This is a genomic window from Aeribacillus sp. JST-2, from assembly GCF_056032925.1.
The window spans coordinates 1-42282 of record NZ_JBVVUU010000023.1 but is presented as its reverse complement, the minus strand read 5'-3'; the positions used below and the strand labels follow the sequence as shown (position 1 = coordinate 42282).

Below are 42282 nucleotides of genomic sequence, written 5' to 3'. Positions count from 1 at the left end.
AAACAGAAGGATCAATAAGGTCCTTCTGGGGAATTTTAAACCGGCGATTTTGGGGAAAAAATAATCGGCCTTGACACACTAAAGTAGCTTTAAAAAACGAAAGCCTTTTCTGCCAAGCAGCTGAAAAGGCTAAACTTTTATCAACTATCAACTAACTAATATAATCTTTGCAGAACTTTCCTTCCAATTATCGTACATACATTTTTAGAAGGGGAAATAGCCCCATTAACAACCGGATTATGGAAAATCAACATAGAATTATTAATAATAAGGATAACCGTAACCATAGCCGCCATAGTAAGGATATGGGTAACCGTACCCGTATCCATATGGAGGGTACAGTGCGCTTCCTAATAATCCGCCAAAAAATCCTCCGAGAAACGGTCCGCCGAATCCAAAAGGTCTTCCAAACCCAAAGGGTCTACCGAACCCAAAAGGTCCGCCAAACCCAAAAGGTCTTCCGAATCCAAATGGACGTCTTCCAAAAATTCTTTCATCCTCATGTGTTTGAACATGTTCCAATTCATTGTACATACTTTTTCCTCCTCCATTTTCTTTTTAGACCAACTCACTTAAACATTTTCAAATGACATAAAGAAATTTGCCCAAAATGTTTTCATACTAGACTATGATTCAATTGTGGATTTGAATAGGCACATATCCATTGTTTGAAAAAAATATCGTTCATTAACGAGAAATTCTTTAAATGAAAAGCTGACATGATATCAAGTTTAATCATGGAGAACATAAAGGTATTTATTAACATATAGCACCTCGAAGAACCTTTTGAAGTGGATTTAGGAGGCGGGTTGTAAGGAGCTTTAATGGCGCCAAGTTATAATGAAAATGGAATTTGGCAAAATGGTAACAATAGCGATCCATTCGATATAGTTTTATGTTTTATCTTTCCCGCAAGTTCAAGTAAATCCTTGCTGAATATTTGATTAGCCGGCATTTATGCGCACAAAGCGTGAAAAATGTTGGAATCATTACACTTCGCTTGTCATTTGGTCCTGGTTATTCCTTATCAGATAGAGGAAACTGTGCGTTTCGTACTTTTGGTGTTCAACCGTTTGACCGTTTAATTGAGGGGAGGTTTCTTTATTTGAGCACTATTTTCCTTTTTACTTGCAGGAAATATGCGATCCCAAATACCAATTGCTGCAGATCTTATTGCAGTTTCTTTAAGCAAACTAATTCCATCTGGTTTGCGGAAAATTTTTGCTTGAGATCGGCAGTTAATATATTTTGTTATTTGCCTCAGCTTGCTTGTTTATTCCTAACTTTATTCAATCGCTCCTGTTTCTTTCCGAGAAAAATCGAACCGCACATGAACGGGTATATAATTTGCAATTATGGGATGCTCAAGGAATAAGAAGAATCCTCTTCTTTTTGTTCGGTTGATATCAAAAGTTGGACACGAACTTGCAAAAGCGTTATTTTTCAAAGCCATATGTACAAAGCCCTCTTTCAAATTTTGGAGGGGGCTGTTTGATGCCAAATTTGCTTAAAGTTTTCGGCCGCTTTTTTTCATTCCCCGGTTTGAAGCCATTTCTTTTTCGTTATGAAGCAGTCTGTTGATTATTCAAACATTCCAATATTGCAAGTTCCAAAAACGTTACCCCGCGATTAAAACGAAAGCAAACCAGGCGAGCCCAGGTCCAAGAGTTACAACAAGCGCAGCAGAAAGCAATAGTTGTTTAAAAAACACATTCTCTTTTACCCCTTGCACGTTCGCAAGCAGCAATGCCCCGTTTGTAGAGAAAGGACTTAAATCGACAATGCTTGAAGCGATGGCAATTGCTGAAACGACGCCGATGGAAGAAATAGTCGGATCTTGCAGAATAGGTGCTGCCAGAGGGATGATAGCTGCTAGGAAACCAGTGGTAGAGGCAAAAGCCGATACGACTCCGCCTACGTATGACGACGCAAGAGCTGCTGTCACCGGATTCCCAACTCTTGCTATCAAATCGGTCATATAATCAATGGTTCCGATTGTTTCCAGAACTCCCACATATGTTACAATTCCAGTTATCAAAAGAATGACAGACCATGGCATACGCGCTAGGACGCCTTTTTGCTGTTTTGGAGCTATTAACGCCAATACTAAGCCGATTCCCAGCGCTGCAAAACCGATGTCTATGTCGAATGTAAGAGCCAAGACAACTAGGAGGATGATGCCAATAAGCGTAATACCTCTATACCATGTTAATCCGTTATCTGAAAATTTTTTTTCCTCATTTCCGGAGGCATCAACGGTTGAAGAATCTACGTACCCATCTGCAGGTATGCGTTTTTTTAGCAAGCGAAGTCCGCCCAAAATGATGAACACAATAACAGACGCAAACACACTAAAGATAAAAGCATTTATGAAAAGCAGCCCAGGCGAATGAGGAAGATCCCTTGCTTGCATAACACCGTTGACAATGACACCATATGGATTCAGCGGTGAATATGAACCTGCTGTGGATCCTATAACTACCAATAACCCCATTAACAGAGGACTGATGTTGTATCGGGCGGCAAAACGCAGCGAGATCGGCGCAAGGATCGCAATGGCTGCGGGCCCCAAGGTGCCGACACTGGTTAAAATGGTGCAAAGCATGAACATAATCCATGGAATGAGACCAAGATTGCCTCTGACCATGCGAAGCCCCCAACTAGTGATCAAATCGACTGTCCCGTTTTTCTCAACGATAGCAAACAGGTAAGTAACTCCTGCAAGGGTGACGAACAGTTCGGCTGGAAAACCGCTATAGATGTCGTCCATCTTCAATCCACCGAATCTGACACCGACAACAAAAGCAGCGACAAATCCTAAAATGCCGAGGTTGATTGGCAAGAATGAACCCACCACAAACATGATGAGAAGCACCAAAACTCCAATGAGCTCTAAACTCATACAGATTTCTCCCCCTAAGTTAAAGTTTCAAAATAAATGTAACCGCTTTCTAAAATCTCCAGCATTTAAAAATCGACTATCGACAGAGAAGATAAAATTATCGAAATAAAGTATCATAGCAATATTCGTAAAATTATAATTTAGACTAATGAGGGATCACCTACCAAAAATTTGAATCGTAATTTGCTTCAGTCTAAAACTGGAGTGCAGCTGATTATAAATATTTTGAATGGTGTACAAGATTATTTGTTGACACCACATGTCAATCAAAAGCTTTAGGGTGCTTATGATTTGTTCGTAAGATCGTCTGTTAGCAAAGATAGATGTTAAGAAAGGCAGCAAAAATCAGATAAAGTGCTTTTATCTCATTACCTCCTTTCAATGTTTTTCATTAGTCGCAGATTTTTGAAACTAATCAATGGTTACAAAATGTTCGAGAATATAAATTGAAAATTTGCAATTTTGTCAATTGTCGACTGTCGTTAATGTATATCATAAAGCAAACCTCAAACATTTGCAATAAAAAATCTGAAAATTTTTATTAATGTTATTATTGAGTATATTTATTTATTTTAATAATATGGATCCTTAAATTTTTTAAACTAGAAAAAAAGGGGGGTGCTCCGTCCAATCTCGAATAAATGGAAAGGTGAGGCAAACGAAAGATTGGGGATAATTCCATAAAAATACAAGAAGTTTCCTGCTTAAAAGATTTTTTCAAAAATTTGTATTTGTTTATAAGTTATTATAAGATTATGTTAAAATAGACAGTCGACATTAAAGAGAGGATGGGCGGAAATGAAAAATAATCAATTATTTTATAATCATTCGCTGTCCCATAAAATAGCGGAAAAAATAACAAATCAAATTATGTCGGGTGAACTGAAGCCCGGAGAAAAAATCATTGAATCCACTTACGCAGAAGAGTTTGGGACGAGCAGGGCGCCGATTAGGGAATCGCTTTATTTGTTAGAAAATGAAGGATTAATTGAGCGGATTCCCAGAAAGGGAGCTATTGTGAAGGGTTATACGGAAGATGAAGTTTATGATCTTCTTGAAATGAGAGTAGTGTTGGAAAGTCTTGCGATGAAAAGAATTAAAGTACGCGGTGTAAATGAAGAAACTCTTAGGAAAATGGAACAATTGGTACAGCAAATGGAAGGGGTTGACGGCGACGAGAAACTGTACGCGAGTCTAAACCAAGAGTTTCATATGCAAATAATTGAAATGAGTGGAAGTGAAATTATTAAGGAAATGTATTGGAGATTAGGACGGCCTTTACTTGTCCTTCAAAGAATATCATTTCTTGAAAAAGAACATATAAAAAAGTCTTTGAAAGAACATCGTATTATTTTAGATCTGTTAAAGGAAAACCTAATCGATGAAGCTCTTGTTCTCCTTGAAAATCATAATCATAGCGTCATAAAAAGGGTTGAAAACAAAACTATAAATAAGCAATCTTATAATTAGCAACAATGAGAAAAAGATTTGCATGTTCTGAAACGAACAAGAACTATCTTTTTATGATTATTAAGGGAGTAATTATGAAGTAAGTAATGCAGCTTTTTGGGCTGGCTAATTCATATTGACTCCCTTTCTTCATATCTTCATTTCATCCCCCTGCTTCTTCAATTCATAGACTGAATAATGATCTCGAAAAACATTCTCCACTTTCCGGCAATTCGGCAAATTTAATATAAAAATTTGAATTTTTCAGAAATTTAACATTGACTTTTATAAGGTCAGAGGCTATTATGAAGGTAATAAAGACGACTGTCGACAATTGTCTGGATAAAAAAGGCAGATTGGAATACCACATTATTAAAATATGACAGAATTATTTGGGAAGAAGTAGGAGAAACCTTAAAATTTACAGACAGAAAGGAGATTTTTTATGAGGGTAACCATTAGTCAGGTGGAGACAGATGGGAAAATTATACTTCAAGAAAGTGCCGGGCTTGCCATTGTCACGATCCAAAGACCGCATCTGAAAAACGCGATGTCATCGGCCATGTGGCGGGAGTTGGCGGAAATCGGAAAGTTGATTCCAGAAAATCGGAAAACAAGAGTAGTTATTTTGCGTGGAAGCAAGGATCAATTTTCTGCCGGTTCAGATTTGAAAGAATTTAACCGAATGTCCCTTGATCAAGCACACGAAGCTTTTCGCTTGATAGAACAAGCCATTTCGACTTTTGAAAAACTGCCGCTGCCAACCATTGCCGCAATCGACGGTCCGGCATTAGGCGCAGGCTTTGTCCTCTCTTTAGCATGTGATCTTCGGGTTGGCACCTCTAAAGCTAGAATGGGGATTCCCGTTGGACGGCTGGGAATTACGCTAAACCAAATGTTTGTGAAACGGATCGCGGACCTGATCGGAGGGAGCCGGACGATGGATTTAGTTTATACAGGTCGTTTGTTTAACGCTTCAGAATGCTACCAATTGGGGTTGCTGAATTACATGGTGCCAGATGGTGAAGATATAGATCATTTTACATTATGTTTGGCGAAAAAAGTAATGGAACAGTCGCAAGCTTCTCTTCTGGCTGTTAAAAGATCTGTCGCTTTTAACAAACCGTCTCTTTTTTTCCCTTGGGATACAGGGACAGCATCCAGCATAGACACCAATGATTTTCCGGAAGGTGTTCGCTCATTTGTAGAAAAAAGAAAACCAAATTTTAAAGGGAGAGATTGACATGCTGCCGCTTGCAGGAATTAAAATTATTGACTTGACAAGAATATTGAGCGGTCCGTTCTGCACGATGACATTAGCTGATTTAGGTGCCGAGGTGATAAAGATTGAAAGTCCGCAAGGGGACGATACAAGACAGTGGGGACCGCCGTTCATCCGAAATGAAAGCGCCTACTTCCTCAGTGTCAACCGCAATAAAAAAAGTGTTGTTCTGAATTTAAAAGATCCAAAAGGGAAAGAAATTTTCCTGAAAATGGTGCAAACAGCGGACGTTGTTGTTGAGAACTTTAGACCTGGCACATTAAAGAAGCTGGGAATTGATTTTGAAGTCTTAAAGCAGCATAATCCTAGAATTGTTTTAGCTTCGATTTCCGGATTTGGCCAAACAGGCCCATATGCCAAAAAGCCAGGGTATGATGTCTTGGCTCAAGGAATGGGCGGGTTAATGTCGGTTACAGGAGAACCAGGCGGTTCGCCGGTCAAAGCGGGGTATTCATTGGCGGATATCGGAGCAGGAATGTGGGCCACAATCGGCATCCTTTCAGCACTTTGGGAAAGGCAAAGTTCCGGCCAAGGGCAATGGGTGGATGTTTCCTTGCTTGATACAATGGTTTCTTGGCAAACATATCTTGCTGGAAACTATTTTGCGACAAACAACGATCCTCAGCCATTAGGCGGCGCTCATCCTAATATTGTTCCTTACCAAGTCTTTGAAGCGTCAGATGGCCACTTTATTCTGGCGGTAGGAAATGATAACCTTTGGAACTCGTTTGTTGAGGCAATGGATATGGAAGTTCTTAGAGACCGGAAATTTAAAACGAATCCCGACCGGGTTCAAAATCGAGATGAACTAATTTCCATCCTTGAGGAAGCGTTTAAAAGAAAAACGAGGGATGAATGGGTTGACATCTTTGAAAATGCGAAAATTCCGTGTGGACCGGTTAATAAATTGTCGGACATTCTAAATGATGCTCATATTAAGGAAAGGGAAATGGTAGTTGAAATGGAACATCCGTCCCTTGGCACCTTGAAAATGCTCGGTATACCTGTGAAATTATCGCGAACACCAGGCAGGCTAAAAACGGTTCCTCCTGCTCATGGAGAGCATAGCCAAGCTGTTTTAAAACAATTGGGCTACAGCAAAGAAGAAATAGAACAATTCATAAAAGATGGCATTACTGTCGATCGTTCAGCATATGTATAATTCAATTATAAAGGTCGACAATCGACTAAATAATGAACTTGTCTTTAAAAACTTCTAACAGGTATGCTACGTTCGCATTTACCTGGTGTCAAAACTTTCTTTTTAACCCTTCATTCTCTTCCAGGGAGAATTAGAAGGTGAATATCCCGGCAAAATGAAATCTAGCCTCCAAATAACCATTTGCTTCAGCACGAAAATTTCCCTGTCAATTACTGGTTGTTGAAGCAAATGGTTTCCGGTTTGCCGATGAAGACGCCCCAAAGTTGGTATGACGATTCCCCTCGGCAATAAAAATCTTAAGGGAAAGGGGATTTCGATCATGCGCATATTCGCTCTTGTTGGCCCTAGCGGAACAGGGAAAAGTTCCAGTGCACTTTCATTTGCCTATAGTAAAAACATACCGGCTATCATTGATGACGGATTGTTAATTTATAGAGGGCGAAAGGCTGCAGGGATTTCGGCAAAATATGAAAAAAATTATATTACAGCTATTAAACGAGCCATCTTTTTTTATGAGGACCACCGAAAAGAAGTTGTGAATAAGATAAAAACACTTAATATTCCATCGATCCTTATTATTGGAACTTCTGCTAAAATGGTTGATCAAATTGCCGAAAAATTGCAATTAGGAAAAATTGATAAATATTATCAAATTGAAGAAATTCGCTCTTCAAAAGAAATCAACATGGCATTGTATGTGAGAAAAACGCAAGGGAAACATATCATTCCACTGCCTTACGTAGAGGTCGAACAGAATATTTTTAAAAAAATGATTATGAAAGGAAAGAAAATTTTTTCCTCCCAAAAGGAAGAAATTGGCGAAACAACGATTATCAGACCGAGGTTTCAACAAGGAACCATTCATATTTCTGAACATGTTGTAAAACAAATTATTTTGCATGCGTGCACTTTGATACAAGAAGTGAAAAAATGCCATCGGATAGATGTCTCCTTACACGAGTTGCCGAATATTAAAATAAGCCTTACAATGTATTACCCAATGGATAAAGCATTACCTGTTGTCGCCGAACAGATTCAAAGAAAAGTTGCCGATGACTTTTTCAGATATTTAAATATAGAGTTAAATAGCATTGATATTCATATCCATAAATTGTCGATGGAATCCTCTTATTCTGCGCCCTAGACTATTCAAATTGCCGGCAAATCGAAAAGTGCACCGCATTTTTGACCATTAAGTAGACGACAAGAATGGCGGGAATGCTTTTGTATCCTTCTTTTACGAAGGTGGAATGAATGTTTGCAAGTTATCCCCTAAAAAAAACAAGATGACCATGTTTGTTTAAAACAGCATATACAAATTTGCGACGAGACGGGATTTTGTTAAAAAAGGAATTTTTACAAGAAAAACGTTAGGCAAAGCGTGGCATGATCTATATTAATAAAGAGAACATTTGCTTGCAGCCTAGCGACTACAGAAATTTGAGCAGTATCAAAAGTTTTTGCACATAAAATCAAAAGCATGTTCGTTCGGATTTTGAAGTGAGCCCCTCGCCTCACAATCGTTTTAAAGGGAAAATAAACCAAAATGAATAGAACAAAATTCCTTGCGGCCAATAACTTCCATTAAATTGCCAAGAAAAGAGATCATCAGTATAATAGGATAACAAATTGATAAACTGGAGGTTATGGCGTGTTAGAATTGACAATTGATGAACCAGATATTCTTATTAAAGTGGCGCATGCGTTGTCATCAAAAATTAGGATCAATATTTTGAAATTATTAAATTATAAAAAAATGAACATCTTGGAATTGTCTGAACAGCTTGGATTGCCAGTTTCCACTATCGCTTTTAATGTGAAGGTGCTTGAAAAAGCCGGTTTAATCATTACCGAATTGCAGCCTGCCTCAAGGGGGACAATGAAGGTTTGCACAAGAAATTTTGATGATATCTACATGAATTTAAACTTGAGAACCGGCATGAACAATCCGAAAAATTCCTACCAAATAGAGATGCCGGTTGGCCATTATTTGGATTTTGATGTTTACCCCACGTGCGGTTTAATCAATCAAAACGGCATCATGAAACCGGATGATGAACCGTCGCTCTTCTATCATCCGGATCGAATGACTGCCCAGTTGATTTGGTTTCGGAAAGGGTATGTGGAATATCATTTTCCTATGCTTCTTCCGGCCGACGCCAAACTTGAATCCATTCAATTCTCAGTGGAACTGTGTTCAGAAGCTCCGCGCTATGACCATCATTGGCCTTCTGATATAACGGTTTGGATCAATGGAACAGAAGTATGCACTTGGACGTGCCCCGGCGATTTTGGCGATAGAAGGGGAAAGCTAAATCCAGCATGGCTCCCAGATACCCACACGCAATATGGACTGCTGAAAACATGGAAAGTCACACAAACCGGAAGCTATCTCGATGACGTGAAGGTGTCAGATGTAACGTTGAACGACCTCAAAGTAATCGGAAACAAGTCGGTTCGTTTTAAAATAGGCATTAAGCCGGATGCCGCAAACATCGGCGGAATCAACCTTTTCGGAAAAGGATTTGGGGATTACGAGCAAGATATTTTAATGAGAGTTATTTATTCTTAAAGTTTTAGAACAAACTCATTTATTGCAGGAATGTTGTAATGAATGAGTTTGTTTTTTTTGATCCCAAAATGCGAATCGCTTTAAGTGAACCGTTTAGCAGCGGCGAAACATCGATGAAGCGGCAAAACAGCAAAAAATATTTCTGATTTTTCTAAAAAATAATTGACGAAACAACATGAAAGCGTTATCTTTTAATTAAAACAATCATATTGTTTTAATTAAAAAAATTGTAATAAAAAACAGCAAGAACAGTCAGAAGCAATTAAAGGAGGGATTCTGTGAAGAAAAAGGTATGGATCATCAAGTTATGCTGCTTCCTCTTATTTGGAATGCTGCTGGGCTGCAGCAACAATCCTGAATCCGCCAACAAAAAAATGGAACTCACCTACTGGACGATGTTTGGTGGCGGTGACGCCGCGTATATGCAAGAAATTGTTAATCAATTTAATGAAACCCATCCAAACATTCGAGTCAAAAATATTCAACTGGCTTGGGATGAATATTACACAAAACTTGTTACAGGATTCGCCGCTGGCAAAGGACCGGATATAGCAGTATCCCACGTTTCAAGACTTCCTCAACTTGTCAATCTGGAAATCGTTTCAGAACTGGATCCGTTAGCTGAAAAAATGGACATCGAATGGGAAACTTTCAATCAAAACATTTTGGACGCAACAATGTTCCGCAACAAACATTATGCCATTCCCATCGACACGCACCCTTTGATTTTTTATTACAACAAGAAGCATTTAAAAACTGCCGGATTATTGGATGAGAGCGGAAAACCGATCATGGAACAATCTCCGCAAGGGTTTATTGATTTTTTCATTCGATTAAAAGAAGCATTGCCAAAAGATGTCATTACCTATTCATTTCCTACGAGCGGCGACGATCCTTATCGGCTATGGTGGGCGTTGTATCACCAGCTGGGCGGTGATGGGATCCTTTCGGAAGACCTTCAGTCTCCGGACATTGATTTCGATAAAGCGATTGAAGCAGCCAACTACATGAAGGCGCTGTATCATGACTACAAAGTGATTCCGTTGCATATCGGCGATTTCTATCAAATGTTTCAAAGCGGTTCCACAGCTGTATTGACAACCGGAGTTTGGGCAACAGGGATTTGGGAGCAAACAAAAGATTTAGAATTCGGCGCACTTCCATTGCCCAACATTTTTGAAAAAGAAGCGACATGGGGGGACTCCCACACGTTAATTTTGCCAAAAAATCAAAATGCTAGTGTGGAAAGACAGAAAGCAGCCATAACGTTTGCCAACTTTGTGGCGGAAAAGACCCAAATATGGGCGAAAGCCGGACATATTCCTGCCAAGGACACGGTTGTTCAAAGTAAAGAATTTAAAGAGATGCCGTATCGCAGTGAATACGCAAACGCCGCAAACAATGTCGATTTTCCGGAAAAATCCGTTAATAATTGGCCAGTTAAAGATATTTTGATTCGTAATCTTGATACGATTTGGAACGGGAGCGCATCTCCAGAAGAAGCTTTTCGCAAAATCGATCAGGAAATCGGCGACTTGCTGGATAAATCGCTTTTAACAGAATCCCCATAGATGATTGTGCTAGAGGAGGCTTGCTGATGAAAACGAATACCTTTTCAGAAAATATGAAAGCCATTCCGTTTTTACTTCCCTTTACCTTTTTTTATATAGTTTTTACCATTTTTCCAATAATCAAAGGCTTGCAAATGAGCTTTTACAATTGGACGATTGTGAAAAAGATGAACTTTGTCGGATTGTCTAACTACTTGGTCATGCTGAAGGATCCTGATTTTTGGCAGTCGCTTTGGAATACAACATGGTTTGTTCTGTTATCCACCCCTTTCATGATCGTATTGGCACTATGTTTGGCATTAATGGCAAATAGGAATTCAAAATTAAAAGCATTTTACAGAGGAGCTTTTTTTCTTCCATCGATCCTGTCGGTTTCCGTTATTTCTTATATTGCCATTTTTATGTTACAGCCGTATACCGGACTCGTTAATTCTTTCTTGCATTTTGTCGGCATAGAGGCTGAACCGTTTTGGCTGGCTGATCCTAAACTTGCTTGGGTTACAATTGTCGGTGTGACGCTTTGGTGGACAGTCGGATTTAACATGGTGTTATTCCTCTCTGCATTGCAGGATATCCCGGATTTCTTATATGAATCCGCTGATATTGACGGGGCAACCGCATGGCAAAAGTTTTGGCACATTACATTGCCACAGTTGATTCCGATCGGCAAAATCATTTTGCTTTTGCAAATTTTGGCTTCTTATAAAGTATTTGCGCAAATTTTATTAATCACCAATGGAGGACCGGGAACAGCGACGAGGCCGCTTATTCAATATATATATGAAACCGGGTTTATCAAATTCAATCTCGGCTATGCGGCAACCATGTCTTACGCTTTGTTCTTCATTTTGCTTATCCTATCGGTCATTCAGTTAAAATGGCGGGGAAAGGAAGGGGAGGTATAAGTTATGATGAAATCCATCCGCGCGAATGCTATTCCGTTCATTGCAGCAATCATATTTTTGTTTCCAGTGATCTGGATGCTGTTCGTCTCCCTGAAGCCGCAAGGAATAGGGGTCGATCAAGTCTTCGAATGGTTTCTGCCTCCTATGACATTTGAAAATTATTTCTCTATTCTTTTTCATTCGGCAGTGTTAAGATGGCTTTTGAACAGCCTCATCGTCGGAATCTTGACGACTTTTATCACCCTTTTGATTGTGTCGCTAGCTGCATTTGCCCTTTCGCAAATCAACTTCGCCTATAAAAAATTTTTGTTTGTGTTCTTTTTGGCAGGGTTGATGGTGCCTGGGGAAGCAACAATCATTCCGCTGTATCAAATTGTCAAAGATTTGAACTTGCTTGATTCATATACTGGGCTGATTTTGCCGGGCATTGCATCGCCGCTTGGCGTCATTATTTTAAAGAGCTTTTTTGACAGCGTGCCCAAGGAAGTGATTGAAAGCGCCAAAATGGACGGCTGTTCATTGTTCCGGCTGTATTATTTCATGATTTTGCCGCTCGCTAGACCGGCGCTTGCATCAATCGCGATTTTTACGTTCATCGGATCGTGGAACAATTTCTTGTGGCCTTATTTGGCTATTTTTTCGGAAAATTTATACACTTTGCCAGTGGGAATCCCGACATTTAATTCGAATTACTCCCAAGATTATGTGCTGCCGATGACGGTGAATGCCGTCGCTTCACTTCCGGTCATCATTGCTTTTCTCATCTTTGAAAAACAAATTGTGAAAGGAATCAGTTTTACAGGAATAAAAGGATAATAAAGGAGATGGTTTGATGGAACAGGCAAAACAAGTGCGAAACGAATATCCAAGACCGCAGTTCGAAAGAGAAGAATGGCTCAATTTGAATGGAGAGTGGAATTTTCAATTTGATGACAAAAATATAGGAGAAAAGGAAAAATGGTATATGAAAGGAGTTTTTGACAGAAAAATTATTGTTCCATTTACTTACGAAAGCAAAGCAAGCGGAATAGGCGAAACGGTTTTTCATCCATATGTGTGGTACGAGCGAACATTCGAAATCCCTGGAAAGTATCAAGGGAAAAAAATCATTCTCCATTTTCAAGCATGTGATTATATAACAAAGGTTTGGGTTAACGGCCAATTTGTCGGACAGCATAAAGGCGGTTATACCGCCTTTTCATTCGACATCAGCGGCATTGCCGAAGCAGGTAAGGAAAACAATATCGTTATCAAAGTGGAAGATAGCCAAAGTTGTTTTCAGCCAAGGGGCAAGCAAAGATGGATCGGCAAAAATTTCGGTTGCTGGTACACCCAAACGACGGGAATTTGGCAAACGGTGTGGCTGGAATTTTTGAACGACTACAGCATTCGTTATGTTAAAATGACCCCTGATATCGATCAAAATTCGATTGAATTTGAGTATCAAATTGACGGGGAAATCAAGGATGGGAAGCAGGTTCAATTGTCGACGAAAATAAGCTTTCAAGGTCAAGTTCTCAAAGAATTCACCCTTTTGGTGGATCGGCCGACCCTTCAATGCACCATCGATATAACGAGCGAAATTAATGAATGGAAAATTATGTTGTGGCATCCGGATCATCCTCATCTGTATGATGTCCAATTTACATTGGCAAAAGACGGAGAGTTAATGGATCAAGTATCTTCCTATTTTGGAATGAGAAAAGTTTCCATAGAAAATGGCAAAGTTTTGTTAAACAATCGGCCAATCTATCAAAAACTGATTTTGGATCAAGGCTATTGGCCTGATACTCTTTTAACCCCGCCATCCGATGAAGCGATTTTGGAAGACATTCACAAAATTTTAGAGATGGGGTACAACGGCGTCCGTAAACACCAAAAAATAGAAGATCAAAGATTTTTATATTGGTGCGATCAAAAAGGGCTGCTCGTCTGGTCGGAAGCGCCAGCAACTTATGAGTATTCGGATGAAGCGGTTGACAATTTTACAACAGAGTGGATGGATATTGTCAAACAACATTACAATCATCCGTGCATTATCACATGGGTGCCTTTTAATGAATCGTGGGGCGTCCAAAACATTTATACGGATCGAAAACAGCAACAGTTTACGGAAGCGATTTATTATTTAACAAAATCAATGGACAACATGCGGCCTGTTATTGTGAATGATGGTTGGGAACATACCATTTCGGACATTATTACCCTGCATGATTATGTTTCGTATGGAGAAGAATTCCTCGAGCGGTATTATGACAAAACGAAAATTGTGACAAACGTTGTACCTCACAACAAGTTCAAGTATGCGATGGCAAAAGGCTATAAATATAAAGGACAGCCAATTTTCATTAGTGAATATGGCGGCATTGCTTTTCAGGATGAAAAAGGATGGGGCTATGGCGAACAAGTGAAAACGGAGGAAGAATTTTTGGATCGTTTTCGTTCGATTACAAAAGCGATCAAAGACACGGATTATATTTGCGGCTATTGTTATACTCAAATTACCGATGTGCAACAAGAAATCAACGGTTTGCTGACGGAAGACCGAAAACCGAAAATCGATCCGGCAAAAATTAAAGAAGTTAATGATCTATAATGAAAGTTGTTTGTTGCAAAATATGAATTTCTAAAGAAATGCGATCTCTAATCTCGAATAGAGGTATAAATGATGGAGGGCTGTTCGATGGGCAAGTTCCAACAGCCCGCATCTTTTTTTTGAAAGCGATTTCATTTCCTTTTCCCTTGAAATATCTCATTTTCAACAAGGGGATTCAAAGTTTTTGGACGACAAGCAAGGCAACACCATGGGCTTATAAAAGGAACTATGTTATCTTTTGTCGAAGAACTTCGTAAACCTAAAAAAGATTGAAAGAGATATTTGCTAAGATGTTGTTCCATCCATCAAAGAATCTTTTTTGAAGAAAAATTTTAAAAAAACAGCCTTTATCAAAAATCCATGTTTTTACCAAACTGTTTGTCCAGTCTATTTTTTTTTTCAAGCATATGATGTTGACAAAAGTATGAAAGGGGTGAATCTTATGAGCAATGTATGGTATCCAAAAAGACAAAAAAACAATAATAAAAAGGCAAAAGCCAAATCGAAAGCGGATGTTGATTTTAAAAGCGATGTTGATGTGAAAACAGACAATGATTTGGAAAATGATTTAAAAAATTTCGACCGCAATACAAATATTGCTAGAATAACTGATAGCGGGAATTCCAAAGTTGAAGTCGACATTAAAGTCGACTCTGATGCAAAAGTACGGTCAAAAGCAGAAGCTGATCAAGATCAAGAACAAGAACAAGAGCAGCATCAAGAACTAGAAAAAGACAGAAAAAACGACTACTACTAGGAAATTGATGGAATGTAGGTGGGGATTTTGCCTCCCCGCCTATTACTCAAGGAAGGAGAAGCAGTGTGGACCAATTTGAAAAAAGCCGTTCCTCCATTCGAAAGGTTAGTGAATTCCCTTCGCTGCGGAGCTCTTCTATTCATGATTCACAATTGAATAAATCTGCCATAGGTTATAGCGGAAATTCCGATGTGAAAGTAGATGTTAATGTTCAAATTGATACAATCCCTATCGCCATAGCCGTTCTTTGTTCATTATTTGCCAGCAAACAACTGACACACGAAGAGTTCGAGATTGCTTTCAACAAATTACTGGAGACAACTGACAAATACAAACAATTAAGTGCCGATGGCTCATCTAATGTAAAGTTATTTCATCCGAATGTTTGGGGAAGGTAAATAAAGAAGCGATTTTGCCTTTCTCAACTATTTATTTTTCAATATGAAGTCAAAGTGAAAGGCATGAGCGGAAGAAATAAACGGTTTAAAAAATTTCGATTTTCTTTCAGCCGGACAAGAAATGAGGAGGGAGGGTTGAAACATCCGGTACATACCCTCCCTAATGTTGAAGCGGCTCAATGCGGTTTTTTGCAAAAAAAGTACAAATGATTTGCCATAGATTTGAGAAATGCGCAATCTTACGAAAACAGGGTGCATGATTTAATTTTCTCTTCCCATTTATTAATATTAATGCCCTCCGTGTCCTTGCCCGTTTTCTTGCGAAATTTCAAGCTTGTCGTCGAGAATTCCTTGCGTTTGAAAGGAAATTTGCTTCATATCTCCGATGATAAACCCATGGTTATACGGACCTGTTGTCGGGTCATTTTTAAAGGTTGGTTTAATGTTTGCCAAGAAATCATATGTTTCTTGTTGAAGCCGTCCTTTCTTTAGCCAAATCATCGGAGCATGTTTGCCGAGATGCGAAAATGGTGCGGCAGCTAGAGCAAGTTCCGGTGAAACCGTCGAAATAAAAGAAACACCATGGCCCGGTTCCGTTACCCCCCATCCGAATTGAGTGTCTTCATCTTTAAATTTGGCAAATTCAATGGATGTTGTTACAGGGTCGTTTCCGGATATCCGATAAACAGTCCCATATTCTTTCAATTGTTTTTCAACATCTTCCGAAATAACCTTTTCGGGTCCTAAAATATAAATGTTTGCTTTATTGTTCCGCTTCTGAAGTGCATCGATCGTTTCTTTAGGCAGTTCCTTTTCAGCGGCAAAGAGAACGGGTTCAGGCATATGGGAAATCCAATTGACGGCCGGTATGGAATACAGTTTATGTTGATCCTCTGAAGAAACGATGATCACACTATCTGGGTAGCCGCCGGAAACATCTGCATAAGCTTGATCGACATTCATTGCTAATTCTGCAGGATTTTTCCCTTGAATGTGTTTCATTTTATAGCTGGATAATTGCTTTGTTACATTGCTTGAAACTTCTCCTACAACAACAACTTGATTGCCGTTTTTGTCGCCTGCAGGGTTTAACCGTTTCATTTCATTCAAAACTTGGTCGGGAACGTTGTCGTGATGAATGAATAAGATCGGACCGTTAATCGGATGATGGATGAAATCAGCTCCAGCTAACGCTGCTTGCCATTGGTCGACAGGCGCCAAAATAACGGCTCCAGGCTGATTTTCTTCATGTGTGGCAGGCCAGATCGTTTGAGACACGTAAATGGACGCACTAATTGGATCGGCAGCCGGAATTCTCGTTATGTTTTTTGTGTTCTGGACAACTAAGTTTTTTTCTGCATTAGAATTGAATTGTGCAGGTGCATTGGAAAAATTTTGATTGGCTGTATTTTGAGCGCCTTTTCCGCTATTTTTGGAATCATGGTTCATATTTCCGTGGTCCATGTTTTCATGATCCATACCATCCATATGTTCCCCTTTATTTGGATCATTAGAACCTTTATCACTTCCGTTGGAACATGCTGCCAAAAAGAGCATGAATACAGTTAGAACGGTTAGAAAAGCTAGCAGCTTGCCATTTTTTTTCATAAACACTCCTCCTCACATTTTCTTTGCATTAGTTTTAGCAAAAAAATGTGCAAAAATGATGGAGAAGCTCCCATTTCTCCGACCTATGAATTTTTTATTTCCACTTGCGCAAAAGGTTGGACAAGGTTTGGCAGCCGGTTGCAATTTTGAAGGTCGGATGAGGGATGGCGGACAAATAAATAATATTATGAAAGAGAATGGTATAATGGAAAAATGGGAACGGATCGTTTGTTTTTAGTTGGAGAAGAACTTCCCTTCTTGTAAGGGGAGGCGATTTAGCTTTAGCTGATAGGGAAGGGAGCAAAAGTGAAAAAAATTTCGTTTAAGTTAGGAATGCTATTTTTCGTCTTCGTTTTAGGAGTCGAAATCATTTTATTTGTATCATTATACATAACTTTGGTCAATTCAAGAATTGAGGAGGAGTTTGATCATTTGTTGGCAAGAGGGAATAATCACCGCGATGTGCTGGAAAAAAATTTTGACCAGTCCACGCTGGAACATGTCACCATGATGGAATCGGAAGCGGAGACGGACGTCGTGATTACGAATGAGAAAGGTCACATTTTGTATTATTCCGATCATATTTTGCCATTCGCCAAAAAAATGGTGAATAAAACAGGCAAAACGATACCTGATGATGGAATGATCGTGCAAAAAAATTGGCAAAAAGAGTCGCATATTACGACCGTAAGCCCGATTCGGATTAACGGCAAGATCAAAGGATATGTCTATATGTTTCAAAATACCGATTCCATTCAAAAAATGATTTATAAATTAAAGCATCATTTCGTTATTGTTGGAATTCTTTCAGTATTTTTAACGATTATAACCATTGCTATTTTATCCAAAGTCATTACCAATCCTCTCATCCGTATGAAAAAAGCAACGGAAAAATTGAGCAAAGGCGATTTTTCCGTTCGCTTGCAAGTGAAAGGGGAGGACGAATTGGCGGAGTTGGGGAAAGCGATTGAAACATTGGCGAGAGATCTGGAATATTTAAAAAAAGAAAGAAAAGAATTTCTTGCCAGCATTTCTCATGAACTCCGCACTCCGCTGACATATGTCAAAGGATATGCCGATATTGCAAGGCGGCCGAATATAAAAAAAGAGGAAAGAAACCGCTATTTGTCCATTATTTACGAAGAAGCGGAGAATATGGAAAAGCTTGTGAAGGATCTGTTTGAATTAGCGAAGATTGATCAACATTCCTTTCAAATTCATAAGGAACCGGTCAACTTATGCGCTTTCTTCAAAAAATTGCGTGATAAAATGCTTCCTGCGTTTCAAGCGAAAAAAATGTCACTTATTTATCAATGTGAAAAAAACATGACCGTCCATATTGACCAAAAACGTTTTGAGCAAGTGATGATGAATTTGTTGGACAATGCTTTAAAATATTCCGATCAAGGTTCTGCCGTATCAATTCAAGCTAGAACGGAGAAAAACAACATTGTCATGATGATCTCGGATGAAGGAACAGGAATTCCTGAAGAAGATTTGCATCATATTTTTGAACGGTTTTACCGAGTGGATAAATCCAGATCAAGAACGAGCGGCGGAACGGGGCTGGGATTGGCGATTGTCAAGGAGATCGTCGAAGCGCACGGAGGGGCGGTTTATGCCGCAAGCGAATACGGAAAAGGAACAAACATAGTGATAATGCTTCCGGAGGGATGAGCATGTGCACGATTTTGCTCGTTGATGATGAAAAAAGAATGTTGGATTTGCTGGAGCTTTATCTTTCCCCTCAAGGGTATCATTGCGTCAAGTGTGAGTCAGGTTTATCTGCCATTCAATATTTGGAAAACAACAAAGTTGATCTAGTCTTGCTCGATATTATGATGGCAGAAATGGATGGCTGGGAAACTTGCCGGCGAATGAGAGAAATTTCGGATATCCCAATTATTATGGTAACAGCAAGAGACCAAACATTCGACATTGTTAAAGGCCTCAAACTCGGTGCGGATGATTATATTACAAAACCGTTTGACGAAACTGAGCTGCTCGCCCGTATTGAAGCGGTGCTGCGTCGTTCCTCGGGAAAGCGTTCAATGGTAAAAGTTCAAGGATTGGTATGGGATCAAGAGGAACATAAAGTCCATTTTCAAAACGAAGCGATTTTGTTGACGCCGAAAGAGTTTGATATTTTAGGGCTGCTTTTGAAGCACCCGAACAAAGTTTTTAGCAGGGAAGAAATCATTGTTTCCTTATGGGGGTACGATGCCGATACCGAGGAGCGCACCGTCGACTCTCACGTAAAAAATATTCGCGAAAAACTGAGAAAAGCAGGATTTCCTGTCAATCAATTTCTCCATACTGTTTGGGGCGTGGGGTATAAATGGGGAGACCGCATGTAAGCAGGAAGGAGGTAGGAACATCCTTCCGTTTTTGTATGAATAATTTACGGAATTTTTAGAATATAATTTTTCTTTAAGTTTTGATTGATGGGGGAAATGACAAGACGTTCAACAGCTGCTATTCCGCTTTGCCGTGAACATGGAACAAACGGTTTATCTTTCCTTTTCCATTCATGGGCCATTTTTTGTTTTTGGAAGGCGCAAAATTTTATTGTTTTTTCTACACATTTTCGTTTGCGTTGCATATGAAAAAATAGGCTGCAATTGAAGGGGATCAGCAATTTTTTTAGATTTTTTTATTTCCAAGTTGACAAATAAGAAAAGTGTTATTTAATATATGCTTAATAAAAAAACCGGTAAGAAGTTGCAAAACATGTTTCATAAACAGGAAGGGGATCAAAATGAAAAAATTAATTGTGTTGGCGTTCATCGGTTTTTTAGCCCAGTTGATTGACGGGTCATTAGGAATGGCCTATGGAGTGACATCTTCAACGTTGTTGTTGTCGTTCGGGATTGCCCCAGCCGTTGCTTCCGCTTCCGTTCATTTGGCAGAAGTATTAACTACAGCGGCCTCTGGTGTTTCGCATATAAAATTTGGAAATGTTGATAAAAAAATGGTTTTTCAATTAATTATTCCAGGTTCAGTAGGTGCGTTCATAGGGGCTTGTTTTTTAAGCAATTTGCCCGGTGACCTTGTGAAACCTTACGTTTCCGCTTTTCTATTGTTTTTAGGCGTTTATGTCATCTATCGGTTTTTGTTTACATTTAAAGTGAAGGAAGTAAAACAATACAAACCATTATCTTTTAAGAAAACCGCCCCGCTAGGATTTATTGCCGGTTTTGCTGATGCAACTGGCGGCGGTGGCTGGGGGCCTATTGCAACACCCGTGCTGTTATCCCAAAAAGGAATGGTTCCCAGAAAAGTTATTGGGACCGTTGATACGAGCGAGTTTGCCATTGCCGTTAGCGCTTCTGTCGGATTCATCCTCTCCTTAGGTTGGGAGCAGGTAAATTGGTTTTGGGTTGGGGCTTTGATGATCGGCGGAATTGTGGCTGCACCGATTGCGGCGTGGATCGTTCGGTTTCTTCCGCCTCATATCATGGGGGTATTGGTCGGAGGATTTATTATTCTAGTGAATGTCCGTACTCTTTTGAATTCATGGGTGGCGGATCGTTCCCTTTATCCGTTTATTTATGGTTTTCTCATCATTTTGTGGCTATTAGCTATTTTATTTTCCATTCAAAAATCAACTGCAGAAAATCAAAACAAAGAAGGAACTTTTGAAGGGTAAATGGAACATAAAAAGAAGGAGCCTAAAAGGATGTCAATTCTTCTTTCACAATAGGCGTTAAATTATGAGAATAAACATAACCATTCTTTTATCATTGCATTATTTGCACTTAGTGCAGCAAATTTGCAACAGGTTGGCGCCATTCCCAACCCGCTCTTCTTTGACCAAAGTTTTATTTTAATATAGCCATAGCTGACGGGTCTGATCGTAGCAACCATGGTTTGTTTTGCGATTGCTTATATTATTTTTATGCGGCAAGAGATCCGCTCAAAATAAACAGTTTCAAAGTTTGCACTAAGACCGGAAGCAAAACATTTTAGTTGGTGATGGCAAATAGCTGTAAAATTTTTTCCGGAACAATTGCATAAACAGAACATCCCTCGTATGCAGGAAACATATGAGGGATTTTTTTCGTTTAAAAAATCATATGATGGGGGGGTAGCTTCAAAAAATTTCTTCACCTTTTCAACATTTCCGGCAAACTTTCATAAATTTAGTTCATAGGTGCGGAAAGGAGAGATCATATGCGAATTGAGACTGTGGCGACAGTAAAAGAAATCGTTCCGAAACAGGTCATCGGGAGAACGGTGATCGTCATTGATGTGCTGAGAGCATCAAGCACAATTATCACGGCATTTGAAGCCGGATTTTTATCAGTCATTCCTGCTGAAACACCTGAGAATGCATGGGCGCTTCAAACGGAAAATACAAAAATTGCCGGAGAAGTGTTTGGAAAGAAAGTAGAAGGGTTCGACTATCAAAACTCCCCGACAGAGCTTTTACGTGAAACACAAGCTGGGAAACATCTCATTTTATCAACAACCAATGGAACAAGAGCCATTTTCAAGGCGCAAAAAGCAAAACAAGTTTTCATCGGGTGTTTTTTAAACGCAGCTTCCTGTATAGAAAGAGCGCTGTTCATGAAAGATGATATTACATTGTATTGCGCCGGCACCCGAAATGAATTTGCATTAGAGGACGGCCTCGCCGCAGGATTGATGATTCATTTAGCAAAAAAAACCGACCCTTCCGTAGAGGTTTGCGATCTTTCAAAAGCGCTGGAAGCATCCTACCAGCAGCTTGAACATCTATTTCCAAATCTTTTTTTATCAACAACAACAGGCAAACGTTTAGTGGAAAATCAATATCGAAAAGATATCTTTTATTGCTGCCGGATCAATAATTCACAAATTGTCCCTATTGTTTGCAAAAATAGAATATTTCCTTTTTCCAGCTCATAATCCTTAATAGTAGAATTGGGACAGGAGTTGGGTTATAATGAATATTTCGACAGGAGAGGTAGCACTTCTTATTTTAATTGTCATCGGCATATTAGGGCGTTCTCCAATCATTGCAACGGCTGCCAGTATTTTGCTGATCTTAAAGCTTTCCTCGATGGAACGTTTTTTTCCGATGGTGGAGCGGCGGGGTCTCGAACTCGGTCTGCTTTTTTTGACCATTTCCGTTTTGGTTCCGTTTGCCAGCGGGAAAATCAGTGGAAAAGACTTGGCCGTTCTTTTAACAACTGTTTCCGGTGCAATGGCGCTTGTGGGAGGAGCGCTTGCTACATATATGAATGGGAAAGGACTGGAAATGCTCCAAGTAAATCCGCATTTGATTATCGGGCTAATTGTCGGCTCGATCATAGGGATCGTTTTTTTGGACGGGATCCCGGTTGGACCTTTAATGGCTGCGGCGATCACGGCGTTATTAATGAAGATCATTTATTTGTTTGCGAAATTTTTTTAACTTTTTATGTGGGCAATTTCCCTACTTTTTTAAACAAAGTAGGCGCTTGCTTTCCTTGTTTTGTTTCACCTTGTTTGTTTTTGCTTGGTTTAATGAAAAAAAAGGCAATTAATAAGGTAACTAGACATAATCCGGTCATGCTGAAAAAAATGACTCGGTGGGAAATTTTCATCAGCCAGCTGAAAAGGGGGGGACCGAATGCAACGCCAAGGAAGCGAATGCTCCCGTATAAAGAGGTGATCATTCCCCGTTCAGCTTTTCCGACGGCTCCCGTGATCAGCGTATTCAAGCAAGGGAGCAAAAAGCCTGTCCCAATGCTGCCTAATGTTAAACATCCAACCATCAGGTAAATCTGTTGAAAGAAGGAAACAGCCAACATTGAACCGGTTAACAGCAGCATTCCGATTATGATGATTCGGCGCATGAGCGGTTTATTCATTTTGATTTTCGCACCTGTTATATAAGCAGTGATAACCATTCCTAACAAAGGGATGGCCAGAATGCAGCCTTTTAAAACCCCGTCGATGTTATATGATGCTTCCAAAACGTCCGATAAGTAAAACAATACTCCAAATAAAATAAATAAACCGACTGTTCCGACGAAAAATGCCGGGATGAGCCATTTGCCTTCTTGTTTAAAGATTTGTTTCAAAGATTTGATATATTCTGGAAATGGTTTCCCCTTTGCTTTTGCCTTTTCTTTCACGAAAAACCAAACGAAAATAGCATTTGCAAAGCAGAGGGCCGGAAAGGCAAAAAACACGGCAAACCACGTAATCAGCGCGATCAACGAGCCGATAATGGGAGATAAAATTTTTCCCAAACCGTTTGAAGATTCGATTATGCCGAGCGCCTTGCTTTCTTGCGCCCCTGAAAATAAATCGCCGATTAAAGCCATGGCAATTGGAGAAGTGCCCGCTGCGCCGATACCTTGAATCAAGCGGCCGATTAAAATCCATATGTAAGAGTTGTCCATAAACCATGCGGCAAAACCTGAGATTAATCCGCCCGCACCGTATATCACTAAAGCTAGAACAATGACCCATTTGCGGCGAACATGGTCTGATACATATCCGATAAACGGAATCACCAAACCGGCCGAAAGGGAAAAAATCGTAATTGTAAGACTGACTTGAAATTCAGTCAAATCCAAATTTGTTTTCATCGTAGGAAGAACCGGGACAAGCATAGAGTTTCCCAATACCATTACAAATGGAATAAATGCGAGAATGATCATTGTCAATGTTCCTTGTTTTGCTTCCATCATGTTTCCTCCAACTTAAAATGGTGTCTCTATTACCCTTTCCCGCCGCTTCGCTTTTGATACTACCGCATATTTTGTATTTTTTTACATCCCCTTGATAATGGGATTTTTCCAAAAGCCTTATTTCTTTTAACCATTTGTTGGGAATATGAAATTCCCCCATGCCGGAAAAAGACATGAGGGATAATTTGATCATGTTACATCTCATTCACTTGCAATATATTTTCAGATGGTTTTAAAGGAAACGTATCAAAACGGAGCCCTCTTCTTAAACATTCCAGATTAAACGCATCTTCAAATTGAATGTTCCCCATATTGACATTTCGCCCCCAAAAATGAATTAAAGCAATTTGCTGATTTTTTTTTGGTGCTTCCCATATTAAATAATTTCTCATCTCTTCCGGTATCATCTGCTCAATTTTATGCAAAAAATTTAAATCAATGCTGCCATTCTCATCATATATGCCTACATCTTTTCCAGATTCTCTTCCCTCAACGATTACATAAGACGCACCAGATTCGAGATCCGAATAAAGCGTCCGTTTTAATTCATCCACCTCAAAACGGCTGCCGACAGCTTTTTTTCCAAATTCAGTAATGACAGCAAATCCTTCATGGATCGCTTCTTTAATCAATTTTTTCCGCATGGCTGCCGGCAGTTCAATGGTGCCGTCAGAAATTTCAAGATGATGGAATCCTATTTTTTTTAAATAATTAAAAAGATCTCTTAAAACCCCTTGATGGCAGGCAATTTCAAATAAAGTTCCACCGGGATATAGAATAATGCCGGCATTTTTCGCTATTTGAAGTTTCTTTTGAAGAATTTCAGGGGGATACAGCATTGTTGTTCCAAACCCAAGTTTAATGTAATGAACAAATTTCCTCGATTGCTCTAAAAACTCTTCAAACCATTTCACACTGATGCCTTTATCAATCAGCATTGTAATTCCAAGTTGATCGGTTTTTTTTAATCTTTCTCCGGATGGATCATGCAGTTCCGGAATAAAAGTGTTTTGTTGCTGATGGTTCACGGTTTGCTCCCTCCCAATGGGTAAATGTCTCTGTAAACCATCGTATGCGAAACTGCCCATATCGTTCTTCTCCCATCTTTATGAATGTTGTTCTTCTCCGCTTTTTTGAAGATCAATCATTTCACCGCTGACATGCAAATAAAGATTCAGTTCTGAATCATCTCCTAAAATGGATTTTTTGAGACCTTCAACAAATCTCGACGCAATATCGACAAAGTTTTGTTTTTCCCCTGTTTCATCTAATTGACCCATGACATATAAATGATTATTGTTGTTGTACATGTAGGCAATGTAACCGATCGCTTTTCCATCCGAATCCACTACATTCATGATTTCTCCTTGCTGATTTCGAAACTCGGGTTGAAAGTAGATCAACAGCAAAAACTCCTTTCATATTGAGTAGCAAAATAAACTATTTGTCTTTATAGTGGCTAAACGTCGGAAAATCATGCACAGGCTCATTAGAAAGATAAAGGTTTATGCAAATGAAGGCCGCATTCTGTTTTATTCAATCCGACCCAGCGGCCTGACCGTAAATCGCTTTCATTCTGAAGCGGTTTTGTGCAGTGGATGCAGCCAATGCTTGGATAACCGCGTTTATGCAAAGGATTATATGGCAGCTGATGTGTCAAAATGTAATCCCAAACATCCTCCCAGCTCCAATGGATCAGCGGACAGATTTTAATGGATGAAAATTTGTCGTCTTTATTAATAAATTGCGTTTTGGCTCGAGTCGGCGATTGCTCTCTCCTTAATCCGGACAACCAAGCTTTTTTCATGGCTAAAACTTCTGAAAAAGGATGAATTTTTCGAATGTTGCAGCATAGATCAGGATTCCGCTTCCATAATGCTTCCCCGTATTGCAAAGCTTGCTCTTCTAATGTAAGGGAAGTCTGTATGACTTTTATTCGGAAAGCAGGGTATTTTTGTTTTACACGTTCTATGAGTTCATATGTTTCCTGAAAATGGACATTCGTATCGATGAAAACGATGATTGCCTCAGGATACACTTTGTGGATTAAGTCCAGAAGGACCATTCCTTCCGCACCAAAACTGCAAGCATAAATTACATCATCTTGAAAGGTTTGATACGTCCATTTGATGACATCCAGCTCATCGCTTCCTGCGAACAGATCGTTTAATCGTTTATAATCAATCTCCTCGAGAAGCTCGTATGATAGTTGAATTTCTGGTTTCATTTCTTCCCATCCTTCATTTCAAATTTCCATAAAACAGTGCTTTTACAGCAGCTTGATCCCGCTGGCGAGGATGAAGACCGCAATCAACGTTCGCAGCGGTTTGGCCGGCACTTTTGTCGACAGCATGCTGCCGATTATAACCCCTGGTATCGAACCGGCAAGGAGCTGGATTAAAAGCGAAAAATCGACATTGCCGGCTCCCAAATGCAGCAAGCAATTGACAGACACTAACATGAACGCATGGAAAATGTCCGTTCCAACAAGGTCCGAAGTTTTTAGTTGATAAAAGAAAATCAAAGCCATTGCAAATAAAGAACCTGAACCGACGGATGTGAGCCCGACAATAAATCCAAAGATGCATCCGATCAAGATGGTCAACGGCTTCTTTTGTTCGAGCGAAAGAGCCTGAAAACGATTAGGTCTTAGCTGTTTATCGAATAAAACACGAATCAAAGTGGAAACAGCAACAAAAATCAAAACATAGCCAAGGGCATTTTGAATGAGCTGATCTTCATTGAAAATTCCTTTATTCCAAAAAAGAATGAGAACAGTTGCCAAAATGCTGCACGGAATGCTGCCCATCGCCAAATACTTGACTAATGAAAAGTTAACCGTTTTTTGCCTCCAGTGCTGCACTGCCCCAAACAATTTTGTAACGGCATTAAAAGCAAGGTCAGTTCCTACTGCCAAGGAAGGGCTGATGCCAATGGCAACTAAAAAGGGCGTTAGAAGGGCGGCTCCTCCTACCCCGGTTAAACCAATAAGAATTCCAATCAACAATCCCGAAATAATCATTGCAAACCCCGCAGTGTTCGGTTAAGTTTCAGTTTTTCCCCTAGGGATTGGACATGTTCACACTCCTTGCAAATTTTGATTACAGTTCCTTATATATGCCCATATCAAAAAAAAGGTGAAAATCCAATTTTGTAAGGGAAGGGATCGCCAATATGAAAGTAAAATGATGAAGGGAAAAAGGATGGGGAAATGCCGGAAGGACAGGTCTATCGGACAGGAAAAAGGGGAACCGAAGCAGAAAAAATCAATGTTTAGCAAATTTTATGAATAGGGTCCATTTCAAAACGTGCCTTTTTCTGCTGAAAACGAACGATCCGTTCATGTTCACCAATAGGTTAAACCCTTTCAATAAGCGCTGGCTCATCATATTTTGGCGAGTTTATTTTTGTAGAAACAGGGTAAATCTCCCATTCTTCTGTTTCATAGGGCATAAGAAGAGACTGAAGAAAAGATAAATGATCATCATTTTTCTTGTCCAGCCATATGTTTTCCACTTGGGGATGTAAAATCACCGGCATCCGATTGTGAACGGATGAAATGAGATCATTAGCTGCCGTCGTAATGATGGTGCAAGAAAAAAGTTCTTTTCCATCTTGGCCGCGCCATCTGTCCCAAAGTCCGGCCATGGCGAACAACTTGTTGTTTTTCAGCTGAATCCGGTAGGGCTGTTTTCGGTTGTTTTCCTTTTTCCATTCATAAAAACCATCCGCAACAATCAGGCATCTCTGCTTTTTAAAAGCATGTTTAAAAGCAGCTCTTTCGGCAAGTGTTTCGGCTCTTGCGTTAATAAAACGATTTCCTACGGAAGGATCTTTCGCCCAAAAGGGAACAAGCCCCCATTTTAAATAACCGGCCCGATTATTGCGGCCGTCGTTAATAACTACTAATACGTTTTGGGAGGGGGCAATGTTATACCTTTTGCTGTAATTTTCAATATCATTTGCAATGCAGAAACGCAAAACAATATCATCACCATTTTGAAACAGAGAAAATCTGCCGCACATTTTCTCATCTCCATTAACATGTTAAATTTAAAAATCCATTCGCTAAATTGGATGACAAATCAAAAAGAGCCACACTATATTGAATCAGTAAAAAAGTTTTATTATTTATGGCTGCTTTTATACATAGATTTGACGAAAGATCTTTTCACGCATCCGTTTTGCATAAATCTTTTTTAGTTTCCCACATAGATACGATTTAATAAAAGGAAATTTGGAAAAGGAGTTAGATAAAAAGATAAATTTGATGATTGCTTGACATTTTTTATCATCATATCTCACAAAAATGAGGTCCTTACGTTCTTTTGGTGAAAAGTCGAGATAATTGAGAATAAGAAGCTGAAAAACTCCAATTTGCACACTAATTTTCTCAATTAGCCTCTTCCTATCACCAAAATTGTGTAAGAGCCAAAAATGAATGTTGGGAAATGAAAAAGTTTGGCAAGGTGGTTGACATTTTTATTATTATTATCGATAATGATAATAAAAAGGAGAAAATGATATGATCAATCAACCGATTTCTTTCAAAAGCTTTGGAAAAGTGTTAAAAGGACAGGTTACAATGCTTCACAAAGACGGCCAAAAAAAACCGGCCATTCTGATTCTTCCGGGATCGGGGCCGTTAAATCGTGACGGCAATGATGCCAAAGGGAAATTCCAACTGAACGTGTATAAGCAATTGGCGCATTTTCTTGCTTCATTGGACTTTGTTATTTTAAGGTATGATAAAAGAGGGGTAGGGGACAGTGAAGGTGATTATTTTTCGACCGGCATGTGGGATCTTGTCAATGATGCCAAAAATGCTGTTCGGTTTTTAAAGGAACACCCGCAAGTGGATCAAGAAAAGATCATTGTTTTGGGCCATAGTGAAGGGACAACGCTTGCTATCGCTTTAAACGCCTTGGAAGAAATACACGGACTTATTCTTCTTGCCGGTGCAGGCGAGAGGATGGAAGAAGCGTTATACAGGCAGCGGCAGCTGGCATATGAAGCATTAAAGAATGTGAAAGGCTTGAAGGGAAAATTGATTCGCATGCTGAAGATCGAAGAAAAAAATGAAAAAAAAGCGAACAATTTTTTCAACAAAATCATGCAATCCGATCAAGATGTTATAAAAGTTTTCTTTCAAAAAATAAATGCCAAATGGTTCCGTGAACATTTGCAATATGATGTTCTTGAAGACCTTCAAAAGGTTCACTGCCCGGTTTTAGCGATGACGGGCGACAAAGATTTCCAAGCTGATCCGGAAAAATTGCAAATTCTCCCTAATTTTATTAAAGGGGACTTGGAATATTATGTCATTCATAATATGGATCATCTTTTAAAAAAACATGAAGGTGACTTCAATGTTTTGCGCATGAAAACCATTTACCGGAAAAAAGGGGATCAACCTCTTCATGAAGAGCTTTGCAGTTATTTGCAAAAATGGCTGGTAAACCATTTCAAAACGATTTAATGAGGTGCTTCTGATGAAAAATTCAAAAGCAGATTTATTATTGCATCCGATCAGATTGCGAATCATTCAAACATTGCTGGGAGGAAAACGTTTAACGGTCCAAGAAATGATGGAATATCTTCCGGAAGTTCCGCAAGCGTCTTTATATCGTCATCTGAAAAAGCTTGAAGAAGCCGGTCTGGTTGACATCGCCGATAAAAGAAAAGTGAGGGGGACAATTGAAAAAGTTTATTCGCTCCCAAATGAAGCGAACGAATTAACCAAAGAAGAATTGCAATCAATGAGCCGGGAAGAACATATGAAGGTTTTTATGAATTTTATTGCCAATATTGTAGCGGACTTTGAAAAGTATTTGCAACAAGAAAAAACTGATTTTGTTAAAGATGGGGCAGGCTACAGACAAGTAAGTTTTTATGCCAGCGATGAAGAGTTTTCACATTTTATCCGAACCATCAGCAAAGAGATGAAGATATTAATGAATCAACAGCCGTCGCCCGAACGAAAAAAGAGAATATTGACCACTATTGTTGTGCCTGCAGGAGAACAAAATTGAAAAAAGGGCTTTAGAGATCATATGAATCAAAATAAAACAGAACAAAAGCCCTTCATTTAAGTGAATCTTGTCGGAGCAAACGATTGCAGTGAAAAATATTGAATACAGCGCCTATCGCTTGTTGCAGAACGGTAGAAGAAGGCGATCGTTGAAAAAAGGGGTATGCCTCCCCCGCTTTTTTAAAAAAATTTTTGGATCATTCAGCTTTTCCTTCAAGAGATCTCTTCTATTCGTGCTGTCCATGTGAACGATCAATCAATCTTTTCAAAATCATTTTTGATCCTCGTTTGGCCTCTCTTGCAGCTTCTTAGTGATTGCCTTATGTTTTCATTCTTAGATTTTTGCCAAATTTTATGTTAAATCAAGAAAAGAACAAAAATTAACAAGAAAAAATTTTCCAATTACATTAACATGAACAGGAATGCAGTTTTCAGCAAATTCGTGTTGGCAATCAATAAACAAGAAAAACAAAAATCCATTTTTTATTTACTATAAAATTATTATGTAAACTACTATTTTTAGGGTCATAAAGTTGGTGAAAATCTTAGCCGAATTCGGGTGAAATGGCTATCGGAGTTATCAGGAAAATATAATATCTTAAAAAACGCTGATCTGTGTTGTCAATCGCAGATTTTTTTTATGCAAAAAAATTGGAAAATGGAAGATAAGTCTCTCTTAAAGATTAAATTTTAATTTTTATTACAATCTCCAAATTGGATTAAAACTAAAAGAAAACAGTTATTCAGGAGTAAACAATTTTAAATTTTTGTTTAACAGAAATAAATGGGATAACTTTCTAAATAAAAAAGAAAACTATAAACAAGATTTTGAAGGAACAGGGAAAGGATGAGCAGTATGCGGCGGAAACGAAAAAAATTCAAAATAAAAAAAGAAACGAATGTTTGCGAATCAATCAACCATCAAGAGGCGAAACAGGAGTCTCTTTCAAATAAATTGACCGAAAATGAAAGCAAATTCCGTTTAATTTATAACAATTGCATGGACGTCGTGTTTCGAACTTTTTCTATCGGAGGAAAAAGGGCTCTTCTCATATACATAGAAGGGCTGACCAACATTGAAGAAGTTGAAAAAAGTGTACTTTCTCCACTTGCGAAGGTTCAAGAAGAGGAAAATAGAAATATTTTCAGCATTATTCAAGAAAGAATTACTGTTCCTAATATAAAAAAAATTGGGAACTATGGGGACTGTATTGATGAAATTTCGTCTGGAAATCCTGTGTTATTGGTCGATATGATCGAAAAAGGAATAGCGTTAAGTCTTTCAAAGTGGGAAAAGCGTTCTATTGATGAGCCGACGGCCGAAGTTGTTGTCAGGGGACCGCGTGAGGGGTTTGTAGAAACATTGCAGGTAAATACATCCCTCATTCGCCGGAAAATTAGAAGCCCGCTTTTGAAATTGGAAATGATGGAAATCGGCCGATATTCAAAAACTAAGATAGCCATCATGTACATTGAAGACTTAATTGATCAGTCTTTACTGGAAGAAGTCAGAAACAGACTTAGCCGTATAAGAATTGATGGAATATTGGAATCGGGGATGATTGAGGAGTTTATTAACGATCATCCTTATTCGCCATTCCCGCAGGTTTTAACGACAGAGCGCCCAGATGTATTGACGGCGAGCCTGCTTGAAGGGCGTTTGGCATTACTAATTGATGGAACACCTGTCACCATTATTGTCCCGACCACTTTGTTTTCATTATTGCAATCAGGTGAAGACTATTATGAAACGTTTCCAATCGGATCAGCAATTCGCTGGCTCAGATACTTTTTCCTTTTAATTTCCTTGCTTTTGCCATCTCTTTATGTGGCTGTCATCACTTATCATCAAGAAATGGTTCCTAACACGCTGTTGATTAGTATGGCAGCTTCACGGGAGCAAATTCCGTTTCCCGCTCTCGTCGAGGCATTAATAATGGAAATAACGTTTGAAGCATTGCGGGAAGCTGGATTACGGCTGCCTAAACAAGTAGGATCTGCCGTCAGCATTGTCGGTGCAATCGTCATAGGAGAAGCAGCTGTTAATGCTGGTATTGTATCCGCACCGATGGTGATTGTTGTCGCTGTTACCGGAATTGCTTCTTTTACAATACCGCGTTATCCTACAGCAATCGCCTTTCGCATCCTAAGGTTTCCGATTATTCTTCTTGCAGGAACACTTGGTTTATTAGGCATTATGCTTGGGATCATCTTGATCATCGTTCATTTATCTACATTAAGATCTTTTGGCGTCCCATACTTATCTCCAATAGCACCAGCGAAATTTAGCGAGATGAAAGATGTTCTCTGGCGAGCCCCTTGGTGGAAGTTGGATACTAGACCACATTTAACAGGAGAATACAATAAATTTCGCCAATCTCCAGGGCAAATGCCTGATCCGAACAAAGGAGGAGAAACGTAAATTCGACATGAGAGGGTGGATAAAATGTTGAAAAATGGCAGGATCAGCGCTTTACAGATGGCCATCATGATGCATCCGACAATCGTCTCAACAGCTATCCTCATTGCACCGTCCATCACGGGAAGATTTGCCAAACAAGATTTATGGTTATCGCCAATATGGGGTTCGGCAACAGGGTTTCTGGCTGTTTACTTCGTTTACAAACTGAATCATTTTTTTCCAAAAAAGACGTTTATTGAATATAGCAAGGATATTCTTGGATCTTTTCCTGCAAAAGCAGTCGGTGTTTTGTTCCTTATGTTTTATCTATTTTTGACTGGTTTAGCATTGAGGCAATACGGGGAGTTTGTCATAGGAAATTTTTTAACAAGAACGCCGAGTATTGTTATTACTGTTAGTATGATCATTGTTTGTGCCCTTGCTGTGAAAGGCGGAATTGAAGTGATAGCAAGAACAGCACAAGTATTTATGCCAGTTGTCGCTGCTGTTATCATATTTATTTCCATTTTGTTAATCGGGGATCTTAATTTCAAAAATATTTTTCCAATCATGGGGCAAGGGTTAATGCCCTCCTTAATAGGAGCAATCGTCCCTTCTGCTTGGAACAGTGAATTTTTTCTTCTTTCGCTGCTATTTCCGTTTATTAACGACGCAAAAAAAGGATTAAAGCTAGGGATGATAACGGTCGTAGCAGTTATGTTCATGTTGGTGATAGCAAATTTATATTCACTTTTTTTATTCGGAAATGCAACTTCTATATTTATTTATCCTGTTATGACAGCAACACGGTATATAAACGTAGCGGATTTTCTTCAGCATGTAGAGGCATTTGTTATGGCCGTTTGGATTCCAGGCATTTTTATCAAAATTTCCGTTCTCTACTATGCAATCGTTCTCGGTACCGCACAATTGTTAAATCTCTCTGATTACCGGCCAATTGTATTTCCAGTTGGATTTTTATTGACCGTCTTTTGTTATTGGTCAATTCCAAATTTAAGTATTTTGTATGACATCTTGAAAAACATTTGGCCATTATTTTGGCTTTTTCATATAGCCATACCTTTAATTTTGTTGATCATTGCATTCGTACGAAAAAAAAGAGCGGAGTGCAAAAAATAAAAAAAACGGTGATAAAGATGAACATGTATCACAACCATTTACTAAAATTTATAAATATACCGCTTGTTTTGTTTTTGACAGCACTTTTACTTGTTGGCTGTTGGGATCGTGTCGAACTCAATGACTTAGGGCTTGTGCTGGCAGCAGGAATTGATAAAGCGGATAATGATCGAATTAAACTGTCTTTACAATTTGCTGTTCCGGGGGCCATGGGTATCCAATCATCTGTCGGCGGTGGGCAAGAAGGAAAAAACCCGACGGTTGTAGAAAGCGCAACAGGGAAAACGATTGTTGAGGCAATGTCTCTATTGCAGGCCAAATTTTCACGGCGTATATTTTGGGGACAAAGCCAAGTTGTCATTATTGGGAAGGACCTTGCTCAAACGGATGATATTAAAAAACATATCGATTTTTTTGCGCGTTACCCAAAAGCGAGAATTAGGGCGAATGTTTTTGTCGCCGACGGACAAGCAATTGATATTTTAAAAGTGGTTCCTGTTGTCGATCGAAGCTCCTCAGAAGTGGCAAGGGAGTTGGCAAACTTTAATATCGGAATGCAAGTAACCGTTAAAGATTTAATAGAATCATTATCTGATGAACAAAAAGTTGCAGATTTGCCTGTGATCGAAACCAATAAGGAAGGCGGTTTAATTTTAAATGGAACAGCTGTTCTTAAAAATGGTCAAATGATCGGGCAATTGAACGAAAGGCTGACAAGAGGATTATTATGGTTAAAAGATGAAATGGGAATTTCTACTATAACGGTTAAGCCAAAAGGATATAACAACGAAATAACCTTTAATATTCTTCGCTCTCGAACACACCTCATTCCGAAAATTAACAACGGAAAATGGAAAATATTATTGAAAATTGCGATAGAAGATGATATGTCGGAAAATGAGACACCAATAAACCCTCTGGAACCTTCCTTGATTAAGGACATTGAAAAACAGTTATCGGATACGATAGAACATAGAATATACCAGACACTCGAGGTTGTCCAAAAGGAAATGAAAACAGATATTATTGACTTTGGAAAAACATTTAACAGACATTATCCAGATGAATGGGAAAAAGTGAAAGACCGATGGGATCAAAAATTTCCAGAAATCGAGGTCGAAATTGAAAGTAACGTCAATATTAAAAGACCAGGAATGATTTCAACACAATAAAGGGGAAAAAACGAAGAGGTGAATAAAAAATGGAATTGACATGGGTAATTGGAATCAGTTTAGCAGCAGTTTCCATCATTTATTTTGAATGGAGAGGCATGAATAAAAACCAGAAGAAAGAAAAATTGGTTGCCCTAACGCTTACAATGATCGGGTGGACAATCGGCTGTCTCCTAGTTTACTTTCCGGATTTGCCGGGGCCATCCGATTTATTAAATATCATTTTTCGGCCATTCAAGAAGATTTTGCAATAAATTTATTGGCTTTTATGCAGAAAGTGGATTTCGGAGGCATTTATGAAACTAACTATCCAATTTTATATTGGTGCATTGGCAATAGAACAGCTTTTTCAACTTTCAGACTGGCGTCCAACAGTGTTCCCGTTTGTGATTTTAATGATTGTCTTCAATTTTTGGGGGTCAGAAAGATATTAAGAATTTGGAAAGTATGTAGAGGGGACTTTATTATTTTTTGATTATCCTAAAAAATAGAGAACAACCAGCGAAACTTAGAGACAAAAAATTAGCAAAGGAAAGACTATCCTTTTTTCTCATTGGTAATCGTTTTATCATTTTTATTCAATGATCAACGAGAACAGATGTTTTTCAGAATTTATGTTTCCATCCTTTGGTGAATCGCTTTTTAGTGTCTGTTGTACATGTATGATTAAATGGGAAATAAATCAAGACACAATCTGCCAAGATTCCCGCTCAAAAAAATATGTTAGAAAATCTTACATAAAACTTTGATATTATGATTGATGAGGATATACTTAAAAGCAGGAATTTTGTGGATCTTTTTCATTAAAGAAAAAGGTGGCAATTTAGCGGTATAAGATGAATCGCCGAAGCAATAAGGGAGCTTTCGGCGACCATCCGTCTTTTCGTTTTTTTATACAATTCCTTGTTCCACCATTGCATCAGCAACTTTTTTAAATCCGGCGATGTTTGCGCCGGCGACAAGATTTCCGGGGCAGCCGTATACATTGGCAGCATTGACACAATTTCGATAAATATTTTTCATGATTTCACGCAGTTTTCCGTCGACATCTTCGAAACTCCAAGACAACCTTGCGCTGTTTTGAGCCATTTCCAAGGCAGAAACAGCAACACCGCCTGCATTCGCAGCTTTTGCAGGTCCGAATAGAATATTGTTTGATAAGAAGACGTCAATCGCTTCTAATGTTGACGGCATATTAGCCCCTTCGCCGACGGCTTTAACACCATTGGACACAAGCAGTTCGGCCGCTTTTTTGTCGATTTCATTTTGAGTCGCACAAGGGAGGGCAATATCACACGGAATGGACCAAATGCCTGAACAGCCCTCATAATATTCAGCGTGAGGATGTTCATTGATATATTCTTTTATTCTCTTTCTTTCGATTTCTTTGATCCTTTTGACGGTTTCAAGCTTGATTCCCTCTTTATCAAAAATGTAGCCATTCGAGTCGCTGCAGGCGACAACTTTTGCACCTAACTGCATCGCTTTCTCAATTGCGTAGATGGCAACGTTCCCAGAACCAGAGACAACAACTGTGCTTCCTTTGAAACTAAGTCCGTTGTCTTGAAGCATTTCTTCCACAAAGTACACCGTTCCATACCCCGTTGCTTCCGTTCTTCCTAAGCTCCCACCATATCCAATTCCTTTTCCGGTCAACACTCCGCCTTCAAAACCGCCGCGAATTCTTTTATATTGGCCAAACATGTATCCGATTTCCCTTGCACCGACACCTATATCGCCAGCAGGGACGTCAATATCAGGACCAATATGTTTATAAAGCTCTGTCATAAAGCTTTGTGCAAATCTCATGATTTCCCCTTCTGATTTGCCTTTCGGATCAAAATCGGCTCCGCCTTTTCCGCCGCCGATCGGTTGGCCGGTCAGCGAATTTTTAAAGATTTGTTCAAACCCTAAAAATTTTATAATACTCATGTTCACGGTCGGATGAAAGCGCAAGCCTCCTTTATATGGTCCGATTGCACTATTATATTGCACCCTGAATCCACGGTTTACGCGCACGTTTCCTTGATCATCCACCCATGGAACACGAAAAGTGATCATTCTTTCCGGCTCAACAATTCTCTCAAGTATTCCCAGTTTCCTATATGTAGAATGTTGGGCAAGAACCGGAACTAATGAGTCTAAAATTTCTTTTACAGCTTGGTGAAACTCAGGCTCATTCGGATTTCGTTCTTTTACGGATTGGAAAACTTCCTTGACATACTGTTTTGCTTTTTCCACTTCACTTTGACTCATAAGTAATTGATTCATAGCTCCACTCCTATCCAAAAATTTAACATAATAAGCTTCATACAGTTAGGAAGAATCAAACAATTCAGTGAATGACTTACAGTGAATGGGAATCAAGTGTTCTAAGGAAGTGAGATCTACAATAAAAGATTCTACAACACATTAAAGCAAAAAACAAATATTCAAAGGTTTGAACAGACCACTTTTTCTAGTATTGTCACATTTATAAAACCGCCCTTTGGAAAGTTTTCAGATGAACCTTATCGATATTTTTGAAGCAATCCCTTTTTTGCCGGCTTCAGTCAGTTTCGGATAACGTATACCCCGGTACCCCGGGTTAAGGCTGTTTGGAACGGAAGCACTATGAACAAACCTTCCTTCATCAAGTGATGTAAAAAAATTTTAAAGAGCCTTTTCATAAGTTTTTTCTGAATAAAGTTTTGCTGTTTAAAAAATGATTGACTTGAATTAAAGATTATCATAATATTAATAATGCATTTTATTAATATTTAACAAACAGAATTATTAAGCAAATAAACGATTGAGTTTGCGTCAGCTTTTTGGCAATGCACTATTTTGAAGGAATGAAGGAGGATAAAGGAAAATGAATGTGAAAAAACTTGTCATTCTCAATATTGTTGTCCTGTTTATATTGGTTTTGGGAGGTTTCGCTGGTTTTTATTATTACAATGAGTCCGTCAATTATATTAAGACAGATTATGCGAAAGTGGACGGGAGACAGTTGGTGATTTCCGCTCCGGCTGCCGGAAAATTAACAAAATTTTCTGGAAATGTTGGCGATCATTTCAATAAAGACGGTGTGATCGGAAAACTGTTTGTTCCAGGTGAAGAAGAACAAGTAGACATTACAATGCCGCAATCCGGAACAATCGTGCAAACAAATGCGGTTGAAAATTCAATGGTGGCAGCTGGAACTCCATTAGCTTATGCATATGATTTCGATCATTTATGGATCACAGCCAATATTAAAGAAACGGTTATCGAAGAGGTTAAAGAAGGCCAAGATGTCGACATTTATATTGATGGTTACAGTGATTCGAAACTTACAGGAAAAGTAGAGCAAATCGGAAAAACGACGGCAAGTGTCTTTTCGCTGCTGCCAAGCGAAAATGCGGATGCCAATTATACAAAAGTAACGCAAGTGATACCTGTAAAAATTTCTATTGATGATGCAAAAGGATTAAAAATCATGCCGGGAATGAACGCAGAGGTGCGCATTCACAAATAAAATGGTATCCAACTATATTGAAGGAGGTGGGAAAATGCCGTTTACAATCAGCTATGCCATTTTCGCAATTATTGTGCTGATAGCCGTCAACTTTTTATTTATTCGAAAAAAAAGAAAAAGAGATTTGCAGTTGGATAGCGGGAAGGAAGCTGCTGTTCAAGAAGCGCCTATCGGCAAAGTGCTGTTTGTTTTAATGTTCGGCATGTTCATCGCAATATTGAATCAAACATTATTGAATGTGGCGCTTCCGGTCATGATGACAGACTTAAATGTGAATGCAACAACAGCCCAATGGCTGATGACAGGTTTTATGCTTGTGAACGGAATTTTAATTCCAATCAGTGCATTTTTGGTTGAAAATTACGGGTTTCGCAAATTGTTTATTGCGGCAATGGCTTCGTTTACGCTCGGATCGCTCGTTTGCGCTGTGTCCACTACATTTGCGTTAGTCATGACCGGAAGGATTATTCAGGCGATCGGTGCAGGCATCTTAATGCCTCTTGGCATGAATATTTTTATGACCGTTTTTCCTCCTGAAAAAAGGGGAGCGGCAATGGGGACAATGGGAATAGCGATGATTTTGGCTCCGGCCATTGGCCCGACTGTTTCCGGATGGGTTGTGCAAAATTATGATTGGCATTTGATGTTTTATGCGATGGTTGTCATTGGGTTGATTGATATTTTGTTCGCTTTCGCTTGGTTTCATTTAGAAAAAGAATTAACTCGCCCAACGTTTGATGTTCAAGGGATTATCTATTCAAGCATTGGATTCGGCGGGATTTTATATGGGTTTAGTGAAGCGGGAAGCAAGGGCTGGTCAAGTGCTGAAGTCGCTATTAGCTTGCTGGTCGGGGTTGTCTTTTTAATTTTCTTTGTCATCAGACAATTGAAGGTGGAAAAACCGCTTCTTGAATTGCGGGTGCTTCGGTATAACATGTTTACTTTTACATTAATCATCAATTCGATTGTAACAATGGCATTATTCGGCGGGATGCTTTTGCTGCCGATTTATTTGCAAAACATCCGCGGGTTTACGCCGATTGAATCCGGGTTATTGCTTTTGCCGGGAGCACTTATTATGGGTTTGATGGGACCTGTAGCCGGGAAAATTTTTGATCGGTATGGCGTAAGAGGGCTGGCGATTGTCGGCCTGGCAATCACAACGTATGGGACATATGAATTTACCCAACTCACAGCTGATACGCCATATAAAACCATTTTAGGAATTTATATGCTTAGGTCTTTTGGAATGTCGCTTATCATGATGCCAATCATGACAGCCGGAATGAACCAGCTTCCGCTAAACATGATTTCCCATGGAACGGCAATGTCCAACACGATCCGCCAAGTGGCTGGATCGATTGGAACGGCGTTGTTAGTGACCGTGATGACGCAACAATCGACCAATCACATGTCAGATTTTTCTAATCTCGTTTCAAAAACGGATCCAATGTTGATGAGCCGGCTTCAAGCAATGGGCGGCAGCATCGCGAAATCCGCTGGATTATCGGAGCAAGCAGGTCAATCGATCGGCGTTCAAGCGTTATTTGGCCAAGCTTTGCAGCAATCAACAATTAAAGGAATTAACGATGCTTTTTACATCGCCACCATTTTGGCGTTCATCGCGCTTGTTCTCTCTTTTTTCTTAAAAACGCCAAAAGAAATAAAAAAGGAATAGAAAAAAAGCATTGCCATGACCGCATCTGTTTGGAAATTAACGGAAAATTCATTTCATCGGCTATCGGTTGGCCGCCATCCTCGAATCAGGGGATCGGCGGCATTTTTTTACGGGAGAAAAAAAGCGTTTTTATCTATCGTCCCAATCATTCGTTTCGTGTATTATCCATACACCATTTTCCGCTTTAATTGTATCTTTCGGCCGCACAAAGGATGAGGAAGGCGCTTTTTGAAATGGTTTTCCCTAATTGATTTTCACGCTGATGCTCCATGGAATAAAAATGCTATTTAGAAGAAAACCATTTTTATCAACTAATGAAAAATTGCGGTGATAATGGCATTACAACAAACGGCGGCATTCGATCAGTTGTATATTGGATTGTTTATTATGCTCATTTCTTTCCTATTTATGCCGGTTTATTTATAATAATACGGAGACCGCAGCACTTTAAGGAGGTTGTACATTGTCAACATTTCACCGGAAGCCAAATACATTTGTTAAACGAGTAGATTTGAGAGTTGCCGATTTCAATCGTTCGCTTGCGTTTTACCAAAATGTAATCGGATTTGAAATTTTGCAGCAATCGGAACGGAAAGCAGTATTAACCGCTGATGGACAAACTGGAATTCTCACGATCGAGCAACCAGATGATGTAATTCCCAAACAAAACAGGACAACCGGTTTGTATCACTTTGCCCTGCTGTTGCCTGACCGTCATGAATTAGGAAAAGTTTTCAAACATCTTCTTGACATCGGCTATCCATTGCAAGGAGGATCCGATCATCTTGTCAGCGAAGCGCTTTATTTAGCGGATCCTGATGGAAACGGCATCGAAATTTATGCTGATCGGCCGTCGGAAAGCTGGCATTGGAGTGATGGAGAGGTGAACATGTCAACTGAACCGTTAAATGTCGAAAGTCTTTTAGCCGAAGGAAAAGGAGAATATTGGGGAAAACTTCCGAAAAATACGATCATGGGCCACATTCATTTACATGTTTCAGATTTGCGGAAATCTGAGGAGTTTTATTGCGCCGGCCTCGGATTTGACGTCGTATGCCGGTATGGAAACAGTGCGCTGTTTATTTCAACTGGCAAATACCACCATCATATCGGATTAAATACTTGGAATGGTGTCGGTGCACCCAAACCTCCGGAAAACAGCGTCGGGTTGATTCAATTTTCTCTCGCATTTCCAGACGAGAATGTAAGGGAATCAGCAGTGGGCCGATTAAAACAATTAGGTTATCAAGTGTCAGAGAAAAACGGTTATTATCTTACAATAGACCCTTCAGGAAATCAAATTCGATTCGAGGTTGAATCTTGACAAAACCACTCCGTTTTTTTGCCAATTCTTATTTGCCGCGAAGTACAAGGGGGACGCCGTACAGTATGTAAAGGTGGGATGTCGGTAGTTTAGTTTGTGAAGCGACATGAAGTTGTTCCGGAAGACAAACATTTGCTTTCAAACAGAGACTGCCGGCCTTAAAGATGAAATGGCTGAAAAAAGTGAAAGCGAACAAATTGGCGGGCGAGCCCGTCTTTACACCTAAAACATACTAACATTAGTAGTACAGACCTAGGCCAAGGTTTGTGCTACTATTTTTTTATAGTAGAAGTGAAGGAAGGTCGAACAGCCCCTGGGACCAAATAGAGTCCGTATTAAAAACAGACCAACTTCACATCCTTATTTGAATCAGTTTAGTATGTTGGGTCCGAAGAGACCGTGTATAAGAAAATGGAATCGATAAGGCAATGTGAAGAACTTCTATGTTTGGCTAAAAAGGAGAGGCAGAAAATATGAAACACGTAGTGGCATTTGATGTCAGTATGGGGAAAAGTACAATGGTCATTTACGACCGTTATCGTCAATGCGAATATGAGGGTGAAATAACCCATAACCGTTACTCTTTCGAGAAATTAAACGAAACCCTTATATCTTTAACACAAAAAGATGGACAGGCACCTGATATTGTCTTTGAAGCAACAGGCGTATATTCAAAACCACTAGAACGATTCTTAGGTGATCAAGGTTATATGTATTATCGAGTTAACCCACTCGAAGCGAATATTCAAATGGCTTCAATGAGGAGACAAAAAACAGATAAAAGCGACGCTCATGAACTTGCGAAAACTCACTTTAGAGCTGAACGTGAACAAACTTATCAAGAAGAGGAATATTATAAACAAATGCGGGCAATGACGAGATATTATGATGAATTAAGTAGTGAAATGACGCATTTATATAGTCGTTTACATGCGATTCTACAATTGAGTTTTCCTGAGTTAGAAAAGCTATTCAGTAAACGTTCTGCTTTATTTTTGAATGTCGTTCAATTATACTCTCATCCGGATCATGTGTTAGTTTGTTCAAAAACAGTGATTCGTAATCGTTTAAAAGCCAACACAAGAAAAAACTTATCATTGGCACGTGCTGAAGAAAAAGGGATCGCTTTAATCGAAGCAGCAAAAGAAGCGTATCCAGCAATTTCAAAAG

Annotated in this window: 37 protein-coding genes; 27 read left to right on the top strand and 10 right to left on the bottom strand. The window is 39.2% G+C overall.

Annotated elements, in window-relative coordinates:
* Positions 1 to 261 precede the first annotated feature (261 nt).
* Positions 262 to 534 carry a hypothetical protein gene (locus AC0KTX_RS11870; protein ID WP_474252386.1) on the bottom strand — a complete coding sequence of 91 codons (273 nt, stop codon included), beginning with the start codon at positions 532 to 534 and terminating at the stop codon, positions 262 to 264.
* A gap of 1084 nt (positions 535 to 1618) precedes the next feature.
* Positions 1619 to 2902 carry an SLC13 family permease gene (locus tag AC0KTX_RS11865; RefSeq protein WP_474252385.1) on the bottom strand — a complete coding sequence of 428 codons (1284 nt, stop codon included), beginning with the start codon at positions 2900 to 2902 and terminating at the stop codon, positions 1619 to 1621.
* Positions 2903 to 3700: 798 nt separating this feature from the next.
* Between AC0KTX_RS11865 and AC0KTX_RS11860 the strand changes: the two genes are divergently transcribed.
* The 11 genes from AC0KTX_RS11860 to AC0KTX_RS11810 all read left to right on the top strand — a co-directional run bounded on the left by AC0KTX_RS11860 (position 3701) and on the right by AC0KTX_RS11810 (position 15594).
* A complete protein-coding gene (locus tag AC0KTX_RS11860; RefSeq protein WP_474252384.1) occupies positions 3701 to 4372 on the top strand; it encodes a GntR family transcriptional regulator in 672 nt (223 codons plus the stop codon).
* A 424-nt stretch (positions 4373 to 4796) separates the two neighbouring features.
* Positions 4797 to 5594: an enoyl-CoA hydratase/isomerase family protein gene (locus tag AC0KTX_RS11855; RefSeq protein ID WP_474252383.1), complete on the top strand. Its 798-nt coding sequence runs from the start codon at positions 4797 to 4799 to the stop codon at positions 5592 to 5594.
* A gap of 1 nt (position 5595) precedes the next feature.
* Positions 5596 to 6795, top strand: a complete 1200-nt coding sequence (locus AC0KTX_RS11850; RefSeq protein WP_474252382.1) for a CaiB/BaiF CoA transferase family protein — start codon at positions 5596 to 5598, stop codon at positions 6793 to 6795.
* 319 nt (positions 6796 to 7114) lie between these two features.
* On the top strand, positions 7115 to 7939 hold the full coding sequence (locus tag AC0KTX_RS11845) for an Asp23/Gls24 family envelope stress response protein (RefSeq protein WP_474252381.1): 825 nt from the start codon (positions 7115 to 7117) through the stop codon (positions 7937 to 7939).
* 507 nt (positions 7940 to 8446) lie between these two features.
* Positions 8447 to 9367, top strand: coding sequence for an ArsR/SmtB family transcription factor (locus AC0KTX_RS11840; protein ID WP_474252380.1), 921 nt, complete (start codon positions 8447 to 8449; stop codon positions 9365 to 9367).
* Positions 9368 to 9645: 278 nt separating this feature from the next.
* On the top strand, positions 9646 to 10938 hold the full coding sequence (locus AC0KTX_RS11835) for an ABC transporter substrate-binding protein (RefSeq protein WP_474252379.1): 1293 nt from the start codon (positions 9646 to 9648) through the stop codon (positions 10936 to 10938).
* Between the two features lie 26 nt (positions 10939 to 10964).
* Positions 10965 to 11843 (top strand): carbohydrate ABC transporter permease, encoded by an 879-nt coding sequence (locus AC0KTX_RS11830; RefSeq protein WP_474252378.1) that lies wholly within the window; start codon positions 10965 to 10967, stop codon positions 11841 to 11843.
* Between the two features lie 3 nt (positions 11844 to 11846).
* Complete coding sequence (locus AC0KTX_RS11825; protein ID WP_474252377.1) at positions 11847 to 12659, top strand: carbohydrate ABC transporter permease; 813 nt, start codon at positions 11847 to 11849, stop codon at positions 12657 to 12659.
* A gap of 16 nt (positions 12660 to 12675) precedes the next feature.
* A complete protein-coding gene (locus tag AC0KTX_RS11820; protein WP_474252376.1) occupies positions 12676 to 14439 on the top strand; it encodes a glycoside hydrolase family 2 protein in 1764 nt (587 codons plus the stop codon).
* Between the two features lie 442 nt (positions 14440 to 14881).
* A complete protein-coding gene (locus tag AC0KTX_RS11815) occupies positions 14882 to 15196 on the top strand; it encodes a hypothetical protein (protein ID WP_474252375.1) in 315 nt (104 codons plus the stop codon).
* A gap of 65 nt (positions 15197 to 15261) precedes the next feature.
* Entirely contained in the window at positions 15262 to 15594 is a 333-nt protein-coding gene (locus AC0KTX_RS11810) for a hypothetical protein (RefSeq protein WP_474252374.1), read from the top strand.
* A 288-nt stretch (positions 15595 to 15882) separates the two neighbouring features.
* Here AC0KTX_RS11810 and AC0KTX_RS11805 read toward each other — a convergent pair whose 3' ends face one another.
* Positions 15883 to 17202: a cell wall-binding repeat-containing protein gene (locus tag AC0KTX_RS11805; RefSeq protein WP_474252373.1), complete on the bottom strand. Its 1320-nt coding sequence runs from the start codon at positions 17200 to 17202 to the stop codon at positions 15883 to 15885.
* Positions 17203 to 17508: 306 nt separating this feature from the next.
* On the opposite strand from AC0KTX_RS11805, the gene AC0KTX_RS11800 reads away from it, so the two are divergent.
* The 5 genes from AC0KTX_RS11800 to AC0KTX_RS11780 all read left to right on the top strand — a co-directional run bounded on the left by AC0KTX_RS11800 (position 17509) and on the right by AC0KTX_RS11780 (position 22600).
* A complete protein-coding gene (locus tag AC0KTX_RS11800; RefSeq protein WP_474252372.1) occupies positions 17509 to 18879 on the top strand; it encodes a sensor histidine kinase in 1371 nt (456 codons plus the stop codon).
* A gap of 2 nt (positions 18880 to 18881) precedes the next feature.
* Entirely contained in the window at positions 18882 to 19559 is a 678-nt protein-coding gene (locus tag AC0KTX_RS11795) for a response regulator transcription factor (RefSeq protein WP_474252371.1), read from the top strand.
* Positions 19560 to 19960: 401 nt separating this feature from the next.
* Positions 19961 to 20851 carry a sulfite exporter TauE/SafE family protein gene (locus AC0KTX_RS11790; RefSeq protein ID WP_474252370.1) on the top strand — a complete coding sequence of 297 codons (891 nt, stop codon included), beginning with the start codon at positions 19961 to 19963 and terminating at the stop codon, positions 20849 to 20851.
* A gap of 524 nt (positions 20852 to 21375) precedes the next feature.
* Entirely contained in the window at positions 21376 to 22092 is a 717-nt protein-coding gene (locus tag AC0KTX_RS11785) for a 2-phosphosulfolactate phosphatase (RefSeq protein ID WP_474252369.1), read from the top strand.
* Between the two features lie 37 nt (positions 22093 to 22129).
* Positions 22130 to 22600 (top strand): DUF441 domain-containing protein, encoded by a 471-nt coding sequence (locus AC0KTX_RS11780; RefSeq protein WP_474252368.1) that lies wholly within the window; start codon positions 22130 to 22132, stop codon positions 22598 to 22600.
* 4 nt (positions 22601 to 22604) lie between these two features.
* Here the strand turns inward: AC0KTX_RS11780 and AC0KTX_RS11775 are convergent, their stop codons facing one another.
* The 6 genes from AC0KTX_RS11775 to AC0KTX_RS11750 form a co-directional block, all read right to left on the bottom strand.
* Positions 22605 to 23867: an MFS transporter gene (locus AC0KTX_RS11775; RefSeq protein ID WP_474252367.1), complete on the bottom strand. Its 1263-nt coding sequence runs from the start codon at positions 23865 to 23867 to the stop codon at positions 22605 to 22607.
* A gap of 194 nt (positions 23868 to 24061) precedes the next feature.
* Positions 24062 to 24895: a phosphosulfolactate synthase gene (gene comA / locus AC0KTX_RS11770; RefSeq protein ID WP_474252366.1), complete on the bottom strand. Its 834-nt coding sequence runs from the start codon at positions 24893 to 24895 to the stop codon at positions 24062 to 24064.
* Between the two features lie 78 nt (positions 24896 to 24973).
* Positions 24974 to 25270 carry a hypothetical protein gene (locus AC0KTX_RS11765; RefSeq protein ID WP_474252365.1) on the bottom strand — a complete coding sequence of 99 codons (297 nt, stop codon included), beginning with the start codon at positions 25268 to 25270 and terminating at the stop codon, positions 24974 to 24976.
* A gap of 86 nt (positions 25271 to 25356) precedes the next feature.
* A complete protein-coding gene (locus AC0KTX_RS11760; RefSeq protein WP_474252364.1) occupies positions 25357 to 26094 on the bottom strand; it encodes a phosphoadenylyl-sulfate reductase in 738 nt (245 codons plus the stop codon).
* Positions 26095 to 26136: 42 nt separating this feature from the next.
* A complete protein-coding gene (locus AC0KTX_RS11755; protein ID WP_474252363.1) occupies positions 26137 to 26889 on the bottom strand; it encodes a sulfite exporter TauE/SafE family protein in 753 nt (250 codons plus the stop codon).
* Positions 26890 to 27224: 335 nt separating this feature from the next.
* Positions 27225 to 27893, bottom strand: a complete 669-nt coding sequence (locus AC0KTX_RS11750) for an SOS response-associated peptidase (protein WP_474252362.1) — start codon at positions 27891 to 27893, stop codon at positions 27225 to 27227.
* A gap of 499 nt (positions 27894 to 28392) precedes the next feature.
* Between AC0KTX_RS11750 and AC0KTX_RS11745 the strand changes: the two genes are divergently transcribed.
* From AC0KTX_RS11745 to AC0KTX_RS11715, 7 genes are all read left to right on the top strand, one after another.
* Positions 28393 to 29346, top strand: coding sequence for an alpha/beta hydrolase family protein (locus AC0KTX_RS11745; protein ID WP_474252361.1), 954 nt, complete (start codon positions 28393 to 28395; stop codon positions 29344 to 29346).
* Positions 29347 to 29359: 13 nt separating this feature from the next.
* The gene (locus tag AC0KTX_RS11740; protein WP_474252360.1) at positions 29360 to 29899 is read left to right on the top strand and encodes a helix-turn-helix domain-containing protein; all 540 of its coding nucleotides are present in this window, start codon (positions 29360 to 29362) and stop codon (positions 29897 to 29899) included.
* 855 nt (positions 29900 to 30754) lie between these two features.
* Positions 30755 to 32320 carry a spore germination protein gene (locus AC0KTX_RS11735; RefSeq protein ID WP_474252359.1) on the top strand — a complete coding sequence of 522 codons (1566 nt, stop codon included), beginning with the start codon at positions 30755 to 30757 and terminating at the stop codon, positions 32318 to 32320.
* Between the two features lie 24 nt (positions 32321 to 32344).
* Positions 32345 to 33439, top strand: coding sequence for a GerAB/ArcD/ProY family transporter (locus AC0KTX_RS11730; RefSeq protein WP_474252358.1), 1095 nt, complete (start codon positions 32345 to 32347; stop codon positions 33437 to 33439).
* Positions 33440 to 33456: 17 nt separating this feature from the next.
* Positions 33457 to 34611 (top strand): Ger(x)C family spore germination protein, encoded by a 1155-nt coding sequence (locus AC0KTX_RS11725; RefSeq protein WP_474252357.1) that lies wholly within the window; start codon positions 33457 to 33459, stop codon positions 34609 to 34611.
* 29 nt (positions 34612 to 34640) lie between these two features.
* A complete protein-coding gene (locus AC0KTX_RS11720) occupies positions 34641 to 34865 on the top strand; it encodes a hypothetical protein (protein WP_474252356.1) in 225 nt (74 codons plus the stop codon).
* A 42-nt stretch (positions 34866 to 34907) separates the two neighbouring features.
* Positions 34908 to 35045 (top strand): hypothetical protein, encoded by a 138-nt coding sequence (locus AC0KTX_RS11715; protein ID WP_474252355.1) that lies wholly within the window; start codon positions 34908 to 34910, stop codon positions 35043 to 35045.
* 457 nt (positions 35046 to 35502) lie between these two features.
* Here the strand turns inward: AC0KTX_RS11715 and gdhA are convergent, their stop codons facing one another.
* Positions 35503 to 36882: an NADP-specific glutamate dehydrogenase gene (gdhA, locus tag AC0KTX_RS11710; protein ID WP_474252354.1), complete on the bottom strand. Its 1380-nt coding sequence runs from the start codon at positions 36880 to 36882 to the stop codon at positions 35503 to 35505.
* Positions 36883 to 37465: 583 nt separating this feature from the next.
* Here gdhA and AC0KTX_RS11705 point away from each other — a divergent pair.
* The 4 genes from AC0KTX_RS11705 to AC0KTX_RS11690 all read left to right on the top strand — a co-directional run.
* Positions 37466 to 38110 carry an HlyD family secretion protein gene (locus tag AC0KTX_RS11705; protein WP_474252353.1) on the top strand — a complete coding sequence of 215 codons (645 nt, stop codon included), beginning with the start codon at positions 37466 to 37468 and terminating at the stop codon, positions 38108 to 38110.
* 34 nt (positions 38111 to 38144) lie between these two features.
* Positions 38145 to 39788 (top strand): DHA2 family efflux MFS transporter permease subunit, encoded by a 1644-nt coding sequence (locus AC0KTX_RS11700; RefSeq protein WP_474252352.1) that lies wholly within the window; start codon positions 38145 to 38147, stop codon positions 39786 to 39788.
* Positions 39789 to 40251: 463 nt separating this feature from the next.
* Positions 40252 to 41112, top strand: coding sequence for a VOC family protein (locus tag AC0KTX_RS11695; RefSeq protein WP_474252351.1), 861 nt, complete (start codon positions 40252 to 40254; stop codon positions 41110 to 41112).
* A 473-nt stretch (positions 41113 to 41585) separates the two neighbouring features.
* Positions 41586 to 42282, top strand: a 697-nt coding sequence (locus AC0KTX_RS11690; RefSeq protein WP_474252350.1) for an IS110 family transposase, incomplete at its 3' end; no start/stop codon positions are given.

Coding starts and splice junctions, on each gene's coding strand:
- AC0KTX_RS11870 (WP_474252386.1), bottom strand. CDS start 534: ATGTACAATGAATTGGAACATGTTCAAACACATGAGGATGAAAGAATT.
- AC0KTX_RS11865 (WP_474252385.1), bottom strand. CDS start 2,902: ATGAGTTTAGAGCTCATTGGAGTTTTGGTGCTTCTCATCATGTTTGTG.
- AC0KTX_RS11860 (WP_474252384.1), top strand. CDS start 3,701: ATGAAAAATAATCAATTATTTTATAATCATTCGCTGTCCCATAAAATA.
- AC0KTX_RS11855 (WP_474252383.1), top strand. CDS start 4,797: ATGAGGGTAACCATTAGTCAGGTGGAGACAGATGGGAAAATTATACTT.
- AC0KTX_RS11850 (WP_474252382.1), top strand. CDS start 5,596: ATGCTGCCGCTTGCAGGAATTAAAATTATTGACTTGACAAGAATATTG.
- AC0KTX_RS11845 (WP_474252381.1), top strand. CDS start 7,115: ATGCGCATATTCGCTCTTGTTGGCCCTAGCGGAACAGGGAAAAGTTCC.
- AC0KTX_RS11830 (WP_474252378.1), top strand. CDS start 10,965: ATGAAAACGAATACCTTTTCAGAAAATATGAAAGCCATTCCGTTTTTA.
- AC0KTX_RS11825 (WP_474252377.1), top strand. CDS start 11,847: ATGATGAAATCCATCCGCGCGAATGCTATTCCGTTCATTGCAGCAATC.
- AC0KTX_RS11820 (WP_474252376.1), top strand. CDS start 12,676: ATGGAACAGGCAAAACAAGTGCGAAACGAATATCCAAGACCGCAGTTC.
- AC0KTX_RS11815 (WP_474252375.1), top strand. CDS start 14,882: ATGAGCAATGTATGGTATCCAAAAAGACAAAAAAACAATAATAAAAAG.
- AC0KTX_RS11805 (WP_474252373.1), bottom strand. CDS start 17,202: ATGAAAAAAAATGGCAAGCTGCTAGCTTTTCTAACCGTTCTAACTGTA.
- AC0KTX_RS11795 (WP_474252371.1), top strand. CDS start 18,882: ATGTGCACGATTTTGCTCGTTGATGATGAAAAAAGAATGTTGGATTTG.
- AC0KTX_RS11790 (WP_474252370.1), top strand. CDS start 19,961: ATGAAAAAATTAATTGTGTTGGCGTTCATCGGTTTTTTAGCCCAGTTG.
- AC0KTX_RS11785 (WP_474252369.1), top strand. CDS start 21,376: ATGCGAATTGAGACTGTGGCGACAGTAAAAGAAATCGTTCCGAAACAG.
- AC0KTX_RS11780 (WP_474252368.1), top strand. CDS start 22,130: ATGAATATTTCGACAGGAGAGGTAGCACTTCTTATTTTAATTGTCATC.
- AC0KTX_RS11775 (WP_474252367.1), bottom strand. CDS start 23,867: ATGATGGAAGCAAAACAAGGAACATTGACAATGATCATTCTCGCATTT.
- AC0KTX_RS11760 (WP_474252364.1), bottom strand. CDS start 26,094: ATGAAACCAGAAATTCAACTATCATACGAGCTTCTCGAGGAGATTGAT.
- AC0KTX_RS11755 (WP_474252363.1), bottom strand. CDS start 26,889: ATGATTATTTCGGGATTGTTGATTGGAATTCTTATTGGTTTAACCGGG.
- AC0KTX_RS11750 (WP_474252362.1), bottom strand. CDS start 27,893: ATGTGCGGCAGATTTTCTCTGTTTCAAAATGGTGATGATATTGTTTTG.
- AC0KTX_RS11745 (WP_474252361.1), top strand. CDS start 28,393: ATGATCAATCAACCGATTTCTTTCAAAAGCTTTGGAAAAGTGTTAAAA.
- AC0KTX_RS11740 (WP_474252360.1), top strand. CDS start 29,360: ATGAAAAATTCAAAAGCAGATTTATTATTGCATCCGATCAGATTGCGA.
- AC0KTX_RS11735 (WP_474252359.1), top strand. CDS start 30,755: ATGCGGCGGAAACGAAAAAAATTCAAAATAAAAAAAGAAACGAATGTT.
- AC0KTX_RS11730 (WP_474252358.1), top strand. CDS start 32,345: ATGTTGAAAAATGGCAGGATCAGCGCTTTACAGATGGCCATCATGATG.
- AC0KTX_RS11725 (WP_474252357.1), top strand. CDS start 33,457: ATGAACATGTATCACAACCATTTACTAAAATTTATAAATATACCGCTT.
- AC0KTX_RS11720 (WP_474252356.1), top strand. CDS start 34,641: ATGGAATTGACATGGGTAATTGGAATCAGTTTAGCAGCAGTTTCCATC.
- AC0KTX_RS11715 (WP_474252355.1), top strand. CDS start 34,908: ATGAAACTAACTATCCAATTTTATATTGGTGCATTGGCAATAGAACAG.
- gdhA (WP_474252354.1), bottom strand. CDS start 36,882: ATGAATCAATTACTTATGAGTCAAAGTGAAGTGGAAAAAGCAAAACAG.
- AC0KTX_RS11705 (WP_474252353.1), top strand. CDS start 37,466: ATGAATGTGAAAAAACTTGTCATTCTCAATATTGTTGTCCTGTTTATA.
- AC0KTX_RS11700 (WP_474252352.1), top strand. CDS start 38,145: ATGCCGTTTACAATCAGCTATGCCATTTTCGCAATTATTGTGCTGATA.